The 55,989-nt window shown below is 69.4% G+C and carries 53 protein-coding genes (2 of these 53 only partly in view); 27 read left to right on the forward strand and 26 right to left on the reverse strand.

Annotated features, from left to right (window positions below; all coding sequences use genetic code 11):
• On the reverse strand, nucleotides 1-661 hold the 5' portion of the coding sequence (locus tag ACFSVL_RS35720; protein ID WP_378310759.1) for an AraC family transcriptional regulator. Its footprint begins 113 nt before the window's first position; 661 of the gene's 774 nt are visible here — the first part of the coding sequence; it begins with the start codon at nucleotides 659-661; the stop codon falls past the left edge of the window.
• Between the two features lie 86 nt (nucleotides 662-747).
• Here ACFSVL_RS35720 and ACFSVL_RS35725 point away from each other — a divergent pair, with 86 nt between their 5' ends.
• Nucleotides 748-1,512: a sulfite exporter TauE/SafE family protein gene (locus tag ACFSVL_RS35725; protein ID WP_378310761.1), complete on the forward strand. Its 765-nt coding sequence runs from the start codon at nucleotides 748-750 to the stop codon at nucleotides 1,510-1,512.
• On the opposite strand, the gene ACFSVL_RS35730 is transcribed toward ACFSVL_RS35725, so the two are convergent.
• Nucleotides 1,505-1,861 carry an ArsC/Spx/MgsR family protein gene (locus tag ACFSVL_RS35730; protein WP_378310763.1) on the reverse strand — a complete coding sequence of 119 codons (357 nt, stop codon included), beginning with the start codon at nucleotides 1,859-1,861 and terminating at the stop codon, nucleotides 1,505-1,507. The genes ACFSVL_RS35725 and ACFSVL_RS35730 overlap by 8 nt on opposite strands.
• 111 nt (nucleotides 1,862-1,972) lie before the next feature.
• Between ACFSVL_RS35730 and ACFSVL_RS35735 the strand changes: the two genes are divergently transcribed.
• A complete protein-coding gene (locus ACFSVL_RS35735) occupies nucleotides 1,973-2,503 on the forward strand; it encodes a GNAT family N-acetyltransferase (protein ID WP_378310765.1) in 531 nt (176 codons plus the stop codon).
• 343 nt (nucleotides 2,504-2,846) lie between these two features.
• On the opposite strand, the gene ACFSVL_RS35740 is transcribed toward ACFSVL_RS35735, so the two are convergent.
• Complete coding sequence (locus ACFSVL_RS35740) at nucleotides 2,847-3,479, reverse strand: FMN-dependent NADH-azoreductase (RefSeq protein ID WP_378310767.1); 633 nt, start codon at nucleotides 3,477-3,479, stop codon at nucleotides 2,847-2,849.
• A gap of 84 nt (nucleotides 3,480-3,563) precedes the next feature.
• Here ACFSVL_RS35740 and ACFSVL_RS35745 point away from each other — a divergent pair, with 84 nt between their 5' ends.
• Both ACFSVL_RS35745 and ligD read left to right on the forward strand, forming a co-directional pair.
• Entirely contained in the window at nucleotides 3,564-4,040 is a 477-nt protein-coding gene (locus ACFSVL_RS35745; RefSeq protein ID WP_378310769.1) for a MarR family winged helix-turn-helix transcriptional regulator, read from the forward strand.
• A gap of 16 nt (nucleotides 4,041-4,056) precedes the next feature.
• Nucleotides 4,057-5,646 carry a non-homologous end-joining DNA ligase LigD gene (gene ligD / locus ACFSVL_RS35750; protein ID WP_378310771.1) on the forward strand — a complete coding sequence of 530 codons (1,590 nt, stop codon included), beginning with the start codon at nucleotides 4,057-4,059 and terminating at the stop codon, nucleotides 5,644-5,646.
• Here ligD and ACFSVL_RS35755 read toward each other — a convergent pair.
• Both ACFSVL_RS35755 and ACFSVL_RS35760 read right to left on the reverse strand, forming a co-directional pair.
• Nucleotides 5,537-6,937 (reverse strand): MFS transporter, encoded by a 1,401-nt coding sequence (locus ACFSVL_RS35755; RefSeq protein WP_378310772.1) that lies wholly within the window; start codon nucleotides 6,935-6,937, stop codon nucleotides 5,537-5,539. The genes ligD and ACFSVL_RS35755 overlap by 110 nt on opposite strands.
• A 90-nt stretch (nucleotides 6,938-7,027) precedes the next feature.
• Complete coding sequence (locus tag ACFSVL_RS35760) at nucleotides 7,028-7,585, reverse strand: helix-turn-helix domain-containing protein (RefSeq protein WP_378310774.1); 558 nt, start codon at nucleotides 7,583-7,585, stop codon at nucleotides 7,028-7,030.
• A gap of 42 nt (nucleotides 7,586-7,627) precedes the next feature.
• Here ACFSVL_RS35760 and ACFSVL_RS35765 point away from each other — a divergent pair, with 42 nt between their 5' ends.
• On the forward strand, nucleotides 7,628-8,134 hold the full coding sequence (locus ACFSVL_RS35765) for a GNAT family N-acetyltransferase (RefSeq protein ID WP_378310775.1): 507 nt from the start codon (nucleotides 7,628-7,630) through the stop codon (nucleotides 8,132-8,134).
• 15 nt (nucleotides 8,135-8,149) lie between these two features.
• Here ACFSVL_RS35765 and ACFSVL_RS35770 read toward each other — a convergent pair whose 3' ends face one another.
• The 4 genes from ACFSVL_RS35770 to ACFSVL_RS35785 are packed head-to-tail and all read right to left on the reverse strand — an operon-like array spanning nucleotide 8,150 to nucleotide 11,960.
• Entirely contained in the window at nucleotides 8,150-9,136 is a 987-nt protein-coding gene (locus ACFSVL_RS35770; protein WP_378310777.1) for a hypothetical protein, read from the reverse strand.
• Nucleotides 9,133-9,696, reverse strand: coding sequence for a hypothetical protein (locus tag ACFSVL_RS35775; RefSeq protein ID WP_378310779.1), 564 nt, complete (start codon nucleotides 9,694-9,696; stop codon nucleotides 9,133-9,135). The genes ACFSVL_RS35770 and ACFSVL_RS35775 overlap by 4 nt, the downstream gene beginning before the upstream one ends.
• Before the next feature lie 48 nt (nucleotides 9,697-9,744).
• Entirely contained in the window at nucleotides 9,745-10,584 is an 840-nt protein-coding gene (locus ACFSVL_RS35780) for an MBL fold metallo-hydrolase (RefSeq protein ID WP_378310781.1), read from the reverse strand.
• Entirely contained in the window at nucleotides 10,581-11,960 is a 1,380-nt protein-coding gene (locus tag ACFSVL_RS35785) for an APC family permease (RefSeq protein ID WP_378310783.1), read from the reverse strand. The genes ACFSVL_RS35780 and ACFSVL_RS35785 overlap by 4 nt, the downstream gene beginning before the upstream one ends.
• 178 nt (nucleotides 11,961-12,138) lie before the next feature.
• Between ACFSVL_RS35785 and kynU the strand changes: the two genes are divergently transcribed.
• Nucleotides 12,139-13,425, forward strand: coding sequence for a kynureninase (gene kynU, locus ACFSVL_RS35790; protein ID WP_378310784.1), 1,287 nt, complete (start codon nucleotides 12,139-12,141; stop codon nucleotides 13,423-13,425).
• Here kynU and ACFSVL_RS35795 read toward each other — a convergent pair.
• Nucleotides 13,397-13,696 (reverse strand): DUF6204 family protein, encoded by a 300-nt coding sequence (locus ACFSVL_RS35795; RefSeq protein ID WP_378310786.1) that lies wholly within the window; start codon nucleotides 13,694-13,696, stop codon nucleotides 13,397-13,399. The genes kynU and ACFSVL_RS35795 overlap by 29 nt on opposite strands.
• 1 nt (nucleotide 13,697) lies before the next feature.
• Complete coding sequence (locus ACFSVL_RS35800; RefSeq protein ID WP_378310787.1) at nucleotides 13,698-14,333, reverse strand: TetR/AcrR family transcriptional regulator; 636 nt, start codon at nucleotides 14,331-14,333, stop codon at nucleotides 13,698-13,700.
• Between the two features lie 108 nt (nucleotides 14,334-14,441).
• Here ACFSVL_RS35800 and ACFSVL_RS35805 point away from each other — a divergent pair, with 108 nt between their 5' ends.
• Nucleotides 14,442-17,504: a BTAD domain-containing putative transcriptional regulator gene (locus ACFSVL_RS35805; protein WP_378310789.1), complete on the forward strand. Its 3,063-nt coding sequence runs from the start codon at nucleotides 14,442-14,444 to the stop codon at nucleotides 17,502-17,504.
• On the opposite strand, the gene ACFSVL_RS35810 is transcribed toward ACFSVL_RS35805, so the two are convergent.
• Nucleotides 17,486-18,856, reverse strand: coding sequence for an MFS transporter (locus tag ACFSVL_RS35810; protein WP_378310791.1), 1,371 nt, complete (start codon nucleotides 18,854-18,856; stop codon nucleotides 17,486-17,488). The two genes, ACFSVL_RS35805 and ACFSVL_RS35810, sit on opposite strands and share 19 nt — an antisense overlap.
• A 102-nt stretch (nucleotides 18,857-18,958) precedes the next feature.
• Between ACFSVL_RS35810 and ACFSVL_RS35815 the strand changes: the two genes are divergently transcribed.
• Nucleotides 18,959-19,804: a helix-turn-helix domain-containing protein gene (locus ACFSVL_RS35815; RefSeq protein WP_378310793.1), complete on the forward strand. Its 846-nt coding sequence runs from the start codon at nucleotides 18,959-18,961 to the stop codon at nucleotides 19,802-19,804.
• Nucleotides 19,805-19,843: 39 nt separating this feature from the next.
• Nucleotides 19,844-22,102: a hypothetical protein gene (locus ACFSVL_RS35820; RefSeq protein ID WP_378310795.1), complete on the forward strand. Its 2,259-nt coding sequence runs from the start codon at nucleotides 19,844-19,846 to the stop codon at nucleotides 22,100-22,102.
• A 32-nt stretch (nucleotides 22,103-22,134) separates the two neighbouring features.
• Here ACFSVL_RS35820 and ACFSVL_RS35825 read toward each other — a convergent pair whose 3' ends face one another.
• Nucleotides 22,135-23,124 (reverse strand): glutathione S-transferase family protein, encoded by a 990-nt coding sequence (locus tag ACFSVL_RS35825; protein ID WP_378310796.1) that lies wholly within the window; start codon nucleotides 23,122-23,124, stop codon nucleotides 22,135-22,137.
• 196 nt (nucleotides 23,125-23,320) lie between these two features.
• Between ACFSVL_RS35825 and ACFSVL_RS35830 the strand changes: the two genes are divergently transcribed.
• Both ACFSVL_RS35830 and ACFSVL_RS35835 read left to right on the forward strand, forming a co-directional pair.
• Nucleotides 23,321-24,718: an MFS transporter gene (locus ACFSVL_RS35830; RefSeq protein WP_378310797.1), complete on the forward strand. Its 1,398-nt coding sequence runs from the start codon at nucleotides 23,321-23,323 to the stop codon at nucleotides 24,716-24,718.
• Nucleotides 24,719-24,762: 44 nt separating this feature from the next.
• A complete protein-coding gene (locus tag ACFSVL_RS35835; protein WP_378310798.1) occupies nucleotides 24,763-25,764 on the forward strand; it encodes an LLM class oxidoreductase in 1,002 nt (333 codons plus the stop codon).
• 9 nt (nucleotides 25,765-25,773) lie between these two features.
• Here the strand turns inward: ACFSVL_RS35835 and ACFSVL_RS35840 are convergent, their stop codons facing one another.
• Together ACFSVL_RS35840 and ACFSVL_RS35845 are read right to left on the reverse strand one after the other, a co-directional pair.
• Nucleotides 25,774-26,664: a LysR family transcriptional regulator gene (locus ACFSVL_RS35840; protein WP_378310800.1), complete on the reverse strand. Its 891-nt coding sequence runs from the start codon at nucleotides 26,662-26,664 to the stop codon at nucleotides 25,774-25,776.
• Between the two features lie 59 nt (nucleotides 26,665-26,723).
• On the reverse strand, nucleotides 26,724-27,203 hold the full coding sequence (locus ACFSVL_RS35845; RefSeq protein WP_378310801.1) for a MarR family winged helix-turn-helix transcriptional regulator: 480 nt from the start codon (nucleotides 27,201-27,203) through the stop codon (nucleotides 26,724-26,726).
• Between the two features lie 100 nt (nucleotides 27,204-27,303).
• On the opposite strand from ACFSVL_RS35845, the gene ACFSVL_RS35850 reads away from it, so the two are divergent.
• On the forward strand, nucleotides 27,304-27,861 hold the full coding sequence (locus ACFSVL_RS35850; protein ID WP_378310803.1) for a YceI family protein: 558 nt from the start codon (nucleotides 27,304-27,306) through the stop codon (nucleotides 27,859-27,861).
• Between the two features lie 72 nt (nucleotides 27,862-27,933).
• Here the strand turns inward: ACFSVL_RS35850 and ACFSVL_RS35855 are convergent, their stop codons facing one another.
• From ACFSVL_RS35855 to ACFSVL_RS35870, 4 genes are all read right to left on the reverse strand, one after another.
• Entirely contained in the window at nucleotides 27,934-28,521 is a 588-nt protein-coding gene (locus ACFSVL_RS35855) for a TetR/AcrR family transcriptional regulator (RefSeq protein ID WP_378310805.1), read from the reverse strand.
• 47 nt (nucleotides 28,522-28,568) lie between these two features.
• A complete protein-coding gene (locus tag ACFSVL_RS35860) occupies nucleotides 28,569-29,108 on the reverse strand; it encodes a hypothetical protein (protein ID WP_378310807.1) in 540 nt (179 codons plus the stop codon).
• Nucleotides 29,109-29,179: 71 nt separating this feature from the next.
• The gene (locus ACFSVL_RS35865) at nucleotides 29,180-30,679 is read right to left on the reverse strand and encodes an alpha/beta hydrolase (RefSeq protein WP_378310809.1); all 1,500 of its coding nucleotides are present in this window, start codon (nucleotides 30,677-30,679) and stop codon (nucleotides 29,180-29,182) included.
• Entirely contained in the window at nucleotides 30,676-30,969 is a 294-nt protein-coding gene (locus tag ACFSVL_RS35870; RefSeq protein ID WP_378310811.1) for a hypothetical protein, read from the reverse strand. The genes ACFSVL_RS35865 and ACFSVL_RS35870 overlap by 4 nt, the downstream gene beginning before the upstream one ends.
• 431 nt (nucleotides 30,970-31,400) lie before the next feature.
• On the opposite strand from ACFSVL_RS35870, the gene ACFSVL_RS35875 reads away from it, so the two are divergent.
• The 5 genes from ACFSVL_RS35875 to ACFSVL_RS35895 all read left to right on the forward strand — a co-directional run bounded on the left by ACFSVL_RS35875 (nucleotide 31,401) and on the right by ACFSVL_RS35895 (nucleotide 35,902).
• Nucleotides 31,401-32,792, forward strand: coding sequence for a sugar porter family MFS transporter (locus ACFSVL_RS35875; protein WP_378310813.1), 1,392 nt, complete (start codon nucleotides 31,401-31,403; stop codon nucleotides 32,790-32,792).
• Nucleotides 32,793-33,370: 578 nt separating this feature from the next.
• Nucleotides 33,371-34,099, forward strand: a complete 729-nt coding sequence (locus ACFSVL_RS35880; protein ID WP_378310814.1) for a hypothetical protein — start codon at nucleotides 33,371-33,373, stop codon at nucleotides 34,097-34,099.
• 6 nt (nucleotides 34,100-34,105) lie between these two features.
• Entirely contained in the window at nucleotides 34,106-34,447 is a 342-nt protein-coding gene (locus ACFSVL_RS35885; RefSeq protein ID WP_378310816.1) for a hypothetical protein, read from the forward strand.
• 19 nt (nucleotides 34,448-34,466) lie between these two features.
• Nucleotides 34,467-35,234, forward strand: a complete 768-nt coding sequence (locus ACFSVL_RS35890) for a hypothetical protein (protein ID WP_378310818.1) — start codon at nucleotides 34,467-34,469, stop codon at nucleotides 35,232-35,234.
• A 59-nt stretch (nucleotides 35,235-35,293) separates the two neighbouring features.
• Nucleotides 35,294-35,902 carry a hypothetical protein gene (locus ACFSVL_RS35895; protein ID WP_378310819.1) on the forward strand — a complete coding sequence of 203 codons (609 nt, stop codon included), beginning with the start codon at nucleotides 35,294-35,296 and terminating at the stop codon, nucleotides 35,900-35,902.
• Between the two features lie 287 nt (nucleotides 35,903-36,189).
• On the opposite strand, the gene dinB is transcribed toward ACFSVL_RS35895, so the two are convergent.
• On the reverse strand, nucleotides 36,190-37,407 hold the full coding sequence (dinB, locus tag ACFSVL_RS35900) for a DNA polymerase IV (RefSeq protein ID WP_378310821.1): 1,218 nt from the start codon (nucleotides 37,405-37,407) through the stop codon (nucleotides 36,190-36,192).
• A 97-nt stretch (nucleotides 37,408-37,504) separates the two neighbouring features.
• On the opposite strand from dinB, the gene ACFSVL_RS35905 reads away from it, so the two are divergent.
• Entirely contained in the window at nucleotides 37,505-38,104 is a 600-nt protein-coding gene (locus ACFSVL_RS35905) for an HAD family hydrolase (RefSeq protein WP_378310823.1), read from the forward strand.
• Here the strand turns inward: ACFSVL_RS35905 and ACFSVL_RS35910 are convergent.
• Nucleotides 38,101-39,570, reverse strand: coding sequence for a serine/threonine-protein kinase (locus ACFSVL_RS35910; RefSeq protein WP_449224400.1), 1,470 nt, complete (start codon nucleotides 39,568-39,570; stop codon nucleotides 38,101-38,103). The genes ACFSVL_RS35905 and ACFSVL_RS35910 overlap by 4 nt on opposite strands.
• A gap of 202 nt (nucleotides 39,571-39,772) precedes the next feature.
• Between ACFSVL_RS35910 and ACFSVL_RS35915 the strand changes: the two genes are divergently transcribed.
• The 3 genes from ACFSVL_RS35915 (at nucleotide 39,773) to ACFSVL_RS35925 (ending at nucleotide 43,851) form a co-directional block, all read left to right on the forward strand.
• Nucleotides 39,773-41,023 (forward strand): MFS transporter, encoded by a 1,251-nt coding sequence (locus ACFSVL_RS35915; protein WP_378310826.1) that lies wholly within the window; start codon nucleotides 39,773-39,775, stop codon nucleotides 41,021-41,023.
• A 1,092-nt stretch (nucleotides 41,024-42,115) separates the two neighbouring features.
• On the forward strand, nucleotides 42,116-43,402 hold the full coding sequence (locus ACFSVL_RS35920; RefSeq protein WP_378310828.1) for a GGDEF domain-containing protein: 1,287 nt from the start codon (nucleotides 42,116-42,118) through the stop codon (nucleotides 43,400-43,402).
• A 32-nt stretch (nucleotides 43,403-43,434) separates the two neighbouring features.
• Nucleotides 43,435-43,851, forward strand: a complete 417-nt coding sequence (locus tag ACFSVL_RS35925; RefSeq protein WP_378310830.1) for a VOC family protein — start codon at nucleotides 43,435-43,437, stop codon at nucleotides 43,849-43,851.
• Here the strand turns inward: ACFSVL_RS35925 and ACFSVL_RS35930 are convergent.
• Nucleotides 43,848-44,738: a LysR family transcriptional regulator gene (locus ACFSVL_RS35930; protein WP_378310832.1), complete on the reverse strand. Its 891-nt coding sequence runs from the start codon at nucleotides 44,736-44,738 to the stop codon at nucleotides 43,848-43,850. The two genes, ACFSVL_RS35925 and ACFSVL_RS35930, sit on opposite strands and share 4 nt — an antisense overlap.
• 80 nt (nucleotides 44,739-44,818) lie before the next feature.
• On the opposite strand from ACFSVL_RS35930, the gene ACFSVL_RS35935 reads away from it, so the two are divergent.
• Nucleotides 44,819-46,060: an MFS transporter gene (locus tag ACFSVL_RS35935; protein ID WP_378310834.1), complete on the forward strand. Its 1,242-nt coding sequence runs from the start codon at nucleotides 44,819-44,821 to the stop codon at nucleotides 46,058-46,060.
• Here the strand turns inward: ACFSVL_RS35935 and ACFSVL_RS35940 are convergent.
• The 4 genes from ACFSVL_RS35940 to ACFSVL_RS35955 form a co-directional block, all read right to left on the reverse strand.
• Nucleotides 46,035-46,790 (reverse strand): SDR family NAD(P)-dependent oxidoreductase, encoded by a 756-nt coding sequence (locus ACFSVL_RS35940; protein WP_378310836.1) that lies wholly within the window; start codon nucleotides 46,788-46,790, stop codon nucleotides 46,035-46,037. The genes ACFSVL_RS35935 and ACFSVL_RS35940 overlap by 26 nt on opposite strands.
• 70 nt (nucleotides 46,791-46,860) lie before the next feature.
• The gene (locus tag ACFSVL_RS35945) at nucleotides 46,861-47,721 is read right to left on the reverse strand and encodes an SCO6745 family protein (RefSeq protein WP_378310838.1); all 861 of its coding nucleotides are present in this window, start codon (nucleotides 47,719-47,721) and stop codon (nucleotides 46,861-46,863) included.
• A gap of 182 nt (nucleotides 47,722-47,903) precedes the next feature.
• Nucleotides 47,904-48,920 carry a S1 family peptidase gene (locus ACFSVL_RS35950; RefSeq protein ID WP_378310840.1) on the reverse strand — a complete coding sequence of 339 codons (1,017 nt, stop codon included), beginning with the start codon at nucleotides 48,918-48,920 and terminating at the stop codon, nucleotides 47,904-47,906.
• A 175-nt stretch (nucleotides 48,921-49,095) separates the two neighbouring features.
• Entirely contained in the window at nucleotides 49,096-49,395 is a 300-nt protein-coding gene (locus tag ACFSVL_RS35955) for a GNAT family N-acetyltransferase (protein WP_378310842.1), read from the reverse strand.
• 211 nt (nucleotides 49,396-49,606) lie between these two features.
• Here ACFSVL_RS35955 and ACFSVL_RS35960 point away from each other — a divergent pair, with 211 nt between their 5' ends.
• The 5 genes from ACFSVL_RS35960 to ACFSVL_RS35980 all read left to right on the forward strand — a co-directional run.
• Nucleotides 49,607-51,898, forward strand: coding sequence for a terpene synthase family protein (locus ACFSVL_RS35960; RefSeq protein ID WP_378310844.1), 2,292 nt, complete (start codon nucleotides 49,607-49,609; stop codon nucleotides 51,896-51,898).
• Nucleotides 51,899-52,436: 538 nt separating this feature from the next.
• Nucleotides 52,437-53,228 carry an MBL fold metallo-hydrolase gene (locus ACFSVL_RS35965; RefSeq protein ID WP_378310845.1) on the forward strand — a complete coding sequence of 264 codons (792 nt, stop codon included), beginning with the start codon at nucleotides 52,437-52,439 and terminating at the stop codon, nucleotides 53,226-53,228.
• Nucleotides 53,225-53,812: a DedA family protein gene (locus tag ACFSVL_RS35970; protein WP_378310847.1), complete on the forward strand. Its 588-nt coding sequence runs from the start codon at nucleotides 53,225-53,227 to the stop codon at nucleotides 53,810-53,812. Before ACFSVL_RS35965 ends, ACFSVL_RS35970 begins: the two co-directional genes overlap by 4 nt.
• The gene (locus ACFSVL_RS35975) at nucleotides 53,809-55,929 is read left to right on the forward strand and encodes a phage holin family protein (RefSeq protein WP_378310849.1); all 2,121 of its coding nucleotides are present in this window, start codon (nucleotides 53,809-53,811) and stop codon (nucleotides 55,927-55,929) included. The genes ACFSVL_RS35970 and ACFSVL_RS35975 overlap by 4 nt, the downstream gene beginning before the upstream one ends.
• Nucleotides 55,926-55,989 carry the 5' end (the start) of a glutaredoxin family protein gene (locus ACFSVL_RS35980; protein ID WP_378310851.1) on the forward strand. 176 nt of this gene lie beyond the right edge of the window, so only the first 64 of its 240 coding nucleotides appear in the window; the start codon lies at nucleotides 55,926-55,928; the stop codon falls past the right edge of the window. The genes ACFSVL_RS35975 and ACFSVL_RS35980 overlap by 4 nt, the downstream gene beginning before the upstream one ends.

The following is a 55,989-nucleotide window of genomic DNA, read 5'->3' on the forward strand; positions in this document are numbered from 1 at the left end:
CCGGAAGGTCCGCGGCGAGCAGCGGGAGCGCGCGCAGCACACAGGCCCGCTCCCGCCAGCGGGCGAAGCTCAGGCCCGTTTCGGCGCGGAACAGCCGGTGCAGCGTCCGTTCGCTGACGTGCAGCTCCGCCGCCCAGCGCGACGGCGGGTCGTGCACGTCCGGAGCGTCCGAAAAGGACTGGCACAGGGCGCGCAGGCCTTCGTGGCGCGGCCACGGGAGTTCCAGCGGGAGCGGGACGCAGCGGGAAAGCTCGTGCAGCAGAAGGGAAATCAGCGTGGCGTCGCGGCCGCGGCGCGGGTATTCCGGGGCTACGTCCACGGCTTCCCGCAGCAATTCCCGCAGCAGCGGCGAGACGTCGACAGTCTGGCAGCGGCGCGGGAACCACGGCACCGCCGACGGTTCGAGGTAGAGGCTGCGCGTGGTCACGTTCATCATCACGACGCTGTGGTCGGTCTCCGGCGGGATCAGCACCGCGCGCCGGGTCGGGACGGTCCACGTGCCGTCGGCCGTTCCGACCCGCATCGCACCGGTGGCGCCGTAGAGGAACTGCGCGCGGCGGTGGCGGTGCGGCGGCAGGAAATGGTCCGGCGGGTAGTCGGTGCTGATCGCGAGCACGGCGCGCGGGAGGGCGTCGACCTCGTCCAGCGGAACGTTGCGCATGCCTCCAGGGTAGGTGTCCGATCCGCGAAAGAACCTGGCGAATCTTCGGATGCGCGCCGCGGCCTCGACGGCCTACCTTGAAGCCAGTGTTGACCTCGATCCTGATTCTTCTGCTCTTCGGCTGCCTCAGCGGCGTGACGACTGTCCTGTTCGGATTCGGCGGCGGATTCGTCACCGTGCCAGTGGTCGCGGCGGTCACGAGCCGCGGCGACGCGATGCATGTCGCCATCGCTACGTCCACCGCGGTGATGGTGGTGAACGCGGTCAGCGCGACCGTCGTGCAAGCGCGGGCCGGACGTCTCCGCCGCGACTACATCTGGCCGCTCGCCGCGTTCGTCGCCGTCGGCGCCGTGGTGGGTTCGGTGGCCGCGACCTACGCGGGCGACGGGCTGTTGCGGATCCTCTTCATCGTCTATCTCGCAGTGACCATTGTGGACAGCCTGGCGCGCGGCGGATTCCTTAAGCCGCAGGGCGAACCCAAGCCGCTGAGCACGTTCACCACGACCGCGGGCGGGGTCGGCATCGGCGCGGTCGCGAGTTTCCTCGGGGTGGGCGGCAGCGTGATGACGGTGCCGTTGTTGCGCCGCAAGGGACTTCCGATGGCGGACGCGGCCGCGATGGCGAACCCGCTGAGCGTGCCGGTCGCGGTCGTGGCGACCGCGGTCTACGCGACGGCGGGCGGCGGGCCGTCGGGCTACCTCGACCCGATCGCCGGCGTGGCGCTGCTGGCCGGTTCGCTGCCGACGATCGCCCTCGTCCGCCGGGTCGCCGACCGGTTGCCGGACAAGGTGCACGCCGTCGCGTACGTGCTCCTGCTGGCGGCGGCGCTGATCGCGGTGGCGGTCAGCTGAGCACCGAGCGGACGGTCTCCTCGTCGCGGGCGACCACCGTGGTGCCGTCGTCGGCGGTGATGATCGGGCGCTGGATCAATTCCGGATGCCCGGCGAGCGCGGCGATCCACCGTGGACGGTCCGCCGGGGTGCGGGACCAGGATTTCAGCTGGAGTTCACCGGCGATTTTCTCGCCGGTGCGGGTGATGTCCCACGGTTCGAGGCCGAGCCGGTCGAGCACCGCGGCGAGTTCGGCCTCGGTCGGCGGCTCCTCCAGATAGCGGCGCACGGTGTACTCCGCGCCCGCCTCGTCGAGCAGCGACACCGCCGAGCGGCACTTGGAACAGCGCGGGTTCACCCAGATCTCCACCCGCGCAGTCTAACCCGCTCCCCCGCCGGGCGGAGTCCTTGGCGGACAAGAGCCTTCGATGCGTCCTGGATCACCATCCCGGACCGGGTGGAACGGGCGTACCGTTTGTACATGACCCTGCCGCTGACCACCGACCGTCTCGTGATCCGGGACTGGACGGCCGACGACGCCGAAGCCGCGTACCAGATTTACGGCTCCTCCGATGTCACGCACTGGCTCACGCCCGCGATGGACCGGGTCGCCGATCCGGCCGCGATGCGGTCGGTGCTGCAGGCGTGGCAGGAGGCGCAGCCGAATCTGATCCCTCCCCGGGGGCGGTGGGCAGTGGAACTTCGGTCGGACGGGCGGGTCATCGGCGGGCTGGGGATCCGGTTGCTGCCGCCGTATCAGGAGGATCTGGAGCTGAGCTGGCAGTTGCGGCCCGAGGAGTGGGGGCACGGGTATGCGGCGGAGGCGGCCCGTGGGTTGATGGAGTGGGCGTTTCGGCAGGACGGGACTGACGAGTTGTTCGCGGTTGCCCGGCCTAGCAACTCGCGGGCTATTGCTACTGCGGAGCGGATTGGGATGCAGTGGGTGGGGGAGACTACCAAGTATTACGAATTGCGGTTGCAGGTTTATCGGGTTCGGCGGGGGGATGTTTGATCTCCCCCGGGTTTAGTGGTTGCGTGGGGCACCCCGAAGCCTGAGTGTGACGACGGTCTGGGGTGGCTTGTCAAGGCGGGAAAGATGCCTTGACAAGCCACCCCAGACCGCGTTTTGGCTTCGTATCGGGGTGCGGGGGTGGTGTGGGTGCCTCGCTGCTTTGGGTGCATCGGCGGCGGTTGGTGGCGGGGCGGTCCGTGAAGGACTCCTTGAGGGAAGCTAAGTCCGTGAAGGGGCCCCTCACAGACCGACCGGACCCACTGGACTCGCCGAACGGCCGTGAGGGGAACCCTGAGGGAATCTGGGGCCGTGAGGGTTCCCCTCACGGAACGAGAAGCGGGGGTCAGTGTGCGGCGGCGGGAGTCCACAGGGAGTCGATTTCCCGTTCCGCCGCGGCCAGGCTTTCCTCTGCGTGCGAACGAAATTCCGCCAGCGCGGGGTTGACGTCCGCCATGGTGAATTCCGCGGTGATGAAGCGTGGTTCCAGGCCGGTCAGGGAAAGGCCGTGCGGGAGCCAGCCTTCGGCGTGGTCCCAGCCTTGGCGAGGGGCACCTTCCCCGTACCCACCGCCGCGGCTGGCCAGCACTAGCAGTTCCCGGCCGGCGCCCAGTACTGACGGGTCGTCGCCAGCGGAGGCGATCAGGCGGTCTACCCAGGCTTTCACCGAGCTGGGCGCGCCGTAGTTGTAGAGCGGCAGGCCGAGCAGCACGGTGTCCGCGGCCAGGACTTCCGCGGCCAGTTCCTCGCCGATCCGGGCGGCTGCGAGCTGGTCTGGGGTGCGTTCGGCGGCGGGGGTGATCCGGGCTGCCCAGGCGAGCGGGTCCAGGTGCGGGATCGGGTTCGCGCCCAGGTCGCGGTAGGTGACCGTGCCGCCGGGGTGGGCGGTTTGCCAGGCCTTGGCGGCCCTGGCGCTGAGTTTGCGGCTCACCGAGCGGTCGCCGTTGATGCTGGAGTCGAGGTGCAGCAAGTGTGCCATGTCGATGACCGTCCGTAGATAGTTTGCGTTGGACAAACCATTTATAGCACGGCAGCGACCCGGCGCGTCTCGTAGACTGGACACATGGCTCCGCTGCCGCTCGTCGCCCAGGCTCCGCGCAGGTCTGGTGCGCTGCTCGAGCACTTCGCGCGCCGGATCCGGCTGCGTGCGGAAAGCGTGCTCGCTCCGTTCGGGCTGCGGCCGCGGCATTTGATCGCGCTCACCGTCCTGCAGACGCGCGGTTCCAGCACCCAGCAGTCCCTCGCGCGGATCCTCGAGATGGACAGCACCAACGTCGTCGGCCTGCTCAACGACCTCGAAGCCGACCAGCTGATCGAGCGGCGGCGGTCGCCGGAGGACCGCAGGCGGCACGTCGTCGAGCTGACCGAGCGCGGGGCGAGCGAGCTGGCGCGGGCGGAGGCGGCGCTCGCGGCGGTCGAGGACGAGGTCTTCGCCGCGCTCGATCCGGACCAGCGCGAGCAGCTCTACAACTTGCTGTTGCAGGCGGCTTCCGGAACGGTCGACAGCAGTTCCTGCACGGAGGAACCTCCGGCCTGCTGACGAGGAGGGGCGGCGAATGGACGGTGCCGCGGAGCGGCTCGCGAAGTACCGCGCGATGCGCAACTTCGCGAAGACCGACGAGCCGTCCGGCGCGAACGTCCCGAAGGAGCCTGGCTACCGCTTCGTCGTGCAGCGGCATCGGGCGCGGCGGCGGCATTACGACTTCCGGCTGGAGCTGGGCGGCGTGCTGGTCAGCTGGGCCGTGCCGAAGGGGCCGACGCTGGACCCGAAGGCGCGGCGGATGGCCGTGCACGTCGAGGATCATCCGCTGGAGTACGCCGATTTCGAGGGCGTGATCCCGCACGGCGAGTACGGCGGCGGCGACGTGATCGTGTGGGATCGCGGACGGTGGGAGCCGGTCGACACCGACGATCCCGAGCAGGCGCTGGCGGACGGGAACCTGCACTTCGATCTGTTCGGCGAGAAGCTGGCCGGGCGCTTCGTGCTGATCCATCCGAAGCGGGACGGCGACGGGAAGCAGTGGTTCCTGCTGCACAAGCAAGACGACCACGCTGCCTCCGGCTGGGACGCCGAGGACCATCCGAAGTCGGTGAAAAGCGGGCTCACCAACGACGAGATCGCCGCCGCGCCGCCCGCGTTGTGGCGGGGCGATCTGCCCGCGGCCGAGGCGGAAGTGCCGGTGCATCCGGTGTTCGCACCGGCGTCCGATGAGGAACTAGCCGAGCTGCGACAGCTCGGCAAGCAGGGTGCCTGGACGGTCGCCGGGCGGCAGCTGAAGGTCACCAACCTCGACAAGACGTTGATTCCCGGCCGCGAGGGCGAAGCGCCGATCACCAAGCGGGAACTGATCGAGTACTACACCCGGATCGCCCCGACGATGCTCCCCTACCTCGCCGGCCGCGCGCTCAACACCAACCGGTTCCCCGGCGGCGTCGGCAAACCCGGGTTCTGGCACAAGGAAGTCCCCGAGCACGCGCCGGAATGGCTGCACCGCTGGCATTACGAGGCGGCCGACCCCGGCGACGTGCAGCACTACCTCGTGCCCTCCGGCGTCGCGGATCTGGCCTGGCTGGCCAATTTCGCCGCGCTGGAACTGCACGCGTGGACGTCGCGCACGTCCGACGTCGAGCATCCGACCTGGCTGCTGTTCGACATCGACCCCGGTGGGGAGACGTCCTTCGACGACGTGCTCGCGCTCGCCCGGCTGCACCGCACCGCGCTCGACCACTTCGGGCTCGTCGGGCGGCCGAAGACCACCGGGCAGCGCGGCATTCAGATCTGGGTGCCGGTCGAGCCGCGGTATACGTACGCCGAGACCCGGGCGTGGGCGGAAACCGTGTCGAAGTCGATCGGCAAGACGGTGCCGGACCTGGTGAGCTGGGCGTGGCAGAAGGACCGGCGCGGCGGGCTGGCCCGGCTCGACTACACGCAGAACGTGCTGAACAAGACCCTCGTCGCGCCGTACAGCGTGCGGCCGAAGCCGGGGGCGCCGGTGTCCGTCCCGCTGGAGTGGGACGAACTCGACGACCCCGGCCTCACTCCGGATCGGTGGACGATCCGGACGGTGCTCGATCGCGTCGCGGCTGTGGGCGATCCGTTCGCGCAGCTGCTCGACGTGCACCAACGCCTGCCGCGGCTGTCGTGAAAATCCCTGCCGCGGCAACGAAAGCGAAACCGATCAGCAGATAGCGCGCGGACATCACCATCGACGGAGCGCCCAGGTTCACCAGCAGACCGGCGATCGAAGCGCCGAACGCGGTCGCCATCGTGAGCACCGTCGCGATCGCGGCCGCCGCTTGCTGACCGCTGGCCATCGCGGCGACCGACAGGTGCGGCATCGCGATGCCGATCCCCGTTCCCCCGGCCAGAAGCACGACCAGCCACGCCAGCACCGAAGCGTTTTCCCGCTGCAGCAAGGCAAGCACGACGAACGCGACCGCCAGCAGCGCCGGGCCGGCCAGGCAGAGCAGCCGGACCCGGCGGGCCGACGAGCTGACGATCTGCCCGGCGGACCAGCCGAACGACAGCGCGGCCGAGAAGAAACCCGCCGCGGCGGGCGGTAATCCGCCGAGATGCTGACCGAACAGAGGCAGGAACGCCTCCACCGAAACCCCGGCCGCGAGACACATGATCGTCAGGTAGATCCACCGCAGCGGCGAGCCGGAATCGTACGTCTCAGCGGGCAGCACCCGTACGGTTGCGCGCTTCTCGACGAGCAGAAACGCCAGCACGAAACCAAAGCCCAGCACGATAAACAACGCCATCGCGACGACGTTCGTCAAGATCCCGGCGACACTCACCGCCCCGACCGCGCCCACCACGGCCACCAGCGCGAAGGTCGGCACCGGAGCCGGCGCGCCGCCGCGCTCGCTGCGAGGAAGCGCCCGCGGCACCAAAGCGGCTATCACCACGGCCGCGACCGCGAGCACGACGAACGCCACCCGCCACGAACCGAATTGCGCGAACAGCCCGCCGAGCGCCGGGCCGACCAGGTTGCCGACGCCGAACATCGCCGAGATCACCGCACTCCCCCGCGCCCACAAGTGCTGCGGCAGCGCCGAATGAATCACCGCGAACCCGAGCCCGGTCAGCAGTCCCGCGCCCAATCCCTGCACCCCGCGCCCGGCCAGCAGCACCGGCATCGCTGGGCTCACCGCACACACCACCGAGCCCGCCGCGAAAACGCCGAACCCGAGGTAGTACGCCGCCGCGTTGCCGAGCCGCGCGAGCGCCCGGCTGACGAACATCGTCGCGACGACCTGCGCGACGAGGAACGCCGTCATGTTCCACGCGTAGAGCCGTTCCCCGCCGATGTCAGCGACCGCGGTCGGCAAAAGGCTTGCCGCCACATAGATGTTGACCGCGCCGACGAGCACCCCGCCGGCCAGCACGACCGTCGTGCTGAAATGCGCGCCCAATTCCCGCCACGAACCCACTCGTTTCTCCTCCCGGATGCCTTTGCGGTCGCATCATGTCCGGGCGGGAGACCCCGGTAATCAGACAAATCAGACGTGACCTGCGTCACGTCAGCGCTTGGTGAGCACCACCAGATAGCGGCACGGCTGGGTCCCGGGGTTCTCGTACGCGCAGTCGACCGGGCGGCCCAGCTGGAGGCAGTCGCCCTCGGCAAGCTCGTGCACCACGTCGCCCTCGTGGAACCGCAACTGGCCGGACAGCACCCAGACCTGATGGTCGGCGAAGGTGTAGGAGCTGGCCGGGAACCCGGCTTTCGCGCCGGGCGGCAGGTCGATCTCGACCAGCTCAGTGGCCCCGTGTCCCGGCGGCGAAACGGCGCGGCGCACGTAGCCGGTGACCGGGTCCTGCCAGGTCGACTGGTCCTCGCGACGGGCGAGGCGGCGGTCGTCGCCCTCCGCGCGGGCGATCAGCTCGGACAGAGTGAGGCCGAGCGCGGTGGCGAGCCGGCTCAGCAGCACGGCCGTCGGCTGTGCTTCGCCGCGTTCGATTTTCCCGATCATGGCACGGGAAACTCCGGAACGTTCGGCGAGCACACCCGCGGACAGCGCACGGTCCTGACGGGCTTCGCGCACCGCCGCGGCGAGCGAGGCGGAGAGGGGATCGGTCACAGAAGTCGACTATAGCAGCGGATCATGTCTACTATCGGGAACATGCTGATCCGACCTGCCGAAGACCGGGACGCCGAGGCGTGCGCGGCGATCTACGCGCCGTACGTCCGGGACACCACGATCTCCTTCGAGACCGAACCGCCGACCCCGGCGGAAATGGCCGCTCGCATCGCGAAGGCGACGAAGTCGCATGCGTGGCTGGTGCTGGAAATCGACGGCGAGGTCGTCGGATACGCCTACGGCAGCCCGTACAAGGAGCGTGCGGCCTACCGCTGGTCGTGCGAGGTGAGTGTGTACCTGGCGCAGGACCGTCGGCGCGCGGGCGGCGGAAAAGCCTTGTATGAAGCCCTTTTCGCCCGGCTGGCCGAGCGCGGCTTCCGGATGGCGGTGGCCGGGATGACACAGCCGAACGAGCCGAGCGTCGGGCTGCACCGGGCGATGGGGTTCGAGCTGGTCGGGACCTGGAAGCGGATCGGGTGGAAGCACGGGGCGTGGCGGGATGTGACGTGGATGCAGCGGGAACTGCTCGTGAGTGGCGATGCCGGTTAGAACCGGCATCGCCACTCACGAGCCCAGGTCGAGTTCCTCGATGTCGTGTTCGAGCCGGGCCCGCCACGACCACTTCGGTTCCGTCCAGTCGGTGTCCGAAGGCGGCGGCTCTCCCAGCGGCAGCGCCTGGTCGACCACGCCGTGCGTCACCCGGTACGCCAGCGCCGACGTCGCCGCGCGGATCCACTTGTCCCCCGCCGCGCCGGACGGCGGCGCGACCCCGAACGCGTGTGTGAACCACACCGGCAGCAGCGCACTGGACCCGATCGCGTCGGTGATCCGCTCGCGCAGCTGGGAATGCAGCTCCTCCCAGTCCCGTTCGCACTTCTCGATCTGCGGCAGCACCCGGGTCCGGGTCACCTCGTCTGCCGCCAGAACCTGGTGCGCCGCTTCGGCATCCTGCTGCGCGGCCGGCAGCTGACGATCCAGCACGCCGCGCCGCCCGGCGACCACTTCGGACAGTCGCGCCTCCGCGTCGTCGCGCTCCGGCGTGCCGCGCTCGGCTTTCGCCAGCACCTCCAGCACGGCGATCAACGCTTCTTCGCTGCGCGCCAACGCTTCCCGTGCCTGCGGCAACCGCGCGACGTCCTCTTCGTACGGCCGGCGCTGGGTCGGCGTGAGCAGCTGCGCGGCCAGGCTGTGCCGCCGTTCCGCCTCGGCGGCGAGCTGCCGGATCCGGGGGCCGACGTCGTCCAGGTCGACCACCGGGACCTTCTCCGACACCCGCACCGCGCGTTCGAGCACCAGCAGCCGCTGCCGGAGCCGTTCGAGCTGGCGGGCCGTGTGGTCCAGCCGGATTTCGTGCCGGGAATGCGTTTCGGTGAACGATTCGACCGTCTCGCGCAGCTCGGAAAGCTCGCGGCCGGTGCGGTTTTCCAGGTCGTCGAAGGTCTCCCGCATCCCGCCGACGGTGTCGGTGAGGGCGAGCAGTTCCGGGTCGTGCTCGACCTCCGGGACCTCGTCGGCCGGGTAGTACTCGGTGTCGCGGTAGTACTCGGTCATCGCGTCTCCTGCACGAGAAACGCCGCGGTCGCCGCCGTCGCGAGCGCGGCCAGGACCACCACGATCGGCTCCGCCGACGGCCCGGCCCCGATGAGCGCGACCGCGGTGAAGACGGCCGCCAGCGCTCCGGCGTACGCGGCGCGCTGCCGACGGGTGACCATCAGCGGCGTCGGCCCGAGCGGCCCGAACGCGATCCGCAGTCCGGCACCCAGCAGCGGCAGCGCGAGCAGCAGCCAGACCGCGTTGAGCGCGCCGAACAGCATCATCGCCCCGCTCACCATCCCGACCGCGACCGGCGCGACCGCCAGGTACAGCGTCGTCCGCTGCGCCTTGCCGCGCTTCGCTTCCAGCCGGGCGAGCCGTACCTGTTCGACGGCGGCGTCGACCTCCTGCTCGGTGTGCAGCAGTGCCTCCGCGCGCTCGACCAGGGAGTCGAGCATCTGCGTGCGTTCGTCCTCCGCCTGGTCCGGCAGCAGCGTCAGACCCGCGCGCAGCTCGCGGCGGAGCGCGGAGGCGCGCGCCATCGCGTGGTCGCGCTGGTCTTCTGCGGGCGTAGTCACCTCGCCACTGTAGGTACGAAACGCACCGAAAACGGGGAACGACGCGACTCAAAGCCGCAACAGGTCCCGGCCGACGACGACCTCGCCGCTGAATCCCTCGGCAGCGTGCTTGGCCCACACCTCGTCCGGAATGTCCGCATCGGTCGGCACGAAATGCGACAGCACAAGGGTCCCGACGCCTGCTTCCTCGGCGAGCGCCCCGACCCGTTCGACGCTCGTGTGGCTCGCGAGCAGGTGGTCGCGCAGCGTCGTGCCGTTGTACCGGCCCACCATCTCGTCCACTGCCGGGACGTACATGACCTCGTGCACCAGCACATCCGCACCGCGCGCGAGCCGGACGAGGTTCTCGCACGGCGCGGTGTCGCCGGAAATCACGATGGACCGGTCCGCGGTGTCGACGCGGTAGGCGAAGGCGTCCACGATCGGCGGGTGGTCCACGCGGGCCGCGGTGATCCGTACGTGCTCGTCCTCGAAAACCACGCCGTCCGCCGCGATTTCGCGTGGATCGAGCAGCTCGTCCAGCGGACGCAGGCCCTCGTCGCCGACCCGGGTGTCGATGTCGAAGCGGTTCATCGCCAGGAAATGCCGGGTCATGTCCGCGAGCGGCGGCGGACCGAACGCCGGGACCCGCCGTTCCAGATTGGCGGCCCAGGCCAGCAGGTAGAGATTGCCGTAGTCGGCGTTGTGGTCGGAATGGTGATGGGTGATGCCGACCGCGCGCAGCGAGTCCAGCAGGATCCCCGCGTGCACCAGCTGCCGGGCCACTCCGTTGCCGCAGTCGAGCACATACGTCGCCCCGTCCACGACGATCGCCTGCGCCGGAGCGCTCCGGGTGCGTTTCGGCGCGGGACCGCCCGCCGTGCCGAGGAGGATGAGCTGCGTGGTCATACGTACTCGCTTTCGAGGTTGAGGGAAGCAGTTCGCGACCGGCGCGCCAGCCATACGCCGAGACCCAGCACGCTCCAGGCGGCCAGCGCGAGCAGCGCGGACAGGGTGATTTGCTTGAGCAGCAGCCAAGTCTGCCCGGCGAGGATCGCGACGCCGAGCACGGACAGCACGACCTGCGTCGCCCGGCGCATCCGGAACGGGGCCGCCGCGTGCAGTTCCGGGCGCAGCCGGCGCAACCGCCACGACGCGATGATCATCAAGGTGAGCATGGGCCCGGTGACGATCGACGTCATGGCCGCGATGTTCGCGACGCTGAAGCCGGCCAGCACCGGGACCACGCCGATCAGGTAGAGCAGCACCAGCAGCCAGTGCGGGGTGCCGAACCTGCGGTTCACCGCGCCGAGCCGGGCGGGCAGCCAGCCGTCGCCGGTCGCGGCGAGCACGGGTTTCGTCGCGGCCAGCAGCAGCGAGTTGATGTGGCCGATCACCGACGCCATCGCCCCGCCGAGGATGAAGAACGCGAACCCGCCCGGGGACAGGATGTGCCGGGCGACGTCGGACATCGGCTTGCCCGCGGACGCCCCCGCGCCGAGCACTCCCACCGAAGGGATCGCCACGATCACGTAGATCACCGCCGCGACGAGCGTGCCGCCGACGACCGACAGCGGGATGTCGCGGCCGGGGCGTTTCATCTCGCCGCCGATGTCGGCGATGAGGAAGGCGCCGGTAGTGGCGAAGGTGAGCATGGCCGCCGCGTTGAGCAATCCGCTGACGCCGTGCGGGGTCAGGTTCCCGAACTCGCTCCACCGCACCTGTCCGATGCCCGCGATCCCGTACAGCAGGAAGGCGGCGAGCATGACGGCCGCGAGCACGATGCCGACTCGGCTGGAGAACGTCGCGCCGGCCAGGTTCGTCAGGAAGAACACCGTGATCAGCGCGATCGCCAGCGGCCGGACCGGAACGCCCGGCACGAGCGCGCTCACGTAATTCGCGCCGGCCAGCGCCATCAGGCTGAGCTGGATGACCGACACCGCGGACAGCCACATCGACGCGAATCCGGCCGCCGGGGAGATCAGCCGCGCGGCGTAGGTGTAGCGGCCGCCGGTCACCGGCATCGCGCTGCCGAGCGACGCGATCGGCAGCGAATAGACGATCACCGCGAGCGCCGCGGCCGCGAAGGCGATCGGCGCGCCTGCCCCGGTCAGCGCGATCGCGGTGCCCATCAACGCGACGACCCCGCCGCCGACGACTTGGTGGAACGAGACTCCGACGGCTTGGAACAGGGAGATGCTTCGCTTGAGGTTCGCGGGCTGAGGTTCGGTCGGCGTCATAAGCACTGCCTCCTGGCCGTTGTCGATCGGCTTGTCGGTCGGCACAGCGTGACCCAATCCGCGAAGGTTCGGAAATGCCGAATGCCCGCCGAGGCATAGCCGTCCGGGAATACCCCGGGATAGCCGGGCGGGCATGGGAACGAGCGAATCAGGCATTGGACGGGCATGTCGCCCGGCAAGAACGATGAGGTGCCCTGCTTCCTCCGACGATCTGGGAGTTCCCATGACGGCCCTCAGCGAGGCAGCCGCCCGCGATCTCGACGCCAAGGACCCGTTGCCGACGTCGCGGGCGCAGTTCCACCTCCCGCCCGCGAACGGCGGCGAGACGGCCTACTTCGCCGGGAACTCCCTTGGCCTGCAGCCGATCGCGACCCGCGCCGCGCTCGACACGGAACTCGCCGACTGGGCCCGGCTCGGCGTCGAAGGGCACAGCGAGGCCCAGCACCCGTGGGTCTCCTACCACGAACTGCTGCGCGATCCGGCGGCTCGGCTCGTCGGCGCACGCCCGGCCGAGGTCGTGATGATGAACTCGCTGACGGTCAACCTGCACCTGATGATGGTCAGCTTCTACCGGCCGACCGCAGAGCGGCACGCGATCCTCATCGAGGACACCGCATTCCCCTCCGACAGCTACGCGGTCCGCAGCCAGGTCGCGTTCCACGGGTACGACCCGGACGAAGCGGTCATCCGGCTTTCGCCGCGTCCCGGGGAATCGACGTTGCGCAGCGAGGACGTCGCCAGCTGGCTCGCCGAGCACGGGCACCGAGTCGCGCTCGTCCTGCTGGGCGGCGTCAATTACTACAGCGGCGAACTGCTCGACATCCCGGCGATCACCCGCGCCGGGCACGCGGCCGGGGCGATCGTGGGCTGGGACCTCGCGCACGCGGCGGGCAATGTGCCGCTGCGACTGCACGACTGGGGCGTCGACTGGGCTGCCTGGTGCACCTACAAGTACCTCAACAGCGGGCCGGGCGCGATCGCCGGCGCCTTCGTGCACGAACGGCATCTCGCGGACCGTTCGCGCCCGAAGCTGGCGGGCTGGTGGAGCACCGACCCGGCCGTCCGGTTCCGGATGCACCCGACCGTCAGCCCGGTCGACACCGCCGACTCCTGGCAGCTGTCGAACCCGCCGATCCTCGCCATGGCGCCGGTGCGAGCCTCGCTGGAAATGTTCGCTGCCGTGGGCATGGACGCCTTGCGCGCCAAGAGCATCCGGCTGACCGGCTACCTCGAAGCGCTGCTCGACGAGACCTGCGCCGGCCGTCCGATCGAGGTGCTCACGCCCCGCGACCCGGACCGCCGGGGAGCGCAGCTTTCCGTGCGGCTGCACGGGTTGGACGCCGACGCGGTCAGCAGCGCACTGCGAACCCGGCACGGCGTCATCGCGGACGCCCGCCGTCCCGACGTGATCCGGCTGGCCCCCGTGCCGATGTACTCGACCTTCCACGATTGCTGGCGCGCCGCGACCGCGCTAGCGGAGGTCACTGGCGCTTCTTCCGCCGGATCTTGATCGCCCGCAGGTCGGTGACCGCGTAGTTCAGGTCCCGGTACGGCAGGCCGTGTTCGGCCAGCGCGGCAGTCGCGCCGTCCTTGGCCGCGCGTTCGTCGTCGTCCGGGCCGGCCGGCACCTGGCAGCGGAAGGTGAACGCCGTCGCGTTGACGTCGTAGCTGAACGTGCCTTCCTCGGTGAACGCGACGTCGGTCTTGCTCGCCAGCGCCGCGCGGGCATTCTCGTCGAGGGCGTCGAACTTGCCGCGGATGATCACGCGGAACGCGTCCATGTCAGGTGTCCTTTCGGGTCGCATAGGTCAGTACTCGTTCGCTGAGCAGGCCTTCCACCGCGTCGAGGAGCGTCAAGGCCGCCTCCGCGATGTCGTCCGGCCGCTCGCCGGCGACGGTGCGTTTGCCGATCTCGCCGTACAGCAGGCTGTGCGCCCAGCCGATCTGCGCCGCGACCAGCCCGGGCACCGGATCCCCCTGCGCCGCACCGGTTTCCCCGGCCAGCAGGGCGGCGAGTTCGGTGACCATCTGCTCGCCGAGGTCTCGCAGCCGGGCCGAGAGCGTGGGCGCGGCCAGCATCATCGGCAGCACGCGGCCGAACCCCGGGCTGAGCCCGATCGTCCGCGCCCGCTGCCGGATCTCCTCACGCAACTGGTCCAGCACCGCGCGCGCCGCGGAGACCCCCAGGCCCCGCGCCCGCACGATCCCGGCCAGCCGATCCGCGGAGGCCTCGGACGGCGGCAGCACCAGGTCTTCCTTGACGCGGAAGTGGTTGTAGACCGTGTTGACCGCGACGTCGGCGGCCTCCGCCACCTCGGCGATCGTCACCGCGTCGAATCCGCGCTCGACGAACAGCCGCAGCGCGGTTTCCGCGATGCGCCGCACTGTCTCCTGCTTCTTCCGTTCCCGAAGTCCCACGTCGTTCAGTGAAGCAGACTCTAAATTTGGTGTCGACTCCATTTTTCTGCCCGGATATCCGGGACATCCCGGAGGCCGGGGCGCCCGCCGGCACGGCATCATCGACCAGTGCGGATCGGCTTGCTGGGCCCGCTTGAGGTCCGGAACGACGACGGTGCCGCAGTCGAGATCACGGGCGCCCGATTGCGGACGCTGCTGAGCGCCCTCGCGCTGGAGCCCGGCCGGGTGGTCTCGGCCGGGCGGCTGGTCGACGCCGTCTGGGGGACGAGCCCGCCGGCCACGGCCAATGCGTTGCAGGCGCTCGTCTCACGGCTGCGCCGGGCCGGTGCGCGGCTCGACTCCACCCCGTCCGGCTACCGGCTGCCCGAGGCGACCGTGGACGCGGCCCGGTTCGAGGAACTGGTCACCGTGGCCAGGACGGCACCCGACGAGAAGCGCGTCGTACTGCTGCGCGAGGCACTCAGCCTGTGGCGCGGCCCGGCGCTGGGCGACGTCTCCGACGCGCAGTTCTTCCAAGGCCCCATCGCGCGGCTGGACGAGCTGCGGCTTTCCGCCACCGAGGAGTACGCCGAAGCCGTGCTCCGGCTGGGGCACGGTGCGGATCTCGTCGGGGAACTGTCGAGGCTGCTGGCCGAACACCCGCTGCGCGAACGGCTCGCCGCGGCGTTGATGCTCTCGCTGCAGGCCGCTGGGCGGCCCGCCGAAGCCCTGCAGGTGTTCGCCCGGATCCGGATGGCGCTCGCCGACGAACTCGGCGCGGATCCAGCGCGCGAACTGTCCGCCGCGCACGCCAAGATCCTCCGCGAAACCGTGCCGGACCGAGACGAAGCCCGCACGAACCTCCGTGCCGGGCTGACCAGTTTCGTCGGCCGGAACGCCGAGGTCGCGTGCGTGGCCAAGCTGGTCGGCGAGTACCGGCTCACCACGCTCACCGGGCCCGGCGGTGCCGGAAAGACCCGGCTGGCTACGGAAACCGGACGGCAGCTGCTCACCGAAGGCGGCGGCGTGTGGTTCGCCGAACTGGCCCCGATCACCGACGGCGCGGACGTCCCGCAGGCCGTGCTCGACGCGTTGGGCCTGCGTGAGCAGGTGTACACCGGTTCGCTGAGCAGCGGCACTCCGCGCGAGCGGGCGGTGCGCGCGTTACGCGACCGGGACGCGGTGCTGGTGCTCGACAACTGCGAGCACGTCATCGAAGCCGCCGCGGAACTGGCCGAATACCTGCTCGGCGAATGCCCCCGGCTGCGCGTTCTCGCGACGAGCCGCGAACCGTTGGCGTTGACCGGCGAAGCACTCTGGCCGGTCGAGCCGTTGACACTGCCCGCGGAAGGCGCGACGCCCGTCGAAGCGCTGTCGTGTGCTTCGGTACGGCTGCTGGCCGATCGAGCCGCTGCGGTGCGTCCCGGCTTCACCGTTGACGAGTCCACTGTGGACGATGTGGTGCGGATCTGCCGGGCGCTCGACGGAATGCCGCTCGCGGTCGAGCTTGCCGCGGCCCGGCTGCGGTCGCTGACCGTGCCGCAGCTGGCGTCCCGGCTCGACGACCGGTTCCGGCTGCTCACCGCGGGCAGCCGGACCGCGCTGCCGAGGCATCGCACGCTGCGCGCGGTGGTCGACTGGAGCTGGGATCTGCTGGAGCCGGACGAACGGCAGCTGCTGCGCCGGTTGTCGGTGTTCTCCGGCGGCGCGACCGCGGACGCCGCGGAAGCGGTCTGCGGCGGTACTGCTGAGCCGCTCAGCGCGTTAGTCGACAAATCACTGCTGACGGTGTCCGAGGACGCCGAGCCGCGCTATCGGATGCTCGAAACGATCAAGGCGTACGGGCTGGAACAGCTCGCCGTGGCCGACGAACGCGAGGAACTGCGTCAAGCGCACGCCGAGTGGTTCGCCTCCTTCGCCGAAACCGGCGACAAATACCTGCGCCGCGCCGAGCAAATCGAATGGCTGGCCCGATTCGCCGCCGAGCACGGCAATCTGATCTCCGCCGTGCGCGGTGCGATCGCCGCCGGCGAGGCCACGACGTCACTGCGGCTGGCGACGTCGTGCGCGTGGTTCTGGATGCTCACCGCGCACAAAACCGAGGCACAGGAACTGATCGAGGCCGCGCTGGCGTTGCCCGGCGAGGTCGACCGCGAACTGCGCGCAATGGGGTACGCGATGGCCGCGCTGCTGCTGACCGTGGGGATGACCGACGAAACATCCGCCGACGCCCTGGGACGCAAGGCGCTCGAACTGAGCCGGGACAGCAAGAATTCCTTGCTGCGGTTCCTCGTCCCGGTGTACGCGCAGACCGGCGACAACGGGGTGCTCATGTCCGCTTTGGACGAACTTCTGTCCGAAGAGGACCCGTGGCTGCGCGCTCAGACGCTGCTGCGCCGGTCGCGCGTGCTGCTGAACGTCTGGCACGACGCGGCCGCACAGGAAGCCGACGTGCGCGAGGCGGTCCGGCTGTTCCGGCAGAGCGGGGAACGCTGGGGTATGTCGCTCGCGCTGAACAGCCTCGCCGAGGTACTCGGCCGTCGCGGCGAACTGGAAGAAGCCGTTTCGTGCTACGAAGAATCGATCCGGGTGGTCTCGGAAATCGGTTCGGCGGAAGACGTTCTCTTCGCCCGCGGACGGCAAGCGCACCTGTTCTGGCAACTCGGCGACGAATCAGCCGCGACGGCCGCGATAGCCGCAGCAGAACGCGACGCGCGGACTGTCTCGGTCCCGGATTCCCTCGCGTTTTTGGCGCAGACCAAGGCCGACCTCGCGCGCTGGCGCGGTGACCTGGCGGAAGCACGGCTGGAACTGAACCGCGCCGAAGCGTTGCTGAGCGAGGTGCCGCCGCATCCGTTGTTCCGCGCGATGATCCAGCATTCGCACGCCTACCTCGACGCCCAAGCGGGCGACCTGCCGTCCGCGCGAGACCGCCGTCGGAAAGCGCTGGCCATGGCCGCGGAATCGGGCGAGGCGACGTACCTGGCGACAGTCCTGGTGGGCGTCGCCGACCACGCCCTGCGCCTCGACCGCCCGGTCGCCGCCGCCGACCTGCTGTCCGCCGCCCGCACCCTCCGCGGCGGCCCCGACCTGGCCCTTCCCGACGCGACCGCCGCCGAAGCCGCGGTCCAAGCCGAACCGTCCGGCACGGTCGACGACCCCATCGCCCTCGCCTACGACGTCCTCACCTGACCCGGCAGCCACCGCAACGCCACCACCCCCAGCCCCGCACACAACACCGCCGCGACCCCCATCGCCACGTGCAACCCCGCCACCACCGTCCCGTCCATCCGCACGACGAACGCCGCCACCGAACCCAGCACCGCGATCCCCAGCGCGTTGCCGATCTCGTTCGAGGTCTCCGCGATCGCCCCCGCCGAGCCCGCGCGCTCGGCCGGCACCGCGCCGACCGCAGTGTCCGCGACGAGCGAGAACGAGATCCCATACCCCACACCGGCGACTACCGTCGAGGCCACGAACCAGCCCACTCCGCCGGTCGCCGTGGTCGCCAGCAGCAGCGCCAGGCCGAGCGCCATCGCGAAATGGCAGGTCACCAGTGTCGCCCGGCTCCCGATCCGCAGGGCGAACGCCGGGGTGAGGACGCACATCACGGTCAGCGCGGCAGCGCCCGGAAGCGCGAGCAGAGCGGCGGCGAGCACAGACCACCCGAGCACGGACTGCAGATAGATCCCGGTCAAGTACGCCGCCGCCGACCACGCGAACAGCGACAGCACCCCGGTGAGCACCGCGACGGTGAACACCTTCTCCCGGAACAAAGTCACGTCGAGAAGCGGATACGCCAGCTTCCGCTGCCGCAGCACAAACCGCGTCAGCACGCCTGCGCCGACCAGCCCGGCGAGCACCGTCGGCCAAGACAGGCCGTAGGCGGCAAGGTGCTTGACCGCGTAGACCGCCAGCAGCAAACCCCCGGCGGACAACACAATGCTGAGCACGTCGACCTTGCCCGGCCGCGCCGTCTTGACCTCCCGGAGCACGAAGGGTGCGGCAGCGAGGAAGACCGCGACGACCGGCAGATTGACCAGAAACACCGACCCCCAGCCGAACCGGCTCAGCAGCACCCCGCCGAGGATCGGGCCGATCGCGAACCCGGCGGCGAACGTCGCGGCGAAAATGCCGATCGCCCGGGACCGGTGCCGCGGCTCCGGGAACAGCTCGCTGAGCACCGCGAGCCCCGACGGCAACAGGGTCGCGCCGCCGAGCCCCATGAGCACGCGACAGCCGATCAGCCACTCCGGCGACGGCGCGAACGCGGCCCCGGCCGAGCCCGCCCCGAACACCGCGGCACCGATCATCAGCAGCTTCAGCCGCCCGTACCGGTCGCCGAGGCTGCCGAACGCGATGAGCAGAGAACCGACCGCGAAGCCGTAGCTGTCGAGGATCCAGAGGGCTTGGTCGGCGGTCGGGGCCAGGGCGCGGGTGATGGTCGGCATGGTCAGGAACAGGATCGAGCCGTCCATCGAGACCAGCAGGACCGGTCCGAGCACCACGAGCAGCCCGAGCGAGGCACGGCGGTTTTCAGTCATGCCCCCGATCCTCGGAACCCCGGCCCTCCGCAACCAGCACCGGCGATGAGTACCCCTCGCAGGTGCAGGCACCGCCTCCCGCGGGCGCTTACGATCGAGACCATGCGGACCGAAACCCTCGGCGGATTCCTCAAAACCCGCCGCGACCGCGTGACCCCGGACGCCGCCGGGCTCCGGACCTACGGCACGCTCCGCCGGGTTCCCGGTCTGCGCCGGGAGGAACTGGCCCAGCTCGCGGGCGTCAGCGTCGGCTACTACACGCGACTGGAGCAGGACCAGTCCGGCACCGCGTCGCCGCAGGTGCTCGACGCGCTGGCGCGGGTACTCAGCCTCGACGACGCCGAGTCGCGCCACCTGCACAACCTCGCGCAACGCTCCGGCGTCTCCCGCCTCGTACGCCCCGAGCCGGAAACCCTCGACCCGCAAGTCGCGACCCTGCTGCACGCGCTGAGCGACAGCGTGCCCGCGATCGTCCTCGGCCGGCGCGGCGACGTGCTCGGCTGGAACCGCACCGGTCACCTCCTCCTCGCCGAGCACCTCGACTACACCGCGCCGGACCTCCCCGAGACCCGGCCGTCGATCCCCCGGATGTTCTTCCTCGACCCGCTGCACCGCGACCTCTACCGCAACTGGGCCGGCCTCGCGCGCATCCACATCGGCTACCTGCGCCTGACGTCCGGCCGGCATCCGACCGACGCCCGGCTCGCCGAGCTGATCGGCGAACTCGTCATGGGCAGTCCCGAATTCGCCGCGCTGTGGGCGGCCGGCGACGTCGCGGACTGCACGAGCGGCCCGATGCACCTGCGCCATCCGACGCTCGGCGACATCGACGTCGACTACCAGGTCTGGCTCCAGCCCGACAGCCCCGACCACCGGCTGGAGGCCTACACCCCGCGCGACGACGCTTCCCGCGACGCGCTGCGGCTGTTGGAGGTCGCTTCGCGCTAAACCCGCCTGCCGCAACACTTCGTGTGGCATCATCCGCCGGTGACCGGTGAGCCGAGCGACCCGCACTCGATCGAGGAACGGGACCTCGACGACTTCGATTCCTGGACCGCGCAGGCCGCGCTGGCCTCCCTGATCGACGAAACGCTCGGCTCCCCCGAGGTCATCCGCCTCCTCGCCCGGGAATCGCTGCGCACCGAAGTCGTCCGCGAAAAGCTGGTCGCGAACGAGACGCTGCTCGCGAAGATCCGGACGCTGCAGGACCAGGTCATGGCCGAGGGCGACCGCGGTTTTCGCCCGCGAAACCGGGCGGTGTCGGCACGCGAGGTGCTCTGGCTGCTCGTCGCGGTGCTGCTCGGGCTCGCCTATCTCAGCCTGATGACCGCCGCGTGGGACCCGCTCCCGGTGTTCCTCCGGATCTTCGCCGGCCTGATGGTGCCGTGCGTCCTGTTCGCCACCGGCGCGCTCGCGGTCCGCAAAGTCACCGCCCTGCGCGAGTGGATCAACCCGGACTCCATGCAGTTCCACGAGGAGCAATTCGGCCTTGGCCCGCGCCGGTCCTTCGCCGCGCGCGAGATCATCCTGCCCGAGGTCCGCGACGTCATTTCCGCGCACCGGCAGCTGCATTTCGGCACGACACTGGTTTTCGAGCAGCAGTACGACCTCGGCGAGGAGGACAGCAGCCGGATCGTCCCGACCGCGGCGGCGAAACGGATCCGGCGCGTCCTCGAACGCGCGGGCTCCGGCGCGGTCGCGCTCGGCGGGCAACGCGGGTCGGGCAAAACCACCGCGATCCGTTCCATGCAACGCGGTCTGCTGCACGGCAGCGAAAACCCGGCACCGCTGGTGGTGGTCGCCTCCGCGCCAGCCACCTACGACGCCCGGGATTTCGTGCTGCACCTGCACAAACTGCTGTGCCAAGCCGTACTCGAACGGATCGGGCAAGTGCTGGGACCGGGCACGAGCTGGCGATGGCGGACCCACCAGGCCCTGCGTGGGCTGACCGACCTCGTCCTCTCGGCCGCACTCGGCTGGGCGATCGGCGGCGTGCTGTGGAACGGGAAATTCACCCAGTTCCCCGTCGAACTCTGGCAAACCCTCGCCAAGGTACAGTTCCCGGACCTCCTCGGTCCACTATGGACAAACCAGCCGGTCGGCAACCGGATCGCACTGGCCGCCGTCGCCGTCCTCGCCCTCCGCTGGGTGTGGAAACTCCTCGCCGCCGCGACCGGCGCACTGCTGATCCTCCTGCGCCGCAAGTCGTCAGAGATACCGCGCGCCCTGCAAGCCGAAGCCCGGCGGCAGCTGCTGCGGATCCAGTACCTGCTGACCTACACCACCGGCTGGTCGGGAAAACTCGCCGTCCCGGCCGGCGGCGAACTGGGCCGCACCCGCACCACGCAGCGGGCCGAACAGCAGCTGACCCACCCCGAGGTGGTCGACGAGTTCCGCGCGTTCGCCCAGCTGACCGCCGAGGTGCTGCGCGAGGAAGGGATCACCGACCGGGTCGTGGTCGCCATCGACGAGCTGGACAAGATCGGCGAGCAGGACAAGGCCCAGCAGCTGGTGAACGACATCAAGGGCATCTTCGGCGTGCCCGGCTGCCTGTATTTCGTCGCGGTGTCCGACGACGCGGTGCTCAGCTTCGAACAACGCGGCCTGGCCGTGCGCGACGCGTTCGACAGCGCGTTTTCCGAGGTAGTCCGCCTGGAATCGTTCACCCTCGACGAAAGCAGGCTGTGGCTCGCGCAACGGCTGCCCGGCGTCCCGGAACAGTTCTGCTACCTGGCCCACTGCCTCTCCGGCGGCCTGCCCCGCGACCTGCGCCGCACCACGATCGACATGGTGGACGTGACGATCGAGCACTACGAACCGTCCCTGTCGACCGTCACCGCCATCCTGGTCTGCACCGATCTGGGATTGAAAACGAGCGGCTTCACCGCGCAGGCCCGCGGACTCGCTCAAACGCCAGAACTGGCCGAACTGTGGCCGAAACTGCTGCGCATCCCCGACACCCGCGAAGCGTCCGCACTCGCCGAACTGGCCGCGGAACTGCACGAAGACGCGACTCCGGACCTGGCCGACCCGGTCAACCGGCTGTGCCTGCACAGCAGCGCGTTCGTCCTCTTCTGCGCCACCGTCCTGGACGTGTTCACCGACGCCCTCACCCAGGCCCGGCTGACGCCAAGCCTGCACGAACTGGCCGTCGCCCGACGGCGGCTCGCGCTGGACCCGCACCTGGCGTGGGCAACGCTGACCGACTTCCGCAAGGCGCACGACCTGCGACTGCCTGCCTCGTGAGTGCTAATCCCGGTTAGAACCGGGATTGCCACTCACGACCCCAGCGCAGGCACCCGCTCCCCCACCGGCGGCAGCCCAGGCGGCGTCCCGTCCCCGAACGGCCTCCCGCCCAGCTCCTCCCGCCCGTGCGGCGTCAACCACCCGCTCTCCGACGGCCCCACCGGCACAATCCCCGTCGGGTTCACATTCCGGTGCACCACGTAGTAATGCTCCTTGATCTGCCCGAAATCGATTGTGTCCCCGAACCCGGGCGTCTGGAACAGATCCCGCGCGTACGCCCACAGCACCGGCATCTCCGCGAGCTTCTCCCGGTTGCACTTGAAATGCCCGTGATACACCGCGTCGAACCGGACCAGCGTCGTGAACAGCCGCACGTCCGCCTCGGTGATCGTGTCCCCCACCAGATACCGCTGACCGGCCAAGCGTTCCGAAAGCCAATCCAGCCGGGCGAACAACGCGCGGTACGCCTCCTCGTAAGCCTCCTGAGAAGTGGCGAAACCCGCCTTGTACACCCCGTTGTTCACGTCCTGGAACACCTTCTCCGCGACGTCCTCGATCTCGTCGCGCAGCTTCTCCGGGTACAGCTCGGGCGCGCCGTCGCGGTGGTAGGCGCCCCACTCCAGCGACAGGTCCACGGTGATCTGCTTGAAATCGTTGGTCACCACCTGTCCACTCGGGACATCCACAATGGACGGAACGGTGATCCCGCGCGGATAGTCCGGGTACCGCGCGAAAAACGCCTCCTGCAGCCGTTCGATGCCGAGCACCGGATCGCGGCCGCCGGGATCGAGATCGAAGGTCCAGCTGCGCTCGTCGTGCGTCGGGCCGCACAGGCCCATCGACAGCACCTCTTCGAGACCCAGCAGCCGGCGCACGATCGACGCGCGGTTCGCCCACGGGCACGCGCGCGCGATCACCAGGCGGTAGCGGCCCGGCTCCACCGGCCAGCCGTCCCGGCCGTCGGCGGTGATCCGGTCGGAGATGTAGTTCGTGTCGCGCTTGAACTCACCCTGGTCGGGCATCGAAAGCCTTTCGTCGGCATGGACTGGCGGCAAGATCCAGCGTAACCCCGGCGCCAGAGCAAACGGCTATACCGGATCGCACGGATTGGCCTTGGACGCCGCGGCAGGCGCCGGGCGAGACTCGTCAGGTCCGGCTGAGGGGACGACGGGCGAACTCGACGCCCGCCCGGCAGCATCTTGTCTGGAAGGTTCTCGCTTGCACTTCGCGCGTCGGCGGCTGACCCTGTTCTTGTTGTGCACCACGCAGTTCGTCGCCATTCTCGATTTCTCCATCACCACCGTGCCGCTCCCGGAAATTCAGCGCGAGCTGGGTTTCAGCGCGGGCGGACTGCAATGGGTGGTCAACGCCTACGGCGTGGCCATCGCGGGCTTCCTGCTGCTGGGCGGCCGCGCGGCGGACCTCGCCGGCCGAAGGCGGATATTCGTGCTCGGTCTCGCCGTCTTCTCGATCGCGTCCCTCGCCGCCGGTTTCGCCGTCGATCCGATCATGCTGATCAGCGCGAGAGCCGTGCAGGGACTGGGCGCCGCGCTGTTCTCTCCCGCCGCCTTCTCGCTGTTGACGACCGCCTACCCACCGGGGAACGAGCGCAACCGCGCGCTCGGCGCCTGGGCCGCGGTCGCGGCGAGCGGACTGGCCGCCGGGGTCGTTCTCGGCGGCTTCATCACCGATCTGCTCGGCTGGCGGTGGGTGCTGTGGCTCAACGTCCCCATCGGACTGCTCGTGGTGGCCTTCGCTCACACCCTGCCGAAAGCCCGCCCCTCGGCGCGATCGGCCCGCCTGGACGTGGCTGGAGCGCTGCTGGTGGCAGGCGGCCTCGTCGTGCTGATCTACGCCTTCGCGAACAGTGAGCACATCGGGCTCGGCCATCCGCTCACCCTCGGGCTGATCGCGGGCGCGCTGGTGCTGCTGGCGGCCTTCGCCGTCGTCGAGACGCGGACGGCGGAACCCTTGCTGCCGCTGCGGATGTTCCGCTTGCGTTCGGTCGCCGGAGCGAACCTCGCCTCGCTGCTCGCCAACACCGGGCTGGGCCCGACCTTCATCATCGTCGCGCTGCACATGCAGCTCGTGCTCGGCTTCACCTCGATTCAGACCGGTCTCGGCCTGCTGCCGATGGCCGCCGCCTTCCTGGTGTTCAGCGCCTGGGCCGGACCGGCGATGGTCGCCCGGTTCGAGGCCAAACCGGTGGTCGTCGCGGGCCTGCTCCTCTTCACGGGTTCGCTGGCGCTGCTCGGATTCTCCCTGTCCCCCGACGGGTCGTGGGCGGCAACGGTCCTGCCGGGAGCGCTGCTCGCCGGGGTCGGGTACGGCATCGCCTTCCCGGCTTGGACGGTCGTGGGGGTCGAAGACGTGGCACCGCGCCACCACGGGCTGGCCGGCGGGATGCTGACCACCACTCAGGAGGTCGGGTCCGCGGTCGGGCTGGCGGTCGGCGTCGCCGTAGCCGCCGGTCCCTCCCCTGCCGAGGGATACCGCCGCGCGGTACTGCTGGCCGCCGTACTCGCCGCGGTCGGCTTCGTGGTGGCGGTGGCCGTGCTGCCCAACCGTCGCGCTGGCAAGGCTCCCGGCGATCTCCTCGGCTCCGAAGCCCGCTGACCGCCGCGTCCCTGCGAAATTCCGTCCTATCTCTGGAGGTTGACGTGTCCGAAACGGCTTCGTTTGCCGAGCACCCGGGTTATCGGAGGATGTTCCGGCCCGGCGAGCTGACCGTCGGGCTGTTCCTGCCGTTGTGGCCCTATCGCGGGGACCTGGCCGACATGGCGGGGCAGGGCGAGACGATCCGGCTGGCCGACCGGTCCGGCTTCGCGGCGATCTGGGTGCGCGACGTCCCGCTGTTCGACCTGGGTTTCGGCGACGTCGGCCAGGTCTATGACCCATGGACCTACCTGGCCTGGCTCGCGGCGCAGACCCGCGAAGCCGCGCTGGCCGCGGGCAGCGCGGTCTTCCCGCTCCGGCATCCGATCGACCTGGCGAAGCAGGCCGCCTCGATCGACCACCTCTCCGGCGGCCGCCTGGTGCTGGGCGCGGCCTCCGGCGACCGGCCGGTCGAGTTCCCCGCCTACGGGATCGACTTCGAGACCAGGGCCGAGCGCTACCGGCAGACCGTGGACATGTTCCGGGCGCTGCTGGAGCCGGCCCGGCCCGAGCTGTCGTCCCCGCTCGGCCGCCTGCGGGGAGCCGACCTGCTCCCCAAGCCGGTCAGCGGGCGGATTCCGTTGCTGGTCACCGGTTCTTCCCGGCAGACCCCGGAGTGGATCGCGGAGAACGCGGACGGATGGCTGGTCTACCCCGGCGTCTCGAACGCGGAAGGCGCCCGTGCCCTCGGCGAGAAGGCCGCCGGCTGGCGCGCGCTCATTCCCGGCGCCCGGTTCAAACCGGTGGCCACCAACGAGTGGATCGACCTTGCCGAGGACCGGAGCCACCCGCCGACCCCGCTGCGCGGCGGGTTCGTGCTGCGCACCGGCACCGACGCCCTGCTGGACCTGCTCGGACGCTGGCGGGACGCCGGGGTCAACCACGTCGCGCTCGGCGTGCAGCACGGCCGGCGCCCGGCGGCCGAGGTGGTGGCCCAGCTCGCCGAGGAGGTGACGCCGAAGTTCCCGGCGCTGTCGGGCCCCGCGCCCAAGGATCCGCTGTGGTGACGTGGCCGGTCAGGGATGAGCCGGGGCTTCCCTGGCCACGTCCAGCAGGTGCCGCAACGCCGGGGAGACCACGCCGCGCTGCCAGGCAAGCACAACAGTCGACACCGGGGCGTCGCTGATGCTGACGAACCTCAGGTCCGGGCGGTTGTAGAAGCGCCGCGCGCCTTCGGTGGTGATGCTGACGCCACGGCCGGTCGCGACGGCCTGCAATTCGCTTTCGAAGGTGCTGGCCTCGGCCCCGACCAGCGCCGTGGCACCGGCCCGCCGGTCGTTGAACAGCCAGAAATCCCGCCACGGCCCCGTGCGGGGAGCGGCGATGAGCGGTTCGGCGAGCAGTTCGCTGACGCACACCTGCGCTTTCCCGGCGAACCGGTGGCCAGCCGGTACCGCGGCGACCAGGTTTTCGCGCGCCAGGACGACATGGTCGAGGTCGACGGCGCCGTCGTGAGGCAGCCGGATGAAGGCGGCGTCGGTCACCCCGTCCGCGAGGCCAGCGGAGGTGTCGGTGAAATCGAACTCCCGCACGTCGACCTCGACTCCGGGAAAGCGCTGGTGGAAGGTCCGCAGGACGGCCGGCGCGTAGTCGAGCCCGGCCGCGACGAGGAACCCCACCGCGAGGCGGCCGCTCTTTCCCTCCGCGACGAGCTTCGCCGCCTGGAGCGCGTCGTCGAAGGCCTTCACCGCGGCACGCGCGCTGACCAGGAAATCGGCGCCCGCCGCGCTCGGGGTGACTCCGTGCGGATGCCGGATCAGCAGCGCCAGGCCGAGTTCCCGTTCGAGCAGCAGCACCTGCCGGGAAAGGGACGGCTGGGCGACCCGGAGCCGGTGTGCCGCCCTGGTGAAGTTGCCTTCTTCCGCGACCGCGATGTAGTAGCGGAACTGGCGCAAGCCGATGGTCACGACCGCCGATCCTACCCGCGCGCACCGGTTCTTGATCGTCCACTGAGGACAGTCAAGGGTCAGTCCTCCGGGCAGGCCGGACAGTCCGGCGGCTCCAGCGCGGCAGCCAGCCGGGCGAGGATCGGGCCCGCGGCGCGGACCTCCTCGGGCGAAAGATGGTCGAACAGGAACGTCCGCACGCGCTCGAGGTGCCCGGGGTACGCGGCGGCGAGCTTCGCCTGGCCGAGCTCGGTGAGCGTCGCGTGCGCGGCCCGGCGGTCCTGCGGGCACTTCACCTTCCGCACCAGTCGGCGGCGCACCAGGTCCTCCACGACCCGGCTGATCCGGCTCAGCGACAGCGCCGTGGCCTGGGCCAGATCGGTGAGCCGAAGCCGCCCTTCGGGCGCTTCCGACAGGGACACCAGCACGGTGTAATCCGTGAGCGAGACCCCGTTGTCGTGCGCGAACTGGTCGTCAAGAGCCCGGGGCAGGACTGTGACGATGCGCGCCAGCGGACGCCACACCGCCTCTTCTTCGCTGGTCAGAGGGGTTCTAGTCACCACAGAGGGGGAGTATATCCGACACTTGCTCGCGCAATCAGTTATTGTGGTCTACAGTGCTAGTTGAACACTCAACCAAGGACCCGAAGGAACGGAACACATGACCAGCGCGACCACCTACGCCCACCTGACCGGCACCTACACGATCGACGGTTCGCACAGCCGCATCGGCTTCGTCGCCCGCCACGCCATGGTCACCAAGGTCCGCGGCTCCTTCAACGAGTTCGAGGGCTCCTTCACCCTGGACGGCGAGGACCCCGCCAAGTCCAGCGCGAACATCACCATCCAGGCCAAGAGCGTCGACACCCGCAACGCCGACCGCGACGGTCACCTGCGCAACAACGACTTCCTGTCCTGCGACGAGTTCCCGACCATCACCTTCGTCTCCACCGGGATCGCGCAGACCGGCGAGGACGCCTTCGACGTCACCGGCGACCTGACCATCAAGGACGTCACCAAGTCGGTCACCGTCCCGTTCGAGTTCGGCGGCGCCGCGAAGGACCCGTTCGGCAACGACCGCGTCGGCTTCGAGGGCTCCACCTCGATCAACCGCAGCGACTACAACGTGAAGTTCAACGCCGCGCTCGAGACCGGCGGCGTGCTGGTTTCGGACAAGATCACCCTGGAGTTCGAGATCTCCGCGATCAAGAACGCCTGAACCAGCCCGACTGTCCGTGAGGGGAACCCTCAGGGAATCTGATTCCCTCAGGGTTCCCCTCACGGACTTTGGCTAAGCCGCGCGCAATCCGGCGATACCTACCTCTAGGGCGGCTTCGAGGTGCTGCGGCTCGCCAGTGGTCAGCAGCATCAGCACCCCGCCCTGCACCCCGGCCAGCAGCGCCGACGCGGCCTGCTTCGGATCCAGCCCCGGCCGGATCTCCCCCGCCGCGCGCAGGTTTTCGATCCCCGCACTCAGCTCGCACAGCCAGCGCTGCATCAGCTGCGTCACCACCGCCTGCGCGCCCGGCGTGTTGCGGCCGATCTGCGACATCACGACGTTCAGCGGACAGTGCCTGCCCTGCTCGGTGTAGTGCCCGAGCACCACCTTCTGCCAGGTCCGGAAGTCGTCCCAGGTGCGCAGCGTGCCGAGCGACGGCTGCTGCACCTCCAGCACCCGGTCGGCCTCCCAGCGCGCGACGGCCAGCAGCAGTTCTTCCTTGCCGTCCGGGAAGTAGTGGAACAGCTGGCTCTTGCTGGTCCCGGTCCGCGCGCGCACGTCGTCCAGCGTCGTCGCGAGCACGCCGCGGTCGCGGATCACCTCGGCCGCGCCCTCCACGATCCGCTGCCGCGTGGCCTCGCCCTTGCGCGTGAGCGTCATCGCCTGCCTCCTGAATGGACCTGCGAGTCCACTCTACTCGCGACAGCTCAGAACGCGGTGCCTCCGTCGGACCAGGACGTCTGCCCGAAGTCCTCGTCGTCCACCGGCGCGCGGCGCGGCCGGGGCCGTTCCGGAGCCTCCGCGACCTCCTCCTCTACGACAGCCTCGGGCTCAGCCTCCGCTTCGGGAGTCCCCTTCGGCCAGACGCACGGCGAGGTCGCGCCCAAATACAGCTTCCCGAGTTCGTTGGCCTGCAAGGACATGTCGAACCCGTCGCGCTCATTGCGCACGAATACGTACTGGTCGGCGGGCCGCCGATCGGTCAGCACGGTGAAGCCGTGCCCCTGCCACCACTTCACGACGGCGTCGAACTGGGCCTGGAAGGTGTCCGGTTCGAGCCCGGTCACCTCGTAGGTGGCGGAGATCTCGAAGCGCCCCGCCGGACCGTGGTCGGTCGGGTCGGTGCATTCGGAACGGTTGCGGGAGAACAGTTCCCGGCCGGCCGGCGCGGGCAGCGCGGAGAACGCGCCGCGCACGTAGTCCTCGACCCGGTCGTGAGCTTCGGTTTCGGTGATCGTGGAGTTCATGGCTTCACCTCCTGGGGAGCAGGCTACGAGAGGAAGGGCGGCGAGGCAGGCAGCGGTCGCGCGACGCGCGGTCACGCGGGCAGTCCGGCGATGATCCGGCCGAAACTGCGCAGCGACGGGTTGCCGTCTTCCCAGTATTGGCTGTGCGCGGCCCCGGACAGGCCGCCCTCGTACCACGGGCCTTTGTCGCCCGGAGCCGATTCGAAGACCTGGCCGCCGAAGCCGTCGCCGGTCGGGCTCGGACCGAGCGGATCGTGGCCGCCGACGCCGATGTTGGTGATCTTGATGAGGTCGTGTTCCGCGACCGTCGAGTGCACGTGCTGGGCGACCTGGTCCTGCGGGACACCGTCGAGATGCAGCTGATTCGCGTGCTCGACGCCTACGCCGGGGCTGCCCGCGAAGATCAGGTCATCCGCGTTGAGCCCGCCGTCGCGAGCCGCGTGGCCGATCACCGTCGTGCCGTAGCTGTGGCCGAGCACCGTGTTGTGCGACGGCTGCCCCTCGTGTGACGCGCGCAGGCCGTCCTCGAATTTCGACAGCTGTTCTTTACCGCCGTCGGCGTATTTCTCGCTGGCGGCGTTCACGAGTTCGTCCGGCGCGTCGTAGCCGACCCAGGTGATCACCGACGTCGACGGCGAACCCGCCATCGTCGCCGACTGCCACATCTTGTCCGACCGGCCGAGATCGCCGCCGATCTTGGCCAGTTCGCTGCCGGTGCCGGGCACGTAGGTCGCGACATTCGCCGCAGTGTCCGGGTTTCCGGCGGCGACCACCGCGGTGCCGTCGCCGCTGACGTCGAGCGACATCAGGAAAGCGGGCGGCTTCCCGTCGCCGGTGGCCGCGAGCCGGTCGCGGATCGCGGTGAGCCCGCGCAGCTGCGCGTCGTCACCCTTCCGCTTGTCGATTTCCTGTTGCAGCACAACACGATTCGCCGCGTCGCGATCGACGACCGGGATGCCGTCGAGGTTGCGGATCAGATCCGGGTTGTCGCGCAGGATCGAGGACTGCGCGGAATCGGACAGACCGTCCCACCACGCCCGGTTCTCCGCCGGAGTGCCGTTCGGCTTCGGCTGGCTGGTGGTCGCCATCGCCAGCGCGACGACCCCCGACCCGCCGCTTTCGCCCTTCGCCGCGCGATCGAGCACGACAGTGAGGTCGGCGTCGACTTCGGTGGCGTCCCGGAGAATCCGGCCGACCCGGTCGGTCACCTCGGCTTGCCGCTCGGGTTCTCCGGTGACCGCGCCGCCGTCGTCGATCCGCAATCCGTTGCGGGTGGCGAAATCGTCGACCTCGCGCACCGCCGACCTGATCCGCTCGACCGCCAGCTGCGCGTCGTGCACCCCGCGCCGGACCGCCGACACGTCGGTGGTCAGCTGCCGCAATTCCGCCGTCAGCGCAGTGCCTTTGGACGTCGCCGCGTCCGCCGCACTGCCTTGCCAGGAGCCGAACTTCGTCATCGCGTCAGCGTCGTCATTCGCCCCAGTCAGCCGGGTGCCGCTCGCGCCGAGCGCGTCGACCGCCGACGCGAGGTCAGCGGGGTTCCAGCGCCGGACGTCTCCCCAGGTGATCATCGGCCCGCCGCCGCGATCTTGTTGGTCGCGTTCTGGTCGGTGTCCCGGTAACCCGCCGCGGCCTGGTCAAGATTTCCCGCGTACGCCTCAGTGTCCGCCGTCCACTTCGGAACGGCGCGGCCCCAGGTGCCCGACAGCCGATCCGCCGCCGCCACGCTCGTTCCGCCGGCGAGCCCGACCCCGGCCAGCGCCCCGGGAAGGTCGACCGCCTTGACCGCGCTCGCCGCGTGATGCGCCCGTTCGGCCGCGGTCGCGACCTCCGCCGGAGCGACCTCGAAACCCGTTCCCATGCGCATCTCCCCCACCGCGGCGATCGGACGACCCGTACGACGAACGTCCGCGGCAGCCGGTTCCCCACAGTTCGGCCTTCGCGAAAACTCCCGCCCGCCCCCAGTCCATACTCCGCTGACCTGCGGAAACGCCTGTCTAGCGTGTCCACATATGTGAACGCTAGTCACGTGACTGAATAGTTATCAGCCCGCGTCTTGCCCGCCGGTGACCAGCGTGTGACTGTGTACGGCGAAGTTCGTACGGACGGCGGCCGAGGCGGCCCGCGGCGGGGAAAGGCGTTGCGGGCGGTGCGGAATCGGCTGTCCCGCAGTGCCGGACCAGTCCGGCAGCCCTTGTCCCTCGACCCCCACTCGTCCGGCCCGGACGGCGCTGGCCTCCCCGGCAGCGGACCAGGACCGGCCCGGCCATCCCGGAAAGAGACGGCTCGGCAATGACACAGACAGCCGCGGCGCGGCGGCCTATCGGCAGAACGACGCTGTACTTCTTCGGTGCCCTCGGCGGCATCCTGTTCGGTTACGACCTCGGCGTCATTTCCGGGGTGCTCCCGTTCATCGGGAAACTCTGGGGCCTGTCCGGATGGGACAAGGGCGTCATCACCGCGAGCATTTCGGTCGGCGCGATCGTGGGCGCGAGCTTCTCCTCGCGGCTCAACGAAAGACTCGGCCGCCGCCGCACGATCATGGTGGCCGCGGTGGTCGTCATCATCGGCACGCTCGCGGCGACTTTCTCCCCGACCTTCGCGCTGCTGATCATTTCCCGGCTGGTGATCGGCGTCGGCATCGGCCTGTCGTCCTCGACGGTCCCGACGTACCTGTCGGAACTGGCCCCGGCCCGGCTGCGCGGGGCGATGGGCGCGCTGAACCAGATCTTCATCGTGCTCGGCATCCTGATCGCGTTCCTGGTCAGCTACGGGCTCGGCTCGTCCGGCAACTGGCGGCTGATGTTCGCCGGCGCGATCGTGCCCGCGGTGATCCTGCTGGCGGGCTTGGTATTCCTGCCCGAAACGCCGCGCTGGCTCGTCGCGAACGGCCAGGAAGAACAGGCCCGCGCGGTCCTGCTCAGCTCGCACGGCGGCGGCGTGAACGTCGACGCCGAGATCGGCACGATCCGCGAGGTCATCCGGCTGGACTCGGAATCGGCGAAAACCCGCTTCCGCGACCTGCTCACGCCGACCGTCCGGCCGATGCTCGTGGTGGCCCTGCTGCTCGCGATGGGCCAGCAGTTCAGCGGCGTGAACGCGGTGAACGCCTACTTCCCGACCATGCTGATCGGCCTCGGCTTCGCGACGCAGGCGGCGCTGCTGTCCGGCGTGCTGCTGGGCGTGACCAAGTTCCTGTTCACCGCGTGGGTCGTGTTCGTGGTGGACCGGTGGGGCCGCAAGCCGCTGCTGCTGATCGGCAACGTGCTGATGGTGATCACCCTGGTCGCCGCGGGGTTCATCGTGCTGGAGGTCCACGACACGGCGACCAAGGGCATCCTGATGCTGGTCGCGATGGTGCTGTACCTGGTCGGCTACGAACTCGGCTGGGGCGCGGTCGTGTGGGTCATGATGGCGGAGGTCTTCCCGCTGAAGGTCCGCGCCGCGGGCATGGGCGTGAGCAGCGTCGTGCTGTGGGCCGCGACCGGCATCATCAGCGCCGTGTTCCCCATCATCTCCGACCCGGGCGCCCTCGGCCTCGGCGGTTCGATGTTCCTGTTCGCGGGCATCAACGTGGTCCTGTTCTTCCTCACGAAATGGCTCGTCCCGGAAACCAAGGGCCGGACGCTGGAGGAAATCGAACTCGACCTGCGCGGCCGGACGCATTCGAAGGCACGCGCCTGAATCCCGCCTCGGGGTACGGCCGGGCGGCAGGGGATTTCCCTTGCCGCCCGGCCGTTTTGTCGGCTGCGTAACCGGCGCTGCTGTACGGTCAACGGCGAGGAGACCGATACCAGAATCGTGGTCGCAATAGCCGCGAATGGCCGATCAGGCCAGCCCCGCGACGGGGAGTATTTCGTCGGGCCACCTCCCTGGCCGGGAGCACGAGTACACGTTCGGGCTGGACCGCTTGCCGGAGCGAGTGACAGCCCTGGCCCACCGGGCCTGCCGCGGAAACCGGCTGTCACGCCCGCACGTCCGCGAACGCAGTGACAACGACCCGACACAAACAGTGACCAGCACGGTCTTGAAATGTTACGCTTCGCCCGAAGGCTACGCAGGGGAGGCGTACACCGTGGTTGAAGCCTGCCGTCTCGACGGCCGGAAAGATTGGCTTGTGCCAACTGTTTCGCCAGCGCGGGGGAGCGTCCGTGCGGCCATCGCCACCGCCGGCCCCAGATCGCCCTGACCGCTGGGGACGGACCGGGTCCGCGTCCGTAGACCCCGCTAGCCCAGCAGCCGCTCCCATCCACGGAGAGTCCATGGACATCGACATCCCCGCGCTGGAACTCGCCAGCCTGAAAACTCCCGACGAAGCAACCGCTCACCAGCAAATCTACGAACTCACCCACCACAACGGGACGCCGCTGATCCCTGCGGAGACTTATCACGCAGAGGATCCCAGCGGGTCGATCCGCCTCACTGTCAACCGCGACGCACATTTGACGAATGCCCATGTCGACAACCGCTGGAATCAGCGAATTCCGATCGGCCAATTCGCCGATGTTCTGTTCCGAACCTATCTGACCGCTCTGCAGCGAGTCGCGCTGGTCGAAGCGGAACGACCACCACCTGAGGCGGAGCCGCCCCGGCCGCCGCGGGACGACGAGACGGTCCGGGAAAACCTGAGCCTCGAAGAGACCCTGGAACGCGCCAGTTACGAACTCGAGAAGATCAACGAGCGGGTCGACCGGATCCAGCACTCGGCCGGACAGGTCCGGCCAGTCGAGGAACGCCAGTTCAGCAGCCCGCAAGGAAGCCTGACGCTGATCACGCGCGACGGCCAGCCCATCGGAATAGCCGGAGCCACAGACCGCCTCGAGCAACTGGCATCGATTCAGCTTGCCCGCGAAATAGAGAAGCTCTTCGAGGCAGCCGGCGTCGGCCTTCCCTCGAACGACTTCCGGCCGCCTCGAGAACCGCCGGCGAGGCATCGCGGACCGCAAGATTCCGATGACGACTACTTTGACAACTTCAACATCGAAGGGTAGTTCACCATGGCCGGATACAAGGTTGTCACCGACGCTCTTCGGGAAGAAGCGAAGTGGTGGAACATCCGCGCGGACAACCTGAGCGAAATCGCCAAGAACGTGCAGGGCACGAATCTGGACACCACCGCGTTCTTCACCGGCGATCCGATCACCCTGGGCCTGTCCGCGCTGAGCGCGGTCCCGGAGAGCAAGGCCTACCAGGAATTTGGCTCCTGGACGGAAGACACGCTTCGCCAAGGAGTCGAACAGTTCCACGACCTGGCAGCGGCCCTCGAGAAGATCGCGCGAAAGTATGACGAGGCGGAAGAAGTGGCAGAGATCGACTTGAACAAGGCCTACGAGAAATAGACTTCGAGACAGGAATACAATGCCACCCACCGCAGAACAACTCATCAATCCACTCGAAAAGGCTTTCGACACCGTTCGCCGGGTCATCAAGCAGATCATCGACAAGTTCAATGCCGCGGTCGACCATATTAACGACTGGAGCTTTGCCTTCGGTCCGCTCATGGAAACGATCAAGATCGGCATGGACAACATCAAGGAAGGCCTCGACAAGGTCTACAAGCTCATCGAATACGCTCTTCGCCACCAAGCTCCGATCATCTCGCTCGTTTACCAGGCGTTCAGGTGGATCGACAGCGTGCAGCACCCGCTGAATGGCGTCTACTCCCAGACCAATCCTGGCTCGACCCAAGCACCGTCATACCACAACGAAGAACTCGCCAAATGGCAAGGCGACGCGAAAACCGTGTACGACGGAAAAGTAACCGAGCAGGTCAACGCGATCGACGCGATGGGAACCAAGGCCGATTCTATCAGCAAATGGCTGATGGACATTGCGCAAGCCAATGTACGTTACATGAGCGACCTTGCCGGAATTGCCGACGATTTCCTGGGAAAAATTGCCGAAGCCGCCATCGACGCGGCGACCGTGGTCGGGATCCCCTTCGCCGTCGGCAACCTGTCCAGCATCATCGGAGGATTGGTCACCAACGGCCTCAACCTCCTCGTAGAAGTCGCCAACCGCTTCATGGAAACACTCAGCCGGATTCGAGACCTGAACAGCTGGATGAATGACAAGGCGCTTCCCGCGTCTCGATGGCCGCAAGCCGTCCACCCGGCTGGAGCGTGACTGTGCACCCGAACTACCCTCCGCCCGCGCCAACGCCACAGCCTCCTCCGCGGCAAAAAATGAAAACGAGCCACCGGGTCGCGCTGTGGTCCGGAATATGCATAGCCGTCGCGGCGACCGCAGTAGCAGTTTTCTGGGCAGCCGGCCTCGGCTCGTTCCTCTGGGGCGCGGACCACAAAACCTCAGACACGACGCCGGACAAGTACCACGACACCGACTTCGCCGCCTGCACCGGCTTCACGGCCCGCAGCCCGGAAATTCCGCGGGATGCTTCCGAAGTGGCCCGCACCTGGTATCCCGAAATCAGCAAGGACGGCAACCTTCTCTGCGGCTTCACCCCCAGGGCACAACAACGACCACTCGTGGAACTGCAAGCAAGCTGGTTCGCGACAACTGCCGCGCAGTCCGGCAGCGAACATGCCTCCGCCAACTTCACCGGTGCCACCGCCGTGAACAACGACGACAGCCCCGTCGGCCTGGCCTTCGGAGAGAAGGCTCATTGGCTCCCGGGGAAAAGCCAGGCGGACTGCGGACTGATCTTCCTGGACCGCAACGCCGTTTTTCAGATCCATTACACCGCTGCGACCCCGGGTCAGAACCCTGAGTCCTGCCGCGGTCCGCTCCGCAAGATGGCCCACGCGCTATACAACGCCGCACAACCGCGGTAGCGACCAGAGGAAGCGCGTCTGGACCAGTGCCTGGCGCAAGCCAGCCCACGTCCCCCGCCGGGTCCGGCGATGCGGACGCCAAGCGCCGGCACGTCCGACCCGGCCGGTGCTCCACCAGGCCCAGCCAGCCCACCGCAGTACCGCCGTCCCGTCAGTCCGGCAGCATCGGCGTCTCCACCCTCAACGCACGGCTCACCACCGCTTGCACCGGAACCACCGCGCCTCCGATCAAACCCAGCCACCGCAGGCCAACCCGACAACACAGCCCGCAGTACCGCCACACCCCATCAATCCGGCAGCATCGGCATCTCCACCCCCGCCTCATGGCTCAGCAACGCCGCCCTCGTCAGGGCCGCCGCGCCGAAGCGGTTTCGCAGGGCATCCACTGCCGAGTCCAGGGCCGTCGCTTCCGCTGATATCGCTGGGCGGGACGGCTGGTCCAAAGGCAGCGCCAACTGCACCGCACCGTGGCTGTCGAGGTTCGAGAACGACAGGCCCAGCAACGTCAAACCCCGGTCGTACACCAGCGGTTGCGCCGCGGACAGCAGGCCGCGGGCCGCGCACAGCAGTGTCTCCGTGTGGTCGGTGCTGTCGGCGAGCGTGTGCGACCTCGTCGCGCGGGTGAAGTCCGCGAAGCGCATTCGCAGCACCACCGTGCGGCACACCCGCGACGCGCCGCGCAGCCGCCTCGCCAAACGGTCCACAATGGACACCACGATCTCGTCCAGTTCGGCCGGGGAGCGCGAGCGGCGGCCCAGTGCGCGTTGCGAGCCGATGGAGCGACGGCGTTTGCCGGGCTGGACCGCGCGGGGGTCGCGGCCGTGCGCCAAGGCGTGCAGGTGCCGTCCGGAACCTGGGCCCAGCATGGAGATCAGCGCGGCCTCCGGCAGTTCGGCGACCTGCCGCACGGTGCGCACGCCCCGCTCCCGCAGCTTCGCCGACGTCACCTTTCCCACTCCCCACAACCGCTCCACCGGCAGCGGATGCAGGAATTCCAGCTCCCGCTCGGGCGGCACCACCAGCAGGCCGTCCGGTTTCGCGACCCCGCTGGCCACCTTCGCGAGGAACTTCGTGCGCGCCACCCCTACCGTGATCGGCAGCCCGACCTGCGCCAGCACCTCCGCGCGCAAGCGCACCGCGATCTCCGACGGCCGCCCGGCTATCCGCCGCAGGCCCCCGACGTCCAAGAAAGCTTCGTCGATCGACACTCCTTCCACCGCCGGCGTCGTCCGCCGGAACACCTCGAACACCGCCTTGCTCGCCGCGCTGTAGACCGCCATCCGCGGCGGCACCACCACGGCATGCGGGCACAGCCGCCTCGCCTGCGCCCCGCCCATCGCGGTGCGCACGCCCAACGCCTTGGCCTCGTAGCTCGCGGCCAGCACCACGCCACCGCCCACGATCACCGGCCTGCCGCGCAGCCGGGGATCGTCGCGCTGCTCGACCGAGGCGTAGAACGCGTCGAGGTCGGCGTGGAGGATCGGTCCTTCGCTCGTCACGAACATATGTTCGCATCGAACCCCGACAAAAACCGGGATCCGTTCACTCGAACGGAGTAGAAAGATCTCCCGGAGCCCGGTCGGGACGCGCTAATGTCTCCCCGTGCGGCTCGTCCTGTTCGACCTCGACACCACGCTCGTCGATCGCGCGGAGGGATTCCGCCGCTGGGTGTGGGAGTTCTGCGCGGAGCACCGGCTCGCCGAGGCGGACGCCGCCTGGCTCATCGCCGCCGACGAGCGCGGGCGCGCCGACCGGGCGACGTTCTTCAAGAGCCTCCGCGAACGCTTCGACCTGCGCGAAACCGAACCCGGCCTCGAGGACGCCTACCGCGAACGCCATCCCGCGCTCGTCCCCGCCGCGCCCGGCGTCCTGACCGGATTGCCCCGGCTGCGCGCGGCGGGCTGGCGGATCGGCGTCCTCGGCGAGGGCGAACCGCAGCTGTCCACGCTGCTGTGCACCGGAATCGCCGGGCTCGTCGACGGCTGGGCGCTCGCCGGGCCGGACGGACTGTCCACATCGGACCCAAAGCTGCTCGAACTCGCCGCCGAACGCTGCGAAACCACCCTCGACGGCGGCTGGCTGGTCGGCACCGACGTCGAAACCGGGCGGTCGGCCGGATTGCGCACGGTGCGGATCGGGCCGGGCCGGGACCACGCCGTCCCGGACACCGCCGCCGCGATCGCGCTGCTGCTCGGGAGCTAGTTCTCCACGTCGATCTGCCAGCCGCCGTTGTGCTGCGACATCGAGTATTTGTGCGTCTGGCTGCTCACCGGGCCGCTGGAGCGGTGATAGGTGATCCTCGCGGTCAGCGTGTTCGGCCCGGTGACCTTGACGTCGCTCGCGGTCACCGAACTGAACTGGCTCCACCATGACTTGTACTTCTCGAAAGTCTGGCCTCGCGAGGAGCGGAAACTGTCGCTGAGCATGGCCCAGCTGCTCTCCAGATTGTTCGGGATGAACGTGAAGTAGCTGGTCAGCGCGGCCGACATCGCCTCCGGCGAGTTCGACGCGGAACTGGGCGGGGCGGTGCTCGACGAGGGAGTGCTGGACGGCGGAGAAGACGGCGGCGTCGACGGTGACGGCTGCGACGCGGACGAAGTCGCCGGAGCGCTAGATGCCGCGGAACTCGCGGGCGGCGGGTTCGCGGACGGGTCCTCTTCCCCGTGGTTGCGGGTGAGGACGACAGTGACGATCACGGCGAGCACCACGAGCAGCGCGCCCGCGCCGGCGAAGATCATCCCGCGACGTCTTCGGTCCGCGGGCGGCGCGTCGGCACCAGCGGCCGCACCACCCGCGGCAGCAGCACCCGAGGCAGCACCGCCCGAGGCCGGAACCGCGACCGTGGCGGGCACGACGGGCGGCTTGGCCTCCGGCAGCGTCGGCGGTTCCGGAACCGTCGCGACCGGGGTGACCCCGCCGTCGAGCTTGCGCAGCTCCGCGACGACCTCGGCCATCGACGGCCGGTCCTCCGGCTTGAGTTCCAGCAGCTTCAGCAGCAGCGGCTCCAGCTTCCCGGCCTGTTTCGGCGGGGTGATCGAACCGCTGGAAACCCGGTACAGCAAGGCGATCGCGTTGTCCGCGGTGCCGAACGGCGGATCGCCCTCCACCGCCATGTACAGCGTCGCGCCGAGGGCGAAGACGTCGGAGGCGAACGTCGCGTCCTCTCCGCGGGCGACCTCCGGCGCGAGGAACGCGGGCGTGCCGGAGATTTCGCCGGTCGCGGTGAGCGTGACGTCGCCGACCGCGCGGGAAATGCCGAAATCGGTCACCTTGACCGTGCTGCCGTCGTCGCCGAGCAGGACGTTGCCCGGTTTGACGTCGCGGTGCACGATGCCCGCCCGGTGCGCGGCGGCGAGCACGCCGGCGAGCTGCACCGCGAACGGGATCGCCTCGTCGACGGTCAGCGGGCCGTCCTCGCGCAGTTTCACCGCGAGGCTGCGCGAGGGCAGGTACTCCATGATCAGCCACGGCCGGTCCTCGTGCTCGACCACGTTGAACACCGAGATGGCGTTCGGATGCTGCAGCCGGGCGGCGATGCGGGCCTCGCGCATGGCGCGGTTGCGGGCTTCCTCGACCTTGTCCTCGCCCTGGTTCACGGGCATGAGGAGTTCCTTGACCGCGACGACGCGGCCGAGGATCTTGTCCTCCCCGCGCCAGACCATCCCCATCGCGCCGCTGCCGATCAGTTCGACGAGCTGATAGCGACCGGCGACCTGCCGGCTCTCCTCGGTCAACGGAAAACCCTTCGGTGCGACATCATCCACGGACGGCGATCACCCAGTTTTCCACGGACGGCCGAAGCGGAGTTCGCGACCCACCCGCGGCAGGCCGGGGTTGCTCCGGGTGGCCGAATCAGGACAGGGTGAGCGCATGACCACGACGGCGCCGTCTTTCCGGAGCGTGTTCCGGGACGGCGAATTCCGTGCGCTCTGGCTCGCGCACGTTTTGTCGGTGGCAGGTGATCAACTGGCACGGGTCGCGCTGACAGTGTTGGTATTCAACCGAACGTCGTCCGCGGGCTGGGCCGCCGGGACGTACGCGCTCACCTACTTGCCGGACCTCCTCGGCGGCGCGCTCGGCGGGCTCGCCGACCGGTTCCCGCGCCGGACCGTGCTCGTGGTCGCGGACGTCGTGCGCGCGCTGCTGGTCGCGGCGATGGCGATTCCCGGCCTGCCCTGGCCGGCCGCCGCCGGGCTGCTCGTGATCGTGCAACTCGCCGCCGGGCCGTTTCAGGCCGCGCGGCAAGCGGTGCTGCCCGATCTGCTCGGCGAGGAGAAACTGGCGACCGGGCAAGCGATCCTCTCCTCGACGTACCAGGCCGCGCTGGTGATCGGCTTCGGCGCGGGCGCCGCGGTGGTCGCGTGGCTCGGGGTGTCGGGCGCGCTGTGGGCGGACGCGGTGACGTTCGCGGTGTCGGCGGCCGCGCTGCGCTGGGGTTTGCGGCTGTATCCGGTCTCGAAGGCGACCGAGCACGTGCCGCAATGGGCGTCGCTGAAGGCCGGGTGCCGCTTGGTCGCGCGGGACCGGAAACTGCGGTCGCTGCTGGCGATCGCGTGCTGCTGCGGGTTCTACGTCGTGCCGGAAGGGCTGGCGGTGCCGGTGGCCGCACAGCTCGGCGGCACCGGCGTGCTCGGCTGGCTCCTGGTGGCGAACCCGGTCGGGACGCTGCTCGGGGCGCTGCTGATCAGCCGGCTGCCGCGAGTGCGGCAGGTGCGGTGGCTGGGCCCGCTCGCGGTGGCGAGCAGTCTCGTGCTGCTGCCGACCGGCTGGACGCCCGCGCTGCCGGTGGTCGTGGCGGTCTGGACGGTGTCCGGGATGTTCTCCGCGCACGACCTGATCACCCAGGTGCAGTACAGCCTCGCCGCGCCGCCGGAACAGCGCGGCCAGGTGATCGGCGTCGCGATCGCGGCACTGCGGGCGGCGCAGGGACTGACGATCGCCGCCGCGGGCGCGCTGGCCTTGGCCTTCGCGCCGACGACGGTGGTCGCGATCGCCGCCGTCGCCGGAGCCGCGTGCGCCGGGGCGGCCGGGATCGCGTGGACGCGGGCGGTGCGAGCGGACCGCGCGGTGCGGCCCCGCCGAACTCCCCTCGACGGGGCCACTCCACCTCCCGCGCCGTAATCCGCGGGACCGGTCCGGGTCACGTCCAGTTGTTGTCACGCATGCCCTCTCACCTCCTCGTGGGGCGGACTGGTGGACGGAAGTCAGCGAGTCCAGTTGTTGTCGCGCATGGCGGCGGCTCCCTTCGTGGTTTGGCGGGCAGTGGTCGGCGAGGCTCAGCGAGTCCAGTTGTTGTCACGCATCGCGGCGGCTCCCTTCGTGGCTCGGCGGGCAGTGGTCGGCAAGGCTCAGCGAGCCCAGTTGTTGTCACGCATCACGACGTCCCCTTCCTGACGAGCGATCGGTGATCGGCGGGCTCAACGGGTCCAGTTGTTGTCGCGCACGGCAGCGGCTCCTTTCGCGACTCGACGGTCAGCGGTCAACGAGGTTCAGCGAGCCCAGTTGTTGTCGCGCATCGCGGTGGCTCCTTCCCCAGTCGGCGAATCGGTGGTCAGCAGGACTCAGCGAGTCCAGTTGTTGTCGCGCACAGCGGTCTCCTTCCTCCCCGAACAGCAGCCAAAAGCGGACACACAGCGGGTTCAGTGGGTCCAGTTGTTGTCGCGCATCACGACCTCCCTTCCTGACCGGCGATCAGCAGCAAGAAATCGGCGAATTCAGCGAGTCCAGTTGTTGTCACGCACCGCGACGTCTCCTTTCCGTTTCTTTCCGCATCCCGGATTCCCGGCCCGGCGCCGTTCACCAGTTGTTGTCCCGCACTGTGGGCACCTCCTCTCAGCAGCGAAGACGGAAGTCTCGACCTCGAGTCGAGACCGACGGGGAGACCTAGGTCACCGAAGAACCGTCCAGTTGTTGTCGCGCACGGTCGTCACCTCCGTTTCAGAGTCGCGCCTTCGGCGGTTTTCGCACGTCATCGCCGGTAGGCCGGTCACCGAAAGTGGCCATTGGGGTCCAAAAGGGACCCTCGCGGATCCCCTGGTCCGGCCCGGATTCGCAGCAGCTGGCCATTACTCACAGTGGCCACCTCCCCTCACCGGCCGCCGGGCGCTGGGCTGTCCGGGCGAAATCGCCCCGGCGGGTCCCAGAGTCCGGACGACAGGCAGCACACAACGCGCCTCGTCGTTTACCGTAGAAGCCAATCGGGTGAGGTGAAGAGTGCGCGGACGAGTTGCCGGGTGGTTCACAGGCTGGCGCCTATGGCGGCTGCCCTCTCACGTCCGCATGTACGTGCTGCTGGTGAATGTCGTCGCGGCGGGCACCACGCTCGCCACCGCGTGGCTCGCCCCGGTGCGGCAGATCGACCTGATCCGGTTCGGAGTCCTCGCCGTGTGCGCGGCGCTGGCGATCGAGGCGACCCGGCACATCGAGCGGCAGCGCGAATACAGCCGCGCGCCCACCGTCGCGTACGTCGACACCAAAGCGGTGTGGAGCATCGCCGCCGTGGTCGCGCTGCCGGCGGTTCTCGCGTCCGCGATGGTCGTGCTCACCTATGCCGTCGCCTGGTGGCGCATCTGGCCGCGCGAACGGCCGGTCCTGCCGCACCGCTGGATTTTCTCCTGCGCGTCCGTCCTGTGCGGCACGCAAGCCGCGGTCGCCGTGCTCGCGCTCGGCATGCACGAATACCCCGGGGTCCTCGCCGGCGGCTTCGGGCCGGGGCTGGTCGACCTCATCGTTTTCGTACTGGCCGCCGGGCTGCGCTGGGCGATCAACACCGCGCTCGTCATGGTCGCGATCGCGCTGTCGAGCCAGCCGCGGTCGTTCGCTGACCTGTTCTCCGGCTTCGGCGACCAGCTGCTCGAAGCGGGCGCGATCGGGCTCGGCCTGGTCACCGCGGCGCTTCTGCTGCTGGCCAACCCGCTGATCCTGGCCGGCGTCGTGATCGCCCTCGTCGCGCTGCACCGCGGGCTGCTGCTCACCCAGTTCCAGCGCGATGCGCGCACCGATGTCACCACCGGGCTAGCCACGAAACGCTGGTGGCGCACGGTCGCCGAGCGCTATCTCGAACACGCGCGGGCGAACCAGGACAGCGTCGGCGTGCTGCTGCTCGACCTCGACCACTTCAAGGCGATCAACGACACCTACGGCCATCCCACCGGAGACCTGGTGCTGCGCGAGATCGCGTTGTCGCTGCGCGACGAGGTGCGCGACCAGGACGTCTGCGGCCGCTGGGGCGGCGAGGAGTTCGCGATCGCGCTGCCGGACATCCCGAGCGCCGAGCATCTCGGCCACATCGCCGACCGCATCCGGCGGCGGATCCCGCAGGTGGTCGTCGCGCTGCCGGACCAGGATTCGGTGATCAGCGACCTGACCGTCTCGATCGGCTGCGCGATGTACCCGGCCGAGCATCTCGCCAGCGTCGACGACGTGCTGGTGGCCGCCGACGCCGCGCTGTACCGGGCCAAGCAGGCCGGCCGCAACCGCGTCGAGCTGGCGAGCGCTTGACCGCTGGCGGCGCCCTCGCTAGAACTCGTCGCATGGACTGGACTCTCGAGGTCGTCGTCGTGCCCGTGTCCGACGTGGACCGGGCGAAAGCGTTCTACGCCGACCAGGTCGGCTTCCACGTCGACCACGACGTCAGCCCCGGCCCCGGGCAGCGCCTGGTGCAGCTGACCCCGCCGGGCTCGGGCTGTTCGATCGTCCTGGGCAAGGGCGTGGTGCCGGACATGCCGCCGGGGTCGCTGAAGGGTCTGCAGCTGGTCGTCGCCGATGTGCGGAAGGCCCGCGAGGAGCTGGTGGCGCGCGGCGTCGAGGTCGGCGAGCTTCAGGTCTACGGCCCGGATCCGGGCACCGGCGCGCTCGAAGACCTGGACAACATCGGGTTCGTCCACTTCGCCGACCCCGACGGCAACAGCTGGGCGGTGCAGCAGATTTCCGCCCGCGCCAAGGGTTAACCCGAGACGGCGGCGACCAGTTCGGTCCGCAGCACCCGGGCCGCCGGGGTCGCCGCCTGACCGCGCGGCAGCACGAAGTCGACGCGGCGCTCGATGGTCGCGTCGGCCAGGGTTTTCGCCCAGACGCCGGACTCGCGGCCCTGTTCGGCGACCGCCTGCGGGACGAACGCGAGGCCCGCTCCCCCGGCCACCAGGTCGAGCACGATTCCCCAGTCGTCGACCTCGAACACTCGCCTGCGGCGCAGTCCCGCGTCCCGGAAAAGCCGGTCCAGATCCGTGCGCACCGCCCAGTACCGCGGCGGCTCGACGAACCGCTGATCAGCGAGATCACGCACGCTGACCGACGACGCGCGGCCCAGCGGGTGACTGCTCGCTCCGGCCAGCACGATCGGCTCCACGGCGAGCGGGGTGACCTCGAGTTCTCTCGGGGCAGGTTCGGGCGCGGACAGCACGGCGCAGTCCAGCTGCCCGGCTTTGAGCAGCCGGAGCATTTCCTCGGTGGGCAGCTGGCTCAGGGTGACGTCGAGGTCCGGGTGCCGCACGGCCATCCGCGACAGCACCCCGGCCAGCGGGACGAGGTGCTCGACGTGGCTGAACACGCCCATCCGCAACCATCCGGTGAGCCGGCTGCTGGCCTGTCCGACCGCGTCGTACACGGCGGTGAAACTGCGCACCGCTTCGCGGGCGGCGGGAACCAGCGCGCGTCCTTCGGCGGTCAGCCGCGGCGGACGCGTGCCCTTGACGTACAGGTGCACGCCGAGATCGCTTTCCAGCGCTCGGATCGACGCCGAAATCCCGGACTGCACGATGAACTCCCGGCGCGCCGCCTGGGTGAAGCTGCCTTCCTCGGCCAGCGCGAGGAAATGCCGCAGGTGCCGGATGTCCACGGCCCACCATCTCTCGGATAGATAATAGAGATCTGCAATTGCTCTGCCAGGCATACTAATGCCGTATCACCATGGAATACATGCAAAACTCCACGCTGCCCGCGCCCACCGCGTCGAGACGGCATCTGTCGCATTCCGTCGGGTTCTGGGTGGTCGCCTGCGCGTACGCGGCGCTCAGCGCGTTCGGCACCGCGCCGACGCCGCTCTGGCCGATTTACCAGCAGGCCGACCGTTTCGGCCCGCTGTGGGTGACGGTCGCGTTCGCGATCATGGTCGTCGGGATCGTGGCGAGCCTGGTGTTCCTCGGGCATCTCTCCGACCGGCTCGGCAGGCGGCGGATCATCGCGCCCGCGCTGTTCGCGGTCCTGGCCGCGAGCTACGTCCTGATCGCCTCGACCAGCCTGGCCGGGCTGCTCGCCGGACGGCTCCTGACCGGCCTCGGCATCGGCCTGATGGCCGCGAGCGCCACCGCGTATCTCGCCGATTTGGACCGGCAGGCGCGGCCGCACGTCACGGCGCCGAAGCTGCCGGGGCTCGTCGCGGCCGGAGCCAGTCTCGGCGGTCTCGCGCTCGGTCCGGTGGTCGCCGGCGGGCTCGCGGAATGGCTGCCGGATCCGCTGCGGATGCCGTACGTCGTGCTCGGCCTGATCGTGCTGGTCTGCCTCGCGTTCGTGCTGGTGACGCCGGAAACCGTCGACCTGGCCGCCGCGCCGCCGACGGTCGCGCCCCGGATGAACCTCCGCCCCGGCCAGCACTCGGTGTTCACCGGCGCCGCGCTGCTCGGGTTCGCCGCTTTCGGGGCCACCGGGGTGTTTTCCTCGGTCGGCGCGCTGGTGATCCGGAACGATCTCGGGATCCACGACGTGTTCGTCGGCGGCATGGCCACCTTCGCGGTGTTCGGCGCTTCCGCTGCGGCACAACTGGTTCTCGGCCGGCTCGGGTCGCGGCAGCTCGTTGGCCTCGGTTCGCTGTGCTACCTCGTCGGCCTCGCGGCGACGGCAGTGTCCATCGCGAACCCTTCGCTCGCGTTGTTCCTGATCGCCGCCGCGGCGACGGGGGCGGGTGCCGGAATGCTGTTCAAGACCGGGCTTTCGCATTCGGCCGAATCCGCGATGCCCGCCTCCCGTGCCGGGGTTCTCTCGGTGTTTTTCGTCGTGGCCTACCTCGGGATGGGAGTGCCGTCGGTCGCGTTCGGACTCGTCGTCGGCAGTTTCGGCTCCACTGCCACGATCATCGCGGTGAACGTCGTGCTCGCGGTTCTCGCGATCGCCGGTGCCGCGCTGGTGTCGAAACGGGCTAGTCGACCAGCGCCCCGCAGCTGACGTTCACCGTCGCGGCGGTCATCGTGCGCGCCCGGTCGGACGCGACGAACGCCGCGACCGCGCCGACGTCGGCCAGCGTCGCGGTGCGGCCGAGCATGGTCGGCTCCGCCAGTTCCGCTGAAAGTGCTTCTGCGCCAGGGAAATCGGCGGAGATCGTCTCCGGGACGCCGCCGGTCCGCAGCGTCACGGTGCGCACGCCGTACCGGCCGAGTTCCGCGGCGAGTTGCCGTCGCATGGCTTCGAGGGCGGAGAACCCCACCTGGAGGCCGCCGACCGCGTGGTTGCGCACCGGGTCGCCGTCGCCGCCGAAGAGGAGCACAACGCCGCCGCCTTGGCGTTTCATGTGCCGTCCCGCCGCGCGCATGGTGAGGAAGTTCGTGCGGACACCGGTGATCACTGGTTGTTCGTAGTCCGCCAGCGACATTTCGACCATGGGCGTTCCCTGGACGTCGCCGTGGGCGATGACGTTCGCCGAGATGTCGAGGCTGCCCGCGGCTTCGACTACGGCGTCGGCGTGCGCGTCGACGGATTTCTCGTCGAGTGCGTCGACTACGGCTACGTCGGCGGTGCCGCCGGCGGCGCGGATCTCGTTGGCTACGCGTTCCAGCTTGTCCCGGGTGCGTCCGGCCAGGAAGACGCGGGCGCCTTCCTCCGCGAACGCCCGGGCGAACGCGCCGCCGATTCCTCCGCCGGCACCGTAGACGACTGCGTTTTTGCCGTTGAGCAGCATGTGCAGGGCTCCCTTCTCGTGACTGTCACCAGTGCGTCGGATGGGGAGCCGGGGAATCGACACGCTGCGTTCAGGGGCGTTCCGCGCCCATCGGGTTGGGGATGGGGAGGCCGCCGTTGTCGATGATCTTTCGGCTGAGCGGGACAGCTAGGTCGAGCACTCGGTCCACTCCGGCTGGGCCGAGGGCTTCGAAGGGGTCGGCGGCTAGGCGGTCGGTGGTTTCTTCGATGGTGCGGCGGACTTCGGTGCCGGCTGGGGTTAGTCCGTCGTTGCCGAGGAGGCCTCGGTCGGTGAGACGTTTTGTCGCGGCGGACCATTCTTCGTCGGTCCAGCCTCGGGCGCGCTGGACTTGTTCGCGGGTGGTGGCACCGGTGGCAATGTGGGTGAGGGTGGTTTCCAGGCCGGTCAGTCCGGAGGCGACCGCGGCTAGGACGTGGCCGTCGCCACGGTGTTCCCGCAGGACTGCGGTGGCCAGCCATAGCCGGGCCAACGGACGGTCCGGACTCTTCACGGCGGACCACGCCGCGGCGAGCGGGCGGCCGTCGAATCGGCATCCGGCGGCTGCTTGTTCCAGCAGAGTGGCCAGTTCCTCCACGTCCTCCACGGCGGCGGGGTCGAGCGGCCCGAGCAACCGCGCCAACGCCGCTTCGGTCGCTTCCACGCGGGTGCGCAGGACGTCTTCCGGCGAGGCGAAGGTCCAGGCGTCGGGCAGTGCCCGGGCGACCATCCGCGGCGCGAACCCGAAGAACATCGACGTGACGGGTTCGGGGCCGATCGGGCCGAGCGGGGCCGCCCGGCCGGCGAAGTAGCCCATCCACCAGCCGCGCAGACCCACCTCCTTCGCCGCGGCGGCGGCCTCGGGGGCGAAGTAGACCACCGCGTGCAGGGGTTCGAACGCCGTCCACAGACTCCGTGCCGGATTCGGCTTCATGAACCTGACCCTAGCCGACAGGTACGACAAAACTGCCCCAGCGGCTGCGCGGCCGAGTGCGCCGTGAAGGGAACCCTGAGGGACTCAGAGTCCGTGAAGGTTCCCCTCACGGACGTTGCCCCAGACCAAAAAAGGCCCGCCGCCCCGGGATGGGACGGCGGGCCGGTGAAGCGGGTGGAACCTCAGGCGAGTTCGAGGCCGTAGGCCTGCAGTTCCAGGGTCAGCGGGTAGAAGTAGCTGGTCTGGGTGTCGCCGCCGGAGAGGGTGCCGAGGCCCTTCTCGCCGTCGTACGCGGGACCGCCGGAGTCGCCGTGGTCGGTGTGGGCGGTGGTGCCGAATTCGTGGTTCAGCACGCCGACGTCGAAGTTCACCGACTCGTCGACCGAGGTGACCTCGCCGCTGCCGCCGCCGGTCGTCTGGCCCATCTTCTCGATCTGCTCGCCGACGGTCGGGGCCGCGGCGCTGGTGATCTTCTGGCCGTTGTTGATCGCGCCCTCGCCGGTGCCGTTCGGGCGGGTCAGCAGGCCGGAGTCGGCTCCGGGGCAGTCGCTTTCCACGACCTCGGCTCCGGAGACGTCGCCGCCGGACCAGGTGCCGCCCTCGTTCGTGCAGTGGCCCGCGGTCAGCATGAACGGCTGGCCGCCCTTGGTCACGTTGAAGCCGAGCGAGCAGGTGAACTGGCCGTTGTTGATCGAGTCGCCGTCCGCGATGTAGGTGGACAGCTTGCCCGAGCGGTGCTCGACGCGCGCCGCGTCGCCCAGCTTCGCCGCGGCCGCGGCCACCTTGTCCTTCGTGGCCTGCGAGGCCGAGTCGTAGATCTTCACGACGACCTGGTTGGTCTTGGTGTCGATGCCCCACGAGGTCTGCGGGACGTTCTTCACCGAGTCCATCTGGTTCTTCGCGCCGGTGAGGGCGGTGAAGCTGTGCTTGACGAGCTTGGTCGCGAAGCCCGCGGCCTCGGCCTTCTCCTGCGCCGCGGCGTCGGTGACGTTCAGCACCGCCTTGCCGCGTTCGAGGTAGATGCCGCCGTTTCCGGCGCCGAGCGTGTCGGCGACCTGCGTCGCCTGGGTGATCGCCTGTGCCTGCATCTGGGCGAACGCCATCGGGCTTGCCGAGGCGGCGTTCACGCACATGCCCGCGGTCAAGGCCGCGGCCGACAGTGCGGTGAATCCCGCGACGAGCGTCTTCCGGGAAGTCATGGATCTTCCTCCAGGTGGGCTGAAACCGACCGGTGGGACGCCCCACACTTTTGTTGCCCGGCAACCAACGCGAAACCGACGAAGGTTGGTTAATAACCAAAAAATACCGACCAATCGGACACCGCTGGGCCGTTCGGGTCACCTGGAATACCCCGAACGGCACCGCTGACCTGCGTCAGTGCTGTCCGGGCCACCGGACGTGCTCGGCGTAGCCCTCGTTCTTGCGCAGGTATCCGGCGATGAACGGGCACACCGGAACAATCACGCCGCCACGCGCCACGACGTCGTCCAGAGCGGCCTTCGCCAGCACCTTGCCAAGGCCGCGGCCACCGAACTCGTCGCCGATCTCCGTGTGGGTGAAGACGGTTTCGGTGCCCTTCGGGGTGAATTCGGCGAAGCCAGCGAGTTTCCCGTCCGCGTACACCTCGTAACGGTTCTCGCTGTCGTTTCGGGACACCCGGGGTTCTTCGCTCATCTTCGGCTCCTCGTGGTCACGGTCGTCGTCTCGATCTTCACCATCGAGCGACGCGGCAGTACTCAGCGCCCATCAAAACAGCCCCGCTCCTGGGCCGCATGAGCGATGCGGCGCGATCATGGGAGTGGCGTGCCGCCGCGGGCCTTCCGTGGCGCCGGTCCGGTCTGTTTGCCTCGGGGAGTCGGCACCCACGGAAGACGAGGGAGCACGCGTGCAGCCGTTCGTCCTGCCCGAGTTCTACCTGTCGTATCCCGCCCGGCTGAACCCGCACCTGGACGGTGCGCGGAAGCACAGCAAGGCGTGGGCGTACTCGATGGACATGATCGACGTGCCCCAGCACGGCACCGTCATCTGGGACGAGCACGACCTCGACTCCCACGACTACGCGCTGCTGTGCTCCTACACCCACCCCGACGCCGCCCCGCGCGAACTCGATCTCGTCACCGACTGGTACGTCTGGGTCTTCTACTTCGACGACCATTTCCTCGAGTTGTTCAAACGCACCGGCGACATCGAGCACGCCCGCTCCTACCTCGACCGGATCGGGCTTTTCATGCCCGCCGAAGGCGAAATCACCGAAACCCCGGAAAACCCGGTCGAACGCGGCTTGACCGACCTGTGGAACCGCACTGTCCCCCATCGTTCGCCAGGCTGGCGACGGCGCTTCCGCGAAAGCACGCGCAACCTCCTCGACGAATCCCTGTGGGAACTGGCCAACATCAACGAAAGCCGGATCGCGAACCCGATCGAATACGTCGCGATGCGCCGCAAAGTCGGCGGTGCCCCCTGGTCAGCGAACCTGATCGAACACTCCCTGGACGCCGAAGTCCCGGACGAAATCGCCGCGAAACGCCCGATGGAAGTCCTGCGCGACTGTTTCGCCGACGCCGTCCACCTGCGCAACGATTTGTTCTCCTACCAACGCGAAGTCGAAGACGAGGGCGAGCTTTCCAACAGCGTTCTGGTCTTTGAGAAATTCCTGGGCTGCACCACCCAAGAAGCCGCCGACGCGGTCAACGACCTGCTCACCTCACGGCTGCACCAGTTCGAGCACACCGCCGTCACCGAGGTCCCCGCCCTCTTCGAGGAAAACGGCGTGGAACCCGTCGGACGAGCCGAAACCTTCGCATACGTCAAAGGCCTGCAAGACTGGCAATCCGGCGGACACGAATGGCATCTGCGCTCAAGCCGCTACATGAACGAAGGCGCCCTAGACTCGCGCGGCGGCCCAGAATTGCTCGGCGGGCCAACCGGCCTGGGCACCTCCGCCGCCCGGATCTTCCGCTCCGTCGCGACCACCGCCCCGCAACGCGCAAGGTCCTTCTCGCACCAGCCCTTCGAACAACTCGGCCCCGTCACCCTGCCCGCCCTGCCCTTGCCGTTCCCCCTGCGACTCAACCCGCACCTGGCCGCGGAGCACGAAAAACTCACCGATTGGCCGCAACTGACCGGCATCCTGTCCGAACCAATCTGGGACGAACGCCGGCTCCGCGCGACAGACATTCCGCTGGCCGCCGCCGGCATCTGCCCCGACGCGACCCCGGAGCAACTGTCCCTCACCAGCGACTGGCTCACCTGGGGCACCTACGCCGACGACTACTACCCCGAGGTCTTCGCCCACGACCTGCCCGCCGCCAAACTGACCACCGAACGCCTCAAACTCTTCATGCCAACGGACGGCTCACCCCCGCCACCCCCGCTGACCGCGCTGGAAACCGGCCTAGCCGACCTGTGGCAACGCACCACCGCTTCGATGACCCCCGCCGAGCGCAAAACGTTCCGCCGCACCGTCGAGGACATGACCGGAGCGTGGGTGTGGGAACTGGCCAACCAGGCCCAGAACCGCATCCCGGACCCGATCGACTACGTCGAAATGCGCCGTCAAGCCTTCGGCTCCGACATGGTGGCGAGCATCTGCCGCCTCGCGACCAGCCGCACCGTGCCGCCGGAAGTCCAGCGGAACCGGACGATCGAAGCGCTGGAGGATTCCGCCGCCGACTACTCCTGGCTGGTCAACGACCTGTTCTCGTACCGCAAGGAAATAGAATACGAAGGCGAACTCCACAACGCGGTGCTGGTCGTCCGCTCCTTCCTGGACGTAGACCAAGACCGCGCACTACGCATCGTCGCCGACCTAGCCGAAGCGAGACTGGCTGAATTCCGCCACGCGGCAGACGTCGGCTTACCCGGCCTTTTCGCCGACTACAACCTGGACGCCGAGGCTCAGGACGCACTCACCGAATACGCGAACGTCCTGAAAAACATGATGACCGGCATCGTGAACTGGCACCACGAATGCGCGCGATACACCGACGAAGAACTGGCCCGAGTCGGAGTCCGAGGCACCCGCCCCCAGCCCGAGCCCAGCTCCCCCGCCGAAAACCCCCTGCTGCACCCAGACTGCACCGGCACCCCACCACCCCCGCCCGAAGCCGCCCTCCTCCCCCGCCGCTACGGCCCCACCGGCCTAGGCACCGCTTCCCTGCACCTCCCCGCGCACTAACCGGTCCGTGAGGGCCACCTTCACAGCCCCAGATTCCCCCAGGGTTCCCCTCACGGCCCGCCGCCACCGCCGGAGTCCGTGAGGGGCCCCTTCACGGCCCCAGATTCCCTCAAGGAGTCCTTCACAGACCTTCGCCGCCCGCCGCCACTGTTGCGCCCCAATGTGGCGTTGGGTGCATGCGACGCACCCAATGTGGCGTTCGTTGCATCTGACGCACCCAATGCCACATTGGGGCGCAAGCCCCACCCCACCGAGAACCGCCACCGACGCACCCAACCCACCAAGGCACCCACACCACCCCCGCACCCCGATACGAAGCCCAAATGCGGTCTGAGGGTGCTTGTCAAGGCATCTTTCCCGCCTTGACAAGCACCCTCAGACCGTCATCACAATCGGGCTTCGGGGTGCCCCCACGAAGGACCGGGCGCAATGTCGCCGCCAGGCGACGAGCCACCCCGCACAGCAGCACATCGCCCGCAAGGGTGCGCCCCGCCACTCCACCGAGCATCCCCCGAAACATCCAGCAATACTCGAACCCGTGACCAGCCTGAACCTCCACTACCTAGGCCACGCGACGACCCGCGTGGAACTGGCCGGCCAGGTCGCCCTCACCGACCCAGTCCTCACCCGCTGGATCGGCCCCCTGACCCGAGTAGTCCCCAAGCCAGACGTAGCCGCCTGGTCAGCAGTGGACATCGTCCTCATCTCCCACCTCCACGGCGACCACCTCCACCTCCCCTCCCTCAACCTCCTAGGCAAAAACACCCGGATCGTCGTCCCCCAAGGCGCCGGCCGCTGGCTCACCAACCACGGCTTCACCGCCGTAGAAGAAATCGCCCCAGGCCAATCCATCACCACCGGCGACCTCACCATCACCGCCACCGAGGCGATCCACTCCGGCCACCGCTGGGGACCCCGCCTCACCCACGGCCCGCAAAGCCCCGCCCTGGGCCACCTCATCGAGGGAGACAGCGCCCGCGTCTACGCGGCAGGCGACACCGACCTCTTCCCCGGCATGGCCGACCTGGGCCCGGTCGACGTGGCCCTCCTCCCCGTCTGGGGCTGGGGCCCGAACCTCGGCCCCGGCCACCTCACCCCGGAACGAGCCGCCGAAGCCGCCGCCCTGCTGCAGGCCCGCGCCGCGGTCCCGATCCACTGGGGCACCCTCGCCGTCCCCGGCATCCACCGCACCGCGCGCATGCGCCGGCTCCTCGTGGAACCCCCGCGCACGTTCGCGCACCATGTCCGCTGCAAAGGCCTCGCCACCGAGGTCCTGCACACCCGACCCGGCTCCGACGTCCTGCTCCCCACCCGCGAGGAGCGCGGGTGAACTGGACCGACCCGTCGGCGATCGGCTACCCGGCGCTGTTCGGCGGAGTGCTGCTCGGCTCCGTCATCCCCATCGTCCCGACCGGCGCGCTCGTCGGCGCGGCCGCCGCAGTCGCGATGACCACCGACCATCTGTCGCTTCCGCTGGTCATCCTGCTGGCCGTAGCCGGTGCCTACCTGGGCGACGTGATCACCTTCGCCGTCCCGAGGTTCGGCAGCGAGCCGCTGCTGCGCTTCGTAGAGCGACGCCAGCAAGCCGAACGCCTCGCGAAAGGCCGCGAACAGTTCGCGCGGCGAGGCTGGCAGCTGGTGGTGATCGGCCGTCTCGTGCCCGCCGGGCGCATCCCCGTGCTGCTGGCCGCGGGCACCCTCGGCTACCCGTGGCGCAAGTTCCTGCCGTCCGGACTCCTGGCCTGCGTGCTGTGGGCGGTGGCGTACTCGCTGCTGGGCATCCTCAGCGGCGGCATCTTCGACTCGCCGCTCGTCGCGACGCTGCTCGCCACCGTCCTGGTGCTGCTCGTGACGGTGCTGACCACGCTGATCTCCAAGAAACGGGCGGCCCATCAGACGGGAGGACACCGATGACGGCACCTGCTCCGGCGAAGGGCCGGTTGCTGCGCGGCGGCCGGGTCGTCGCGCGGGTCCTGTTGGTCTGGGTGGCGGTCACCGGCGCGTTGCGGCTGCTCGACGCGTGGCTCGACGGGTTCACCATGCAGTCGTGGTGGCAGCCGACGGTGTGCGCGCTGATCCTCGGACTGCTCGTCTCCGTGGTGTGGCCGCTCGTGGTTCGGGTCGCGTGGCCGATCGCGTACTTCACGCTCGGCGTCGGCACGTACATCCTGCTCAGCGCCGCGGCGTTGGCGATCCTGCAGGCCGTTCCCGGCGTTGAGCTGCACGGCTTCTCGACGGCGGTCGTCATCACCGTCGCGATGTCCGCCGTCGGCGCGGTGATCTCCAGCGTGCTGGCGGTCGACGAGGACGAGATCTTCTTCCGCCGCGCCGCCCGCCGCCGACGGAAAGCGAAGCACCGCACCGATTTCGCCGATCAACCGCCTGGCGTGGTCTTCCTGCAGATCGACGGGCTCGGTTACGACACCGTCCGCCGCGCGGTGCGGGACGGCGACATGCCGACCTTCGCCGCGTGGCTGTCCGAGGGCACGCATTCGCTCACCCGCTGGCACACCGACTGGAGTTCGCAGACCGGCGCGAGCGTCTGCGGGATCCTGCACGGCTCCAACCACGACATCCTCGGTTTCCGCTGGTACGAAAAGGATCGCGACCACGTCATGGCGTGCGCGCATCCGTCCGACGCGGCCGAGATCGAGCGGCGGCACAGCGACGGGAAGGGCCTGCTGTCGATCGACGGCGCGAGCCACGGCAACCTCTTCTCCGGCGACGCCCCGCACGTCAGCCTCACCATGAGTTCGGTGCCGGTCCTCACGCCGCGCAAGCGTCGCCGGGACCGGGTCGGCGCTGGGTATCGCGCGTACTTCGCCAACCCCGTCAACGTGTTGCGGACCTTCGGCGTCGCGCTCGCCGACGTGGTCCGGGAGCTGTCCGCGGCGGCTAAGCAGCGGCGCGCCGGAGTGCTGCCGCGGATCCCGCGCGGCGGGCTCTACCCGCTCGCCCGGCCGGGCACGACGGTGATCGCCCGCGACGTCGTGGTGTCCGCGATCATCGGCGACATGCTCGCCGGACGGCCCGTGGTGTACGCCGATTTCCTCGGCTACGACGAGGTCGCGCACCACTCCGGCATCGAACGGTTCGACACGCTGGAGGTGCTGCGGTCGATCGACCAGCAGTTCGCCCGGCTGATCCGCGCCGGACGGCTTTCGCCGCGGAAGTACCACATCGTCGGGCTGTCGGATCACGGGCAGACGCAGGGCCAGGCGTTCGTCGACCGGTTCGGCGAGACCATGGAAGCGCTCGTCGGACGGCTCTGCGGCGGCGAACCCGTTGCCGAGCAAGGAAAACGGCGGCAGGCGGAAAGCTGGCAGGTCAACGCGGCACTCGCCGAGGCGACCGCGACCGGCGGCCTGATCGCCCGCAGGCTGCGGGCCCGGGTCGAAGGCGCGGAGGGCGCCGAGAACCGCCCGCGCACCGCGACCGGCTCGCCCGGGCAGGTCACGCGCGTGGCGCCCGGGGTGGTCGCCGTGGTGTCCGGGCATCTGGCGATGGTGTCGTTCACCGAACACGAGGGCCGGGTCGAACTGGAGACGATCGAACGCGAGTACCCGGACCTGCTGCCGACGCTGGTCGACCACGACGGCGTCGGGTTCCTGCTGGTCCGCAGCCGCGAATTCGGTCCGGTGGTGCTGGGCCGCGACGGGCTGAAGCGGCTGGCGACCGGCGTCGTGATCGGCGAAGACCCGCTGGCCGACTACGGTCCGTACGCCGCCGAGCTGGTCCAGCGCGTCGACAGTTTCCCGCATTGCGCGGACATCATGATCAACAGCCGGTACGACGCGGACTCCGACCAGTCCTCGCCGTTCGAACGGCACGTCGGCTCGCACGGCGCGCTCGGCGGACCGCAGCAGCGCGGCTTCCTGCTGCATCCGCGAGAATTCCCGGCACCCGGCGAACCCGTCGGCGCGGAGGCCGTGCACCGCGTGTTCCGCGACTGGCTCACCTTCCTCGGCCACCCGGAACCCGGTGCGGCCGAAGGCAAATCCGCTGTCGTCCCCTCGGAGGTAGTGTCATGAGCAACCCGATCGTTTACGGCGCGAGCTGGTGCCCGGACGTCAAACGCAGCCGCGCGCTCC

The sequence above is a fragment of the Amycolatopsis silviterrae genome, assembly GCF_042684085.1.
In the GTDB taxonomy this organism is placed as follows: Bacteria; Actinomycetota; Actinomycetes; order Mycobacteriales; family Pseudonocardiaceae; genus Amycolatopsis; species Amycolatopsis silviterrae.

Bases quoted from the DNA above. Each gene is read 5' to 3' on its own strand.
- ACFSVL_RS35735 (WP_378310765.1), top strand. From the start codon at position 1,973: ATGACCCTGCCGCTGACCACCGACCGTCTCGTGATCCGGGACTGGACG.
- ACFSVL_RS35740 (WP_378310767.1), bottom strand. From the start codon at position 3,479: ATGGCACACTTGCTGCACCTCGACTCCAGCATCAACGGCGACCGCTCG.
- ACFSVL_RS35745 (WP_378310769.1), top strand. From the start codon at position 3,564: ATGGCTCCGCTGCCGCTCGTCGCCCAGGCTCCGCGCAGGTCTGGTGCG.
- ligD (WP_378310771.1), top strand. From the start codon at position 4,057: ATGGACGGTGCCGCGGAGCGGCTCGCGAAGTACCGCGCGATGCGCAAC.
- ACFSVL_RS35765 (WP_378310775.1), top strand. From the start codon at position 7,628: ATGCTGATCCGACCTGCCGAAGACCGGGACGCCGAGGCGTGCGCGGCG.
- ACFSVL_RS35770 (WP_378310777.1), bottom strand. From the start codon at position 9,136: ATGACCGAGTACTACCGCGACACCGAGTACTACCCGGCCGACGAGGTC.
- ACFSVL_RS35780 (WP_378310781.1), bottom strand. From the start codon at position 10,584: ATGACCACGCAGCTCATCCTCCTCGGCACGGCGGGCGGTCCCGCGCCG.
- kynU (WP_378310784.1), top strand. From the start codon at position 12,139: ATGACGGCCCTCAGCGAGGCAGCCGCCCGCGATCTCGACGCCAAGGAC.
- ACFSVL_RS35795 (WP_378310786.1), bottom strand. From the start codon at position 13,696: ATGGACGCGTTCCGCGTGATCATCCGCGGCAAGTTCGACGCCCTCGAC.
- ACFSVL_RS35810 (WP_378310791.1), bottom strand. From the start codon at position 18,856: ATGACTGAAAACCGCCGTGCCTCGCTCGGGCTGCTCGTGGTGCTCGGA.
- ACFSVL_RS35815 (WP_378310793.1), top strand. From the start codon at position 18,959: ATGCGGACCGAAACCCTCGGCGGATTCCTCAAAACCCGCCGCGACCGC.
- ACFSVL_RS35825 (WP_378310796.1), bottom strand. From the start codon at position 23,124: ATGCCCGACCAGGGTGAGTTCAAGCGCGACACGAACTACATCTCCGAC.
- ACFSVL_RS35850 (WP_378310803.1), top strand. From the start codon at position 27,304: ATGACCAGCGCGACCACCTACGCCCACCTGACCGGCACCTACACGATC.
- ACFSVL_RS35855 (WP_378310805.1), bottom strand. From the start codon at position 28,521: ATGACGCTCACGCGCAAGGGCGAGGCCACGCGGCAGCGGATCGTGGAG.
- ACFSVL_RS35860 (WP_378310807.1), bottom strand. From the start codon at position 29,108: ATGAACTCCACGATCACCGAAACCGAAGCTCACGACCGGGTCGAGGAC.
- ACFSVL_RS35865 (WP_378310809.1), bottom strand. From the start codon at position 30,679: ATGATCACCTGGGGAGACGTCCGGCGCTGGAACCCCGCTGACCTCGCG.
- ACFSVL_RS35870 (WP_378310811.1), bottom strand. From the start codon at position 30,969: ATGGGAACGGGTTTCGAGGTCGCTCCGGCGGAGGTCGCGACCGCGGCC.
- ACFSVL_RS35875 (WP_378310813.1), top strand. From the start codon at position 31,401: ATGACACAGACAGCCGCGGCGCGGCGGCCTATCGGCAGAACGACGCTG.
- ACFSVL_RS35880 (WP_378310814.1), top strand. From the start codon at position 33,371: ATGGACATCGACATCCCCGCGCTGGAACTCGCCAGCCTGAAAACTCCC.
- ACFSVL_RS35885 (WP_378310816.1), top strand. From the start codon at position 34,106: ATGGCCGGATACAAGGTTGTCACCGACGCTCTTCGGGAAGAAGCGAAG.
- ACFSVL_RS35890 (WP_378310818.1), top strand. From the start codon at position 34,467: ATGCCACCCACCGCAGAACAACTCATCAATCCACTCGAAAAGGCTTTC.
- ACFSVL_RS35895 (WP_378310819.1), top strand. From the start codon at position 35,294: ATGAAAACGAGCCACCGGGTCGCGCTGTGGTCCGGAATATGCATAGCC.
- dinB (WP_378310821.1), bottom strand. From the start codon at position 37,407: ATGTTCGTGACGAGCGAAGGACCGATCCTCCACGCCGACCTCGACGCG.
- ACFSVL_RS35910 (WP_449224400.1), bottom strand. From the start codon at position 39,570: ATGGGGATGGTCTGGCGCGGGGAGGACAAGATCCTCGGCCGCGTCGTC.
- ACFSVL_RS35915 (WP_378310826.1), top strand. From the start codon at position 39,773: ATGACCACGACGGCGCCGTCTTTCCGGAGCGTGTTCCGGGACGGCGAA.
- ACFSVL_RS35925 (WP_378310830.1), top strand. From the start codon at position 43,435: ATGGACTGGACTCTCGAGGTCGTCGTCGTGCCCGTGTCCGACGTGGAC.
- ACFSVL_RS35935 (WP_378310834.1), top strand. From the start codon at position 44,819: ATGCAAAACTCCACGCTGCCCGCGCCCACCGCGTCGAGACGGCATCTG.
- ACFSVL_RS35940 (WP_378310836.1), bottom strand. From the start codon at position 46,790: ATGCTGCTCAACGGCAAAAACGCAGTCGTCTACGGTGCCGGCGGAGGA.
- ACFSVL_RS35945 (WP_378310838.1), bottom strand. From the start codon at position 47,721: ATGAAGCCGAATCCGGCACGGAGTCTGTGGACGGCGTTCGAACCCCTG.
- ACFSVL_RS35950 (WP_378310840.1), bottom strand. From the start codon at position 48,920: ATGACTTCCCGGAAGACGCTCGTCGCGGGATTCACCGCACTGTCGGCC.
- ACFSVL_RS35955 (WP_378310842.1), bottom strand. From the start codon at position 49,395: ATGAGCGAAGAACCCCGGGTGTCCCGAAACGACAGCGAGAACCGTTAC.
- ACFSVL_RS35975 (WP_378310849.1), top strand. From the start codon at position 53,809: ATGACGGCACCTGCTCCGGCGAAGGGCCGGTTGCTGCGCGGCGGCCGG.